At 71.1% G+C, this 56,391-nt stretch carries 52 protein-coding genes and 1 tRNA gene (1 of these 53 running past the window's edge); 31 read left to right on the top strand and 22 right to left on the bottom strand.

Annotated elements, in window-relative coordinates; genetic code table 11:
- Positions 1-319 precede the first annotated feature (319 nt).
- Complete coding sequence (locus CITRI_RS16630; protein ID WP_010143871.1) at positions 320-1,477, top strand: DUF1524 domain-containing protein; 1,158 nt, start codon at positions 320-322, stop codon at positions 1,475-1,477.
- A gap of 132 nt (positions 1,478-1,609) precedes the next feature.
- Here the strand turns inward: CITRI_RS16630 and CITRI_RS0106500 are convergent, their stop codons facing one another.
- Positions 1,610-2,119, bottom strand: a complete 510-nt coding sequence (locus CITRI_RS0106500) for an Lrp/AsnC family transcriptional regulator (protein WP_010143870.1) — start codon at positions 2,117-2,119, stop codon at positions 1,610-1,612.
- Between the two features lie 108 nt (positions 2,120-2,227).
- Between CITRI_RS0106500 and ald (CITRI_RS0106495) the strand changes: the two genes are divergently transcribed.
- Positions 2,228-3,346 carry an alanine dehydrogenase gene (ald, locus tag CITRI_RS0106495; protein ID WP_010143869.1) on the top strand — a complete coding sequence of 373 codons (1,119 nt, stop codon included), beginning with the start codon at positions 2,228-2,230 and terminating at the stop codon, positions 3,344-3,346.
- Between the two features lie 170 nt (positions 3,347-3,516).
- A complete protein-coding gene (locus CITRI_RS0106490; protein WP_010143868.1) occupies positions 3,517-3,921 on the top strand; it encodes a PaaI family thioesterase in 405 nt (134 codons plus the stop codon).
- Positions 3,922-3,993: 72 nt separating this feature from the next.
- Here CITRI_RS0106490 and CITRI_RS0106485 read toward each other — a convergent pair whose 3' ends face one another.
- From CITRI_RS0106485 to CITRI_RS0106470, 4 genes are read right to left on the bottom strand one after another with little or no spacing between them, the layout of a single operon-like run.
- On the bottom strand, positions 3,994-5,196 hold the full coding sequence (locus CITRI_RS0106485; protein WP_010143867.1) for an ABC transporter ATP-binding protein: 1,203 nt from the start codon (positions 5,194-5,196) through the stop codon (positions 3,994-3,996).
- Positions 5,193-5,975 carry an ABC transporter permease gene (locus tag CITRI_RS0106480; protein WP_010143866.1) on the bottom strand — a complete coding sequence of 261 codons (783 nt, stop codon included), beginning with the start codon at positions 5,973-5,975 and terminating at the stop codon, positions 5,193-5,195. Before CITRI_RS0106480 ends, CITRI_RS0106485 begins: the two co-directional genes overlap by 4 nt.
- Positions 5,972-6,883: an ABC transporter permease gene (locus CITRI_RS0106475; RefSeq protein WP_029139094.1), complete on the bottom strand. Its 912-nt coding sequence runs from the start codon at positions 6,881-6,883 to the stop codon at positions 5,972-5,974. The genes CITRI_RS0106480 and CITRI_RS0106475 overlap by 4 nt, the downstream gene beginning before the upstream one ends.
- Positions 6,884-6,886: 3 nt before the next feature.
- Positions 6,887-8,005, bottom strand: a complete 1,119-nt coding sequence (locus CITRI_RS0106470) for an extracellular solute-binding protein (protein WP_010143864.1) — start codon at positions 8,003-8,005, stop codon at positions 6,887-6,889.
- Between the two features lie 260 nt (positions 8,006-8,265).
- Between CITRI_RS0106470 and CITRI_RS0106465 the strand changes: the two genes are divergently transcribed.
- From CITRI_RS0106465 to CITRI_RS0106430, 8 genes are all read left to right on the top strand, one after another.
- Positions 8,266-8,886: a helix-turn-helix domain-containing protein gene (locus CITRI_RS0106465; RefSeq protein ID WP_010143862.1), complete on the top strand. Its 621-nt coding sequence runs from the start codon at positions 8,266-8,268 to the stop codon at positions 8,884-8,886.
- Between the two features lie 54 nt (positions 8,887-8,940).
- Positions 8,941-10,353, top strand: a complete 1,413-nt coding sequence (locus CITRI_RS0106460) for an NAD(P)/FAD-dependent oxidoreductase (RefSeq protein WP_010143861.1) — start codon at positions 8,941-8,943, stop codon at positions 10,351-10,353.
- On the top strand, positions 10,350-11,579 hold the full coding sequence (locus tag CITRI_RS0106455) for an NAD(P)/FAD-dependent oxidoreductase (RefSeq protein WP_010143860.1): 1,230 nt from the start codon (positions 10,350-10,352) through the stop codon (positions 11,577-11,579). Before CITRI_RS0106460 ends, CITRI_RS0106455 begins: the two co-directional genes overlap by 4 nt.
- 17 nt (positions 11,580-11,596) lie before the next feature.
- The gene (locus CITRI_RS0106450) at positions 11,597-13,042 is read left to right on the top strand and encodes an aldehyde dehydrogenase family protein (protein ID WP_010143859.1); all 1,446 of its coding nucleotides are present in this window, start codon (positions 11,597-11,599) and stop codon (positions 13,040-13,042) included.
- On the top strand, positions 13,042-14,322 hold the full coding sequence (locus tag CITRI_RS0106445) for a CdaR family transcriptional regulator (protein WP_010143858.1): 1,281 nt from the start codon (positions 13,042-13,044) through the stop codon (positions 14,320-14,322). The genes CITRI_RS0106450 and CITRI_RS0106445 overlap by 1 nt, the downstream gene beginning before the upstream one ends.
- A 194-nt stretch (positions 14,323-14,516) precedes the next feature.
- Positions 14,517-15,734: a CaiB/BaiF CoA-transferase family protein gene (locus CITRI_RS0106440; protein WP_010143857.1), complete on the top strand. Its 1,218-nt coding sequence runs from the start codon at positions 14,517-14,519 to the stop codon at positions 15,732-15,734.
- Between the two features lie 308 nt (positions 15,735-16,042).
- Positions 16,043-17,218 carry an acyl-CoA dehydrogenase family protein gene (locus CITRI_RS0106435; RefSeq protein ID WP_141565988.1) on the top strand — a complete coding sequence of 392 codons (1,176 nt, stop codon included), beginning with the start codon at positions 16,043-16,045 and terminating at the stop codon, positions 17,216-17,218.
- A gap of 88 nt (positions 17,219-17,306) precedes the next feature.
- The gene (locus tag CITRI_RS0106430) at positions 17,307-18,353 is read left to right on the top strand and encodes a DUF2157 domain-containing protein (protein ID WP_010143855.1); all 1,047 of its coding nucleotides are present in this window, start codon (positions 17,307-17,309) and stop codon (positions 18,351-18,353) included.
- Between the two features lie 28 nt (positions 18,354-18,381).
- On the opposite strand, the gene CITRI_RS0106425 is transcribed toward CITRI_RS0106430, so the two are convergent.
- Entirely contained in the window at positions 18,382-19,248 is an 867-nt protein-coding gene (locus CITRI_RS0106425) for a transporter substrate-binding domain-containing protein (RefSeq protein WP_010143854.1), read from the bottom strand.
- Positions 19,249-19,432: 184 nt separating this feature from the next.
- Here CITRI_RS0106425 and CITRI_RS0106420 point away from each other — a divergent pair, with 184 nt between their 5' ends.
- Complete coding sequence (locus CITRI_RS0106420; RefSeq protein WP_083843344.1) at positions 19,433-20,827, top strand: MFS transporter; 1,395 nt, start codon at positions 19,433-19,435, stop codon at positions 20,825-20,827.
- Between the two features lie 43 nt (positions 20,828-20,870).
- On the opposite strand, the gene CITRI_RS16625 is transcribed toward CITRI_RS0106420, so the two are convergent.
- Complete coding sequence (locus tag CITRI_RS16625) at positions 20,871-21,206, bottom strand: WhiB family transcriptional regulator (RefSeq protein WP_010143852.1); 336 nt, start codon at positions 21,204-21,206, stop codon at positions 20,871-20,873.
- A gap of 696 nt (positions 21,207-21,902) precedes the next feature.
- Between CITRI_RS16625 and CITRI_RS0106405 the strand changes: the two genes are divergently transcribed.
- Complete coding sequence (locus tag CITRI_RS0106405; RefSeq protein ID WP_010143851.1) at positions 21,903-22,769, top strand: metal-dependent hydrolase; 867 nt, start codon at positions 21,903-21,905, stop codon at positions 22,767-22,769.
- Positions 22,770-22,860: 91 nt separating this feature from the next.
- Here CITRI_RS0106405 and CITRI_RS0106400 read toward each other — a convergent pair whose 3' ends face one another.
- Positions 22,861-23,106, bottom strand: coding sequence for a hypothetical protein (locus CITRI_RS0106400; protein ID WP_010143850.1), 246 nt, complete (start codon positions 23,104-23,106; stop codon positions 22,861-22,863).
- A gap of 577 nt (positions 23,107-23,683) precedes the next feature.
- Between CITRI_RS0106400 and CITRI_RS19600 the strand changes: the two genes are divergently transcribed.
- Both CITRI_RS19600 and CITRI_RS0106390 read left to right on the top strand, forming a co-directional pair.
- Complete coding sequence (locus tag CITRI_RS19600) at positions 23,684-24,364, top strand: iron-containing redox enzyme family protein (RefSeq protein ID WP_157998907.1); 681 nt, start codon at positions 23,684-23,686, stop codon at positions 24,362-24,364.
- Positions 24,361-24,603: a CDGSH iron-sulfur domain-containing protein gene (locus CITRI_RS0106390; RefSeq protein WP_237709001.1), complete on the top strand. Its 243-nt coding sequence runs from the start codon at positions 24,361-24,363 to the stop codon at positions 24,601-24,603. Before CITRI_RS19600 ends, CITRI_RS0106390 begins: the two co-directional genes overlap by 4 nt.
- 33 nt (positions 24,604-24,636) lie before the next feature.
- Here the strand turns inward: CITRI_RS0106390 and CITRI_RS0106385 are convergent, their stop codons facing one another.
- From CITRI_RS0106385 to CITRI_RS20590, 3 genes are all read right to left on the bottom strand, one after another.
- Positions 24,637-25,284 (bottom strand): class I SAM-dependent methyltransferase, encoded by a 648-nt coding sequence (locus CITRI_RS0106385; protein ID WP_010143847.1) that lies wholly within the window; start codon positions 25,282-25,284, stop codon positions 24,637-24,639.
- Positions 25,285-25,577: 293 nt separating this feature from the next.
- Entirely contained in the window at positions 25,578-26,165 is a 588-nt protein-coding gene (locus tag CITRI_RS0106380) for a YdeI family protein (RefSeq protein WP_010143846.1), read from the bottom strand.
- A 112-nt stretch (positions 26,166-26,277) separates the two neighbouring features.
- On the bottom strand, positions 26,278-28,146 hold the full coding sequence (locus CITRI_RS20590) for an NAD(P)/FAD-dependent oxidoreductase (protein ID WP_010143845.1): 1,869 nt from the start codon (positions 28,144-28,146) through the stop codon (positions 26,278-26,280).
- Positions 28,147-28,326: 180 nt separating this feature from the next.
- Between CITRI_RS20590 and CITRI_RS0106370 the strand changes: the two genes are divergently transcribed.
- On the top strand, positions 28,327-29,985 hold the full coding sequence (locus CITRI_RS0106370) for an AMP-binding protein (RefSeq protein ID WP_010143844.1): 1,659 nt from the start codon (positions 28,327-28,329) through the stop codon (positions 29,983-29,985).
- A gap of 55 nt (positions 29,986-30,040) precedes the next feature.
- Here the strand turns inward: CITRI_RS0106370 and CITRI_RS0106365 are convergent, their stop codons facing one another.
- Both CITRI_RS0106365 and CITRI_RS0106360 read right to left on the bottom strand, forming a co-directional pair.
- Complete coding sequence (locus CITRI_RS0106365) at positions 30,041-30,427, bottom strand: ester cyclase (protein WP_237709000.1); 387 nt, start codon at positions 30,425-30,427, stop codon at positions 30,041-30,043.
- Positions 30,428-30,496: 69 nt separating this feature from the next.
- Positions 30,497-31,336, bottom strand: coding sequence for an NAD(P)-dependent oxidoreductase (locus tag CITRI_RS0106360; RefSeq protein WP_010143842.1), 840 nt, complete (start codon positions 31,334-31,336; stop codon positions 30,497-30,499).
- A gap of 147 nt (positions 31,337-31,483) precedes the next feature.
- Between CITRI_RS0106360 and CITRI_RS0106355 the strand changes: the two genes are divergently transcribed.
- Both CITRI_RS0106355 and CITRI_RS0106350 read left to right on the top strand, forming a co-directional pair.
- Positions 31,484-32,248: a TIGR03084 family metal-binding protein gene (locus CITRI_RS0106355; protein WP_010143841.1), complete on the top strand. Its 765-nt coding sequence runs from the start codon at positions 31,484-31,486 to the stop codon at positions 32,246-32,248.
- Between the two features lie 151 nt (positions 32,249-32,399).
- The gene (locus tag CITRI_RS0106350; RefSeq protein ID WP_040385838.1) at positions 32,400-33,800 is read left to right on the top strand and encodes an NAD(P)-binding protein; all 1,401 of its coding nucleotides are present in this window, start codon (positions 32,400-32,402) and stop codon (positions 33,798-33,800) included.
- A 52-nt stretch (positions 33,801-33,852) separates the two neighbouring features.
- On the opposite strand, the gene CITRI_RS0106345 is transcribed toward CITRI_RS0106350, so the two are convergent.
- The gene (locus tag CITRI_RS0106345) at positions 33,853-34,335 is read right to left on the bottom strand and encodes an ASCH domain-containing protein (protein ID WP_040385886.1); all 483 of its coding nucleotides are present in this window, start codon (positions 34,333-34,335) and stop codon (positions 33,853-33,855) included.
- A gap of 259 nt (positions 34,336-34,594) precedes the next feature.
- Between CITRI_RS0106345 and CITRI_RS16610 the strand changes: the two genes are divergently transcribed.
- Both CITRI_RS16610 and CITRI_RS16605 read left to right on the top strand, forming a co-directional pair.
- Positions 34,595-35,320 (top strand): SH3 domain-containing protein, encoded by a 726-nt coding sequence (locus tag CITRI_RS16610; RefSeq protein WP_083843342.1) that lies wholly within the window; start codon positions 34,595-34,597, stop codon positions 35,318-35,320.
- Positions 35,317-36,441 (top strand): SpoIID/LytB domain-containing protein, encoded by a 1,125-nt coding sequence (locus tag CITRI_RS16605; protein ID WP_141565983.1) that lies wholly within the window; start codon positions 35,317-35,319, stop codon positions 36,439-36,441. Before CITRI_RS16610 ends, CITRI_RS16605 begins: the two co-directional genes overlap by 4 nt.
- Positions 36,442-36,696: 255 nt before the next feature.
- Here CITRI_RS16605 and CITRI_RS0106335 read toward each other — a convergent pair whose 3' ends face one another.
- Together CITRI_RS0106335 and CITRI_RS0106330 are read right to left on the bottom strand one after the other, a co-directional pair.
- A complete protein-coding gene (locus CITRI_RS0106335) occupies positions 36,697-38,076 on the bottom strand; it encodes an SH3 domain-containing protein (protein ID WP_010143836.1) in 1,380 nt (459 codons plus the stop codon).
- Positions 38,077-38,458: 382 nt separating this feature from the next.
- A tRNA-Ala gene (locus CITRI_RS0106330) sits at positions 38,459-38,531 on the bottom strand.
- A 482-nt stretch (positions 38,532-39,013) separates the two neighbouring features.
- Between CITRI_RS0106330 and CITRI_RS0106325 the strand changes: the two genes are divergently transcribed.
- Positions 39,014-40,729: a sodium:proline symporter gene (locus tag CITRI_RS0106325; RefSeq protein ID WP_010143835.1), complete on the top strand. Its 1,716-nt coding sequence runs from the start codon at positions 39,014-39,016 to the stop codon at positions 40,727-40,729.
- Between the two features lie 53 nt (positions 40,730-40,782).
- The gene (locus tag CITRI_RS20145) at positions 40,783-40,911 is read left to right on the top strand and encodes a putative transporter small subunit (RefSeq protein ID WP_029139091.1); all 129 of its coding nucleotides are present in this window, start codon (positions 40,783-40,785) and stop codon (positions 40,909-40,911) included.
- A gap of 106 nt (positions 40,912-41,017) precedes the next feature.
- Here the strand turns inward: CITRI_RS20145 and CITRI_RS0106315 are convergent, their stop codons facing one another.
- From CITRI_RS0106315 to CITRI_RS0106305, 3 genes are all read right to left on the bottom strand, one after another.
- Positions 41,018-41,413 carry a glyoxalase/bleomycin resistance/extradiol dioxygenase family protein gene (locus tag CITRI_RS0106315; protein ID WP_010143834.1) on the bottom strand — a complete coding sequence of 132 codons (396 nt, stop codon included), beginning with the start codon at positions 41,411-41,413 and terminating at the stop codon, positions 41,018-41,020.
- 93 nt (positions 41,414-41,506) lie between these two features.
- Complete coding sequence (locus CITRI_RS0106310) at positions 41,507-42,034, bottom strand: hypothetical protein (protein ID WP_010143833.1); 528 nt, start codon at positions 42,032-42,034, stop codon at positions 41,507-41,509.
- 80 nt (positions 42,035-42,114) lie between these two features.
- Complete coding sequence (locus CITRI_RS0106305) at positions 42,115-42,615, bottom strand: DUF456 domain-containing protein (protein ID WP_010143832.1); 501 nt, start codon at positions 42,613-42,615, stop codon at positions 42,115-42,117.
- 89 nt (positions 42,616-42,704) lie between these two features.
- On the opposite strand from CITRI_RS0106305, the gene ald (CITRI_RS0106300) reads away from it, so the two are divergent.
- A complete protein-coding gene (ald, locus tag CITRI_RS0106300) occupies positions 42,705-43,844 on the top strand; it encodes an alanine dehydrogenase (protein ID WP_010143831.1) in 1,140 nt (379 codons plus the stop codon).
- Here ald (CITRI_RS0106300) and CITRI_RS16600 read toward each other — a convergent pair.
- Both CITRI_RS16600 and CITRI_RS19320 read right to left on the bottom strand, forming a co-directional pair.
- Positions 43,811-44,380: a DedA family protein gene (locus CITRI_RS16600; protein WP_010143830.1), complete on the bottom strand. Its 570-nt coding sequence runs from the start codon at positions 44,378-44,380 to the stop codon at positions 43,811-43,813. The genes ald (CITRI_RS0106300) and CITRI_RS16600 overlap by 34 nt on opposite strands.
- A 9-nt stretch (positions 44,381-44,389) precedes the next feature.
- Positions 44,390-44,773, bottom strand: coding sequence for a hypothetical protein (locus tag CITRI_RS19320; RefSeq protein ID WP_010143829.1), 384 nt, complete (start codon positions 44,771-44,773; stop codon positions 44,390-44,392).
- A 10-nt stretch (positions 44,774-44,783) separates the two neighbouring features.
- Here CITRI_RS19320 and CITRI_RS19315 point away from each other — a divergent pair, with 10 nt between their 5' ends.
- Complete coding sequence (locus tag CITRI_RS19315) at positions 44,784-45,182, top strand: GerMN domain-containing protein (protein ID WP_010143828.1); 399 nt, start codon at positions 44,784-44,786, stop codon at positions 45,180-45,182.
- Positions 45,183-45,263: 81 nt separating this feature from the next.
- Here the strand turns inward: CITRI_RS19315 and CITRI_RS16595 are convergent, their stop codons facing one another.
- Positions 45,264-46,511 carry a flavin reductase family protein gene (locus CITRI_RS16595; protein ID WP_157998906.1) on the bottom strand — a complete coding sequence of 416 codons (1,248 nt, stop codon included), beginning with the start codon at positions 46,509-46,511 and terminating at the stop codon, positions 45,264-45,266.
- Between the two features lie 265 nt (positions 46,512-46,776).
- Here CITRI_RS16595 and CITRI_RS0106275 point away from each other — a divergent pair, with 265 nt between their 5' ends.
- From CITRI_RS0106275 to CITRI_RS0106245, 7 genes are all read left to right on the top strand, one after another.
- Positions 46,777-48,582, top strand: a complete 1,806-nt coding sequence (locus CITRI_RS0106275; protein WP_010143826.1) for an iron ABC transporter permease — start codon at positions 46,777-46,779, stop codon at positions 48,580-48,582.
- Between the two features lie 8 nt (positions 48,583-48,590).
- Positions 48,591-49,703, top strand: a complete 1,113-nt coding sequence (locus tag CITRI_RS0106270; protein ID WP_010143825.1) for an ABC transporter ATP-binding protein — start codon at positions 48,591-48,593, stop codon at positions 49,701-49,703.
- A 69-nt stretch (positions 49,704-49,772) separates the two neighbouring features.
- Positions 49,773-50,885 (top strand): ABC transporter substrate-binding protein, encoded by a 1,113-nt coding sequence (locus tag CITRI_RS0106265; protein ID WP_010143824.1) that lies wholly within the window; start codon positions 49,773-49,775, stop codon positions 50,883-50,885.
- 95 nt (positions 50,886-50,980) lie between these two features.
- Positions 50,981-52,030 carry an MBL fold metallo-hydrolase gene (locus CITRI_RS0106260; RefSeq protein WP_010143823.1) on the top strand — a complete coding sequence of 350 codons (1,050 nt, stop codon included), beginning with the start codon at positions 50,981-50,983 and terminating at the stop codon, positions 52,028-52,030.
- 186 nt (positions 52,031-52,216) lie between these two features.
- Entirely contained in the window at positions 52,217-53,893 is a 1,677-nt protein-coding gene (locus CITRI_RS16590) for an FAD-dependent monooxygenase (protein WP_010143822.1), read from the top strand.
- 61 nt (positions 53,894-53,954) lie between these two features.
- On the top strand, positions 53,955-55,967 hold the full coding sequence (locus CITRI_RS0106250) for an NAD(P)/FAD-dependent oxidoreductase (RefSeq protein ID WP_010143821.1): 2,013 nt from the start codon (positions 53,955-53,957) through the stop codon (positions 55,965-55,967).
- Positions 55,964-56,391: the 5' portion of a carboxylesterase family protein gene (locus tag CITRI_RS0106245; protein ID WP_010143820.1), read on the top strand. Its footprint extends 997 nt past the window's final position; the window shows 428 of its 1,425 coding nt (coding positions 1-428); its start codon is at positions 55,964-55,966; the stop codon falls past the right edge of the window. The genes CITRI_RS0106250 and CITRI_RS0106245 overlap by 4 nt, the downstream gene beginning before the upstream one ends.

Genomic DNA, 56,391 nt, shown 5'->3' with positions numbered 1-56,391 from the left:
TCTCCAGTCCCCGCGCAGGACACCCCGGGTGCCGCACGACGACCCGTCGGCCGCCCGGGGTGCCTGTTGTCCCGACGATGCCTGCTCTCCGAACAGTGCCTGCTCTCCAGGCCAGGGTTCGGCCACCGGACGATGCGCCCTCACCGGTGGGCACGGACTCGAGTGGGTCAATCCCCGTTTTGACCGTGACCATCGGGGATACTGGACTGATCCCACCGTCTCACTCGCCTGGGTCACCGTGTCCCGAGATGCCTCCGCGGACACGCTACCGACCGGATCCCGGTCAGCACCTGGCGTCCTCCCCGAAAGCACCGTCCCCATGAATCTCCAGCGCGTCCTGTCCGCAGGTTCCGCAGCCCTCGCCCTCGTCCTGATCAGCGCCGGGTGCGCCCCGAGCGCGGATGATGCGTCCACCACCCCCACGGCCACCACGACGGCCACCACGACGGCCACCGCGAGCGTGGCCGCGTCCCCGGCAACTCCGAGCGCTCCTGCCACCTCGACCGCGGCCACCACCACGGTCCCCCACACGCGGGCCACGGCAGACCGGTCGATGGCCGCCGGCACGCCGTCACCGTCCATCGCCCCGCAGCGCCAGGATTCCGGACAGGCAGCGGCCGGGACCGCACTGGCCGTCCTGGAGACCCTGCCGGTGAAGGGACGGGCGCCGAAGACCGGTTACGACCGGGACCAGTTCGGCCCGGCGTGGGCGGACGTCGACCGCAACGGTTGTGACACCCGGAACGACATGCTGGCCCGCGACCTGGCCGGGGAGCGGTTCAAGCCCGGCACCCGTGACTGCGTGGTCCTCTCCGGGGTCCTCGATGATCCCTACACCGCCACCGAGATCCACTTCCTCCGCGGCCAGGACACCTCCAACGACGTGCAGATCGACCACGTGGTCGCCCTGTCCGACGCCTGGCAGAAGGGTGCCCAGCAGCTCTCCGCGGACGAGCGGATCCGGTTCGCGAACGACCCGCTGAACCTGCTCGCCGTGGACGGACCCGCGAACGCCCAGAAGTCCGATTCTGACGCAGCCTCCTGGCTGCCCCCGAACCGGTCGTTCCGCTGCGACTACGTCGCCCGACAGATCGCCGTCAAGGCGGAGTACGAACTCTGGGTGACCTCCGCCGAGCAGGATGCCATGACCCGCGTGCTCACCGGCTGCCCGGACCAGGCACTTCCCACCGCGCAGACCGCCGCGACCGCGTATCCGGTCATCACCCGTTCCACGCAGTCACCCGCGCCGGCCCAGGCGCCCATCAGGACCCGCGCCCCGGAGCTGACCCCGAAGAAGGCCCAGACGCCCGCGCCCCGCAGGACCTACACCCCTGCCCCGCCCACGACGGCGGCGGCGACCGTCTACTTTAAGAACTGCACCGGCGCGCGCGCCGCCGGCGCGGCCCCGGTCCGCCTCGGGGACCCCGGGTATGCCCGCCACCTGGACCGCGATGGCGATGGGGTCGGTTGCGAGTGACCCTCCGGCGGCCCGCGGTGGACCGCGGGGATGTCCGTCAGGGTCCGGTCCGGGCGGCCACCGCCACGTAGGCCCCTCCCCCTGCAGGAACCCGCGCAGCAGCGCGGTGGGCCTCCTCCCGCTCCCTGTGCCTCAGAGTGCGGCGGGCCCGGCGACGTGGTCGAACACCAGGCTCGTCTGGGTGGTGGCCACGATGGGGTTCGATGACAGGTGCTCGAGGACGAACTGGCGGATGTGCTCGGTGTCCCGCGCCGTGAGGTGGATCAGGAAGTCGTCCATCCCGGCGAGGAAGAAGTACTGCGTCACCTCCGGCACGGTCTTGAGCGTCTCGGCGAACGTCGCGATCTGCTGGCGTGCCCCGGGCCGCACGCGGACGCTGATCAGCGCCTCGATGCCGCGCCCCAGGGCCTGGGGATCCACGTCGATGGTGAAGCGCCGGATCACCCCGGACTGCTGCAGGGCCTTCATCCGGGCCAGGCACGTGGAGGGGGCCACCCCGAGGGCCTCGCTCAGGGCCTGGTTGGTCATCCTCGCGTTGTCCCGCAGCAGCTCCAGCAGGCGCCGGTCGAGGTGATCCAGCTCACGCTGAGGCCGCGGATCCTTCGACGCTCCCGGGCCGGGACGGTTTCCGCCTTCGAACATTCCTCCAGTATCCCTCGACGTGTCGAATATTCTGCAGTCTTAATGCGCAGATTCCGTCCTTTCGGAAGAATATCTCTCCGAATCACCCGTTTCTTCGGAAGGCATCTCATGATCATCTCCGTCCCCCGCGAAGTGAAGAACAACGAGTACCGGGTCGCGATCACCGTGTCCGGCGTCCACGAACTGACCACCCGAGGCCACCAGGTCCTCGTCGAGACCGGGGCGGGCACCGGGTCCGGCATCACGGACGAGGCCTACCGTTCGGCCGGGGCGGTCATCATCGCCGACGCCGATGAGCTGTGGGCCCGGGCGGACATGGTCTTGAAGGTCAAGGAACCGGTGGCCTCCGAGTACCGCCACTTCCGGCAGGGGCTGATCCTGTTCACCTACCTGCACCTGGCCGCCGAGCCGGAGCTGACCCAGGCCCTCCTGGACGCCGGCGTCACCGCGATCGCCTACGAGACCGTGCAGACCGCGGACCGCCGCCTGCCGCTGCTGGCCCCCATGAGCGAGGTCGCAGGACGGCTCTCCGTGCAGGCCGGCGCCTCCGCCCTGGCCGCCCCGGCCGGGGGCAAGGGCGTCCTGCTGGGCGGCGTCCCCGGGGTCCGCCCGGCCAAGGTCGTGGTCCTGGGCGCCGGGATGGCCGGCACCAACGCCGCGGCCATGGCCGTGGGCATGGGCGCCGAGGTGACCATCTTGGACATCAACGTGGACCGGCTCCGCCAGCTCGACGCCCAGTACGCCGGCCGCCTCAAGACGGTGGTCTCCAACGCCCTGGAGGTCGAGCGCGCGGTCGTGGACGCCGACCTGGTCATAGGCTCGGTCCTGATCCCCGGCGCCAAGGCCCCCAAGCTCGTCACCGAGGCCATGGTCGCCGCCATGAAGCCCGGCAGCGTGCTGGTGGACATCGCCGTGGACCAGGGCGGCTGCTTCGAGAACACCCGGCCCACCACCCACCAGGACCCCACCTTCCGGGTGCACGAGACCGTGTTCTACTGCGTGGCCAACATGCCCGGAGCGGTGCCGAGCACCTCCACCTACGCGCTGACCAACGTGACCCTGCCCTACGCCGTCGCCCTGGCCGACCTCGGCGTCGACGCCGCCCTGTCCGCCGACCCCGCCCTGGCCGCCGGCCTGAACACCACGGACGGTCACGTCACCCACCGCTCGGTGGGCGAGGCCCACGGCCTGCCCTACCTGGACCGCCGGGAGCTCGTGGCGGCCTGACACCACCCAGGGGCCGGCCCGCCGCCGGCTGCGACACGACACCGAGGACCGGTCCCCACCCCAGGGTGGAGACCGGTCCTCGGCCATGACGTCCCGGACCGCGCACCGGCCGATCACCTGACATGATGGCCGTAGAGACCGCACGCCTGCCCCGTGGGAGGAAACCCGCCATGACCGACCTCACGGCCCCGCCCAGCGCCTTCATCCAGGCCTCGGGCTTCATCGCCGACGAGGTGTCCGCCACGCGAGTGCGCGGCCACGCAGACTTCGGCCCCCAGCACCACACCGACCAGGGCGTGGTGCACGGTGGTGTCTACGCGACCATCGTGGAGATCGCCGGCGGTGCCGGGGCGAACACCGCCGTGGCCGAGCGGGGACAGTTCGCCGTGGGGGTCCACAACGCCACCGACTTCCTGCGGGCCAGCACCGGCGGCCGGGCCCTGGTGACCGCCGAGGCGCTGCACCAGGGCCGGACCCAGCAGCTCTGGCAGGTCGTCATCACGGACGAGGTCTCCGGCAAGGTGCTGGCGCGGGGCATGCTGCGGGTGCAGAACCTGGACCTGCCGGAGCGATAGGCCACCGGGCCAGTACCGCCCCGGCATGGGCCCGGATGGCGCACGGTGGTCACCGGCTGCGGCGGCCTGCGCTCACGTGGTGGACTCGTCCCCTTCGCCCAGGTCCTCGAGCAGCACGCCGTGGCGGACGTCCCACGTGACGACGGCCTGGTCCCCCGGCCCGAAGCGCGTGGCGTCGTTCGGGGTGCGGACGATGCCGCTGGTCCCGTCGAAGAGGACCACGTCGTACCGCCAGCCCACGCCGAGGTACGTGGCGGTCTTGACCGCCACCGGCAGGGCGTTCTCCGTGCTGGAGGCCGGGACGTAACCCGGGAGTTCGAGCGAGAGGTTCTCCGGCCGGACGAGGACCGCCAGGCTCTCGACCCCCCGGCGCTCGCCCGGGACGGTCACGTGGTCGTCGCCCACGGCCAGGGTGGTGTTCCCGTCGCGGACCGTGGCCGTGGAGCTCGGGGCCCGCAGCACGGAGGACTCCCCGAGGAAGCGCCCCACGAACAGGGTGTCCGGACGTTCGTAGAGCTCCACGCCCGTGCCGACCTGCTCGATCTTGCCGTTGTTGAACACGGCGATCCGGTCGGAGAGGGACAGGGCCTCCTCCTGGTCGTGCGTGACGTAGACGAAGGTGGAGCCGACCTCCTGGTGGATGCGCTTGATCTCCAGCTGCAGCCACTCGCGCAGCTTCTTGTCCAGCGCGCCCAGGGGTTCGTCCATCAGCAGCACCCGGGGGTTGTAGACCAGGGCCCGGGCCAGCGCGGCGCGCTGCTGCTGGCCGCCGGACAGCTCCGCCGGGTACCGGCCGCCGTACTCGGCCAGGCGCACCATCTGCAGGGACTCGGCGATCCGCTTCTTCTGCTCGGCCTTGGGCATCTTGCGGCGCTGGAGCGGGTAGGCCACGTTCTCCTCGACCGTCATGTGCGGGAAGAGCGCGTAGTTCTGGAACACCATGCCGATGTCCCGCTTGTGCGCCGGCAGCTTGGCCACCGGCTTGCCGTAGATGTGCAGCAGGCCCTCGGTGACGTCCGCGAACCCGGCGATCATGTTGAGCGTGGTGGTCTTGCCCGAGCCACTGGGTCCCAGCAGCGTCATGAACTCGCCCGGCTCGATGACCAGGTCGATGTCGTCCACCACGGCCTTGTCCCCGTACCGCTTGGTCACGCCCTTCAGGCTGATGCCGGCCTCGTTGATCTGCCGGAGGGTGCTGGTGTCCAGCGAGGCGCCCCTGAGGTCTCGCTCACGGGGTTCCGCTGCGCCCACGCTGTGCGCTCCAGTCTCGGTCATGTGAGGGCCTTCCTCTTTCGGGTGGCAAGCTGGGCGACCAGCATGACGGTCACGGAGACGGCCATGGTGATGACGGCGACGGCCGCGACCGTCGGATCGGTGCTCTGCGTGACACTGCGATAGATCTTCACCGGAAGCGTCTGCAGGCTCGGATCCTGGATGAACAGGGACAGGATGATCTCGTCGAACGAGGTCACGAAGGCGAACAGCGCCCCCGCGGTGACGCCCGGCACGATCAGCGGCAGCGTGATCGTGAAGAACGTCCGCGCCTTGCTCGCCCCCAGGCTCGCGGCGGCCTGCGCGAGCCGCGGGTCCACGCCTTGGAGGCTGGCCATCACGTTGATGATGACGAGCGGCAGGGCGACGATCGTGTGGGCGAACACGAACCCGGGGATGGTGCCGAGCAGGTCGAGCCGGATGAACAGCGAGTACAGGCCGATCGCGATGACGATCCCGGGGACGATCATCGGCGCCAGGAAGTAGTTCTCCAGCAGGGACTTGCCCCGGAACCTGACCCGGCTCAGGCCGAGGGACGCGAGCACCCCGGTCACCGTGGCCACGGTCGCGGTCAGGATGGCCACGAGCACCGAGTTGCCGAGCGCCTTGAGCCATTCGCGGTCGGTGAGGAAGTTCTCGTACCACTGCAGCGACCAGCCCTCGGGCGGGAAGTTGAAGGAGGGTGAGGCGTTGAAGGAGATCGGCACGATCACCAGGGTCGGCACGATCAGCAGGAAGATGACGAGGACGGAGAAGGCGACGAGGACTCTCTTCATGGTCATTCCGGCTCCACCCCCGGGGCGAGGCTGGCCCCCCGGACGAACCGGTTGAAGACCACGAGGATGATCAGCGTCACCACGAGCAGGGCGATGCCGAGCGCGGCGCCCTGGCCCCAGAGCAGGAACACGCTGACCTGCTGGTAGATGAGGGAGGAGACCATCGCCTCCTTCGGCGAGCCCAGCAGCGAGGGGATGATGTAGAAGCCCAGGCCCAGGATGAAGACCGTGATCGATCCGGCGAAGATGCCCGGCCGGGACAGCGGCAGGTAGACCCTGAAGAACGTGGTGATCCCGTTCGCGCCCAGGCTCGAGGAGGCCGACAGCAGGCGGCGGTCGATCTTGGCCAGCGCCGAGTAGATCGGCAGCACCATGAAGGGCAGCAGGACCTGCGCCATGCCCAGCGCGACGCCGAAGGTCGTGCGGATGAGCGGTTGGCGGCCGACGCCGATGGCCTCCAGGAAGTCATTGATCGGGCCGGTGTCCGCCAGGAGCACCATCCAGGCCAGCGTGCGGACCAGGATGCTGGTCCACAGCGGCATCATGACGAACAGGGTGAGCCATGCCCGGGCACGCTCCCCCACGATCGTCATCAGGTAGGCGTACGGATAGGCAACCACCAGGCACGCGAAGGTGACGACGAGGGAGGTCAGGAAGGTCCGGGCGATGACCTCGAGGTTGACGGGGTTCGTCAACAGCCACTCATAGTTCTGCAGCCCCGGTTCCGGGTCGGTGACGCTGCGGACGAACACGTCCACCAGCGGCACCAGGAAGAACATGGTGACCACCGCGATGGCCGGCAACAATAGGAGCAGCGGGCCCCACTTGACCCGTGATCGGCGGGACGGCCCCGCGCCGGCCGGCGGGGCGGCCAGCGCGGGGTCGGTCGCGAGCGCTCGCGTGGCGGAGCTCATGGGTCAGCCCCCGGTCACCCAGCCCGACCACTCGGTGGCGAGCGCGTCGTAGTTCTCGACCCAGAAGTCGACGTTGGGGTAATGACCCGTCTCCAGGTTCTCCGTCGTCATCCAGGTCTTCAGCGTCTCGTCGAGCTCGGGCTTCGCCTCGGTGTTGATGGGGCCGTACGAGGTCTCCTCGGTCATCGTGGCCTGCTGCTCGGCGCCCCCGTAGAAGTTCACGGCCGCGAACGCCGCGTCGAGGTTCTTGGTGCCCTTGGGGATGCCGGTGGAGTCGACCATGACCATCCACTCGTCCCACATCGGCGCCACCGGGGCTCCGGCCGCCGCCGCTCCGTACCCGCGGCCGCTCCAGACCAGGCCCATGACGGCCTCGCCGCTCTCGAGTTGCTGCTGGGCCTGGGCGCCACTCGTCCAGCCGATGACGTCGTCCCCGAGCGACCGGTACTTCTCCATGGCCGTGGGGATCTGCTCCGGGGTGAGGTTGGCGGTGTCCCCGCCGTCCGCCACGATGGCGAACTCGAGCATCTGCGGATCGACGTACTGCGACATGCTGACCGTGCGCTTGCCCGGGAACTTCTCGGTGTCGAAGAAGTCGGCGGCGCTGGTCGGAGGGTTGTCCCCGAAGGCCTCCGTGTTGTAGGCCACGACGAGCCCGTAGAGGATCTGCGGCACCATGCAGTCGTCCGTGATGGTGCCCTCGGGCACCTTGGAAATGTCCACCTTCGAGTAGTCATACTCCTCATACAGCGTGCCGCAGAAACGGGCGGTGTCGAACTGCGTGGTGTTGACGAGGTCCCACGTCGTGTTCCCGCTCTCCACCATCGCCTTGAGCTTGCCGGGATCGAAGGCGTCCTGCTGGAACGTCGCCCCCGTCACCTCGGCGAAGGGGGTCCAGGCCGCAGTGGTCTGGCCCTCCTGGAAGATGCCGCCGGAGCCGGCGAAGGTGAGCGTGACGTCCTCGAAGACCCCCTCGGGGACCTCGCCCGCCACGGGCGTCCCGAGGTCGTAGGTCGCCGAGGGCTCCGGTTCGGATGAGCCACAGCCGGCCAGCGCGACCGCGGCCGCCATACCGAGGGTGACCGTGCGGATCGTACGCCGCCGCGGGGATGTGGTGTGCATGGGTACTCCTCAGGTTGTCCGTAGACCCCGTATGCCTGCCCCGCAGAGCCGTTCCGTACTGAACAGGCGTTAAGTCCTGCTTGCGATGACGTTCAGAATAGCAATATGGTGGGCAAACACAATAGCTGATCCCCACTCTCGTTGTGACAGTCCTCACGCCGCATTCCCGGCGGGAAATGCGATCAGGAAGGCACCGGAATGCACAGATCGTCTGCCCACGTCAGCGCGGTACGCCTCCCCCTGCCCGGCGACGGTCACCCATGACCGCCGAACAGTCCGATGCCACGGTTCCCGACTCCGTCACCGGCAACCCCGGCCCCCGGGTCCGGCAATTGCGCACCGACCGGGGCATGGGACTGCGGGAGCTGGCCTCGCTCACCGGCACCACGGCCAGCTTCATCAGCCAATTCGAGCGGGGGGAATCGGGCGCCAGCATCGCCACGCTGGTCCGCATCGCCGAGGCGCTGGGCATCAACCTCGCCGATTTGTTCACCCAGCATTCTCCGGCGGGACGGGTCATCCGGCTCGGGCGCCATCCCGCCATCCAGTCCCCCGGATACCGCAAGGTCCTCCTCACCCCGCCGCCCCTGCAGGCCATCGAGGGATACCGCCTGGAGTTCGACCAGGGTGAGGGCACCGGTGATGAGCCCTACACCCACGGTGACGCCCAGGAGATCGTGACCGTCATCGACGGGACCGCGGAGGTCACCATCGGCGAGGAGAAGCACGTGCTCGAACCGGGTGACACGGCCGAGTACCGCACCTCGACCCCACATGCCATCCGCAACGCCGGCACCGGCACCGCGATCGTCCTGGTGATCACGAGCCCACCCACCGTCACGACCCTGGACATCGGTCCACAGATCGTCCCCGGCACCTGAGCCGCCCCGGCCGCCCGCGGGCGACCGCCGGAACCCACCCCCGAAGGAGCACCCGTGTCCGTCCCCCCGCCGAACCCTCCCGAGGAGTCCGCCGACGTCGTCGTCGTCGGTGCCGGCTTCGCCGGCCTCATCGCCGCGCGGGAACTGGCGAACTCGGGCCTCGACGTCGTGGTCCTCGAGGCGCGCGACCGCGTGGGCGGCCGCGTCTGGACGGACCACCGCCTGGGGCACGACCTGGAGCTGGGAGGGACCTGGGTGCACTGGGTGCAGCCCCACACGTGGGCGGAGCTGACGCGGTACGGGCGGGGCATCGTCCGCAGCCCCCGCACCGAGGAGGCGTACTGGCTGGGTGCCGGCGGCCAGGTACGGACCGGCACCCTGGAGGAGTTCAACGCGCTCATCGCCCCGGGGCAGGCGCGCATCGTCCGAGATGCCCTCACCGCCCTTCCCCGGCCCGCGGATCCCGCCGCCTCCCCGGACCTGGCCGCCCTGGACCCCCGCTCGCTGCAGGACCGCCTGGACGAGCTCGACCTCGGCGAGGAGGAGCAGCGCGCCAACGAGTCCGTGTGGGTGGGCCACGCCAACGCCAGGCTCGACGCCGTCGGCCTGGTCGGCGCGCTCCGGTGGGCCGCGGCCACCGGAGGGTTCTGGGAGCTGATGCACGAGGCCTCGGCCACCTATCGGGTGGACGGGGGCATGACCGCCTTCGCCGGGGACATCGCCCGGGACGTCCGCGGGAGCATCCGGCTGGGCCAGCGCGTGCGGTCCGTCCGGCAGGACCCGGACGGGGCCACCGTCGTCTACGGCGATGCAGCGAACGCACTCCGGGCGCGGCGCGTAGTGGTGACCACCCCGTTCAACGCCATCCACCGGATCGACTTCGCACCGGCGCTGACCGGGGCGGTGGCCCGGATGAACGCCGAGAGGTCCGCCTCGCGCGGGGTCAAGGTGTGGATCAAGGTCCGGGGGCCGGTCCAGCGGTTCTTCGCCTACTCGAGCCAGGAGCACCCCCTCTCCGTCGTCAAGAGCGAGTTCATCGCCGACGACGCCTCGATCCTCGTGGGGTTCGGCCCGGACCACGAGGCCTTCGACGTCACGTCCGTCCGCGACGCCCAGGCCGCCCTCGACGTCTGGCGCGACGACCTCGAGGTCCTCGACGTGACTGGACACGACTGGATGGCGGACGACCTGGCAGGGACGACCTGGCAGCTGTTCCGCCCGGGGCAGCTCACGCGGGACCTGGCCGGTCTCCAGGAACCCCAGGGAGCCGTGCACTTCGCCACCTCCGACAACGCCAACCTCTGGGGCGGGTTCGTCGACGGCGCGATCGAGAGCGGACTGCGGGCCGCGGCCCGCATCCGGCACGAACTGGCAGGGTCCGCGGAACCGGTCGCGCCCCCCGTCGTCGTCGGGAACGCCGGAAGCCTCGGGAACGTCGGGAACGTCTGGAAGAAGGAGTCACGATGAAGGTGGTCATCGCCGGAGCCGGCCTCGCCGGCCTCACGAGCGCATGGGAACTGCACAAGGCAGGCCACGAGGTCGTGGTGCTGGAGGCGCGGGACCGGGTGGGCGGCCGCACCTGGTCGGCCACCCTGCCCAACGGGGTGATCACCGAGCGCGGCGGCGAGTACATCTTCCCCACCGAGTTCGCCATCCGCCGCCTCGCGGCCGAGGTGGGCGTGCCCATCATGAGCCACGGCGTCCGGTACGCCCGGCGCACCCTCAACGGCCGGCACGTCGACGTCGACACTCTCACCCGGCGCATGGACGCCGCCCGGGACACCCTCCGGCGCATGCTCGAGGACGGGGAGCGGTCCGTCTCCGTCGCGGCCGTGTTCCGGGAGGCCCTCGGTACCGGGTTCCGGGATGATCCCGTCTACCGGCGGCTGGCGACGTCGCTGGCCGCGGACCCGGAAGCCGTGAGCGCCGAGGCCGCCGTGCTCCACGAGTCCTCCGCGGGAGACCTCTACGTCGAGGACGGCGGGCGGTTGGTCCACGGCAACCAGTCCCTCTCGCTCGAACTGGCGCGCAGGCTGGGCGCGGCCGTCCGGCTCGAGAGCCCGGTGGCCGGCGTCGAGCAGTCACCGCGGGGCGTGCGCTTCGAACTGGCCGACGGCAGCAGCGTCGACGGCGACGCCGGCGTCGTCGCCGTCCCGCTCCCGCTCCTGCGCTCCCTCCGGCTCGGCTTCGACCTGCCCGAACGCATGAGCACGGCCCTCGACCACCGGCTCATGGGGGTCGCCGCCAAGCTCGGGGTGCCGGTCTCGACGTCCGAGCAGGACTCGGCCGTGCAGAGCGCCGAGCACACGTGGTGGTCCTGGCAATCCCTCAGCATCGACGGCGAGCACCGCGTCGCCGCCCTGTCCACCTTCGCGGGCGGGCCGGACGCGGTCGCCGCGCTGGACGTCGGGAACGGGCCCTCGCTGTGGGCGCAGAAGCTGCGCCAACTGCGTCCGTCCATGGTGCCGGACGGTGAGCCGCTGCTCACCACCTGGGCGGACGACGTCTGGACGCGCGGCGCCTACAGCGCGGCAGGACTCGACTGGAGCGCCGCGGACGCCACGGCCTTCGACGAGGCCGCGGGCCGCGTGGCGATCGCCGGTGAACACACCGGTCTGGCACAGTCACTCTCGGGCGCCGTGGCCTCGGGCTACCGCGCCGCGGCGGCACTCGACCGGGTGCTCCAGGCATGACGACGAAGGAGCAGGCGATGACGCAGACCCCAGCCTTTGACAACTACGTCGGCGGAGCATGGGTGGGTTCGGAGGACCGCACGGAGAACGTGAACCCCTCGGACCTCTCGGACGTCATCGGGCGCTACGCCCAGGCGGACGCGGACACCGTCGCCGAGGCCGTCCAGGCCGCCCGTCACGCCTGGCCGGGGTGGGCGGAGGCCGGCCCCCTGGCCCGGTCCCAGGTCCTGTCCCGCGCGTCCGGGCAACTGGCGGCCCGGTCCGCCGAGCTGGGGGACCTGCTCGCCCGCGAGCTCGGCAAGCCGATCGCCGAGGCCGTGGCCGAGGTCAACCGGGCCGCGCAGATCTTCGACTTCTTCGCCGGGGAGGCCCTGCGCAACGCCGGGACGGTGATCGACTCCGTCCGCCCGGGACTGATCGCCGAGATGCACCACGATCCCATGGGCGTGGTCGGCGTCATCACCCCGTGGAACTTCCCCATCGCCATCCCGGCCTGGAAGATCGCCCCCGCACTGGCCTTCGGCAACGCTGTGGTGTTCAAGCCGGCCGGCATCACCCCCGGGTGCGCCTGGGAACTGACGAGGATCCTGGCCGACGCCGGGCTCCCGGACGGGGTGCTGAACCTCGTCATGGGCTCCGGCGCGGTGACCGGCGCGGCCCTGACCGGGTCGTCCGCGGTGGACGCCCTGAGCTTCACCGGCTCCCAGGCCGTGGGCCGGGGACTGGCGGCCGCCTGCGCGGGCCAGGGGATCAAGGTCCAGTGCGAGATGGGCGGGAAGAACCCGTTCGTGGTCCTGGGCGATGCCGACCTCGACCACGCGGTGGAGTGTGCCCTCAACGGGGCGTTCTTCTCCAACGGACAGCGGTGCACCGCCTCCTCACGGCTGATCGTCACCGCCGACGTCCACGACGAGTTCGTGGACCGGCTCCTGGCCAGGGTCGGGGCGATGACGGTCGGGGATGCCCGGGATCCCGGATCCGCGGTCGGCCCCATCTCCAGCCGCGGGCAGCTGGAGGGCAACCTGGCCTATGTCCGCACGGCCCGCGAGGAGGGCGGGGAGGTCCACGGCGGCGAACGGCTCCGGCGCGCCACGGACGGCCACTACATGTCCCCCGCCCTGGTCACCGGGACGACCAACGCCATGACGATCAACCGCGAGGAGGTCTTCGGGCCCGTGGCGGCCGTCATCAGGGTGGCCGACTACGACGAGGCGCTGGCCACCGCCAACGACACCGAGTTCGGGCTGTCCTCGGGGATCTGCACCGGCAGCCTGGAGCACGCCACCGACTTCAAGCGCCGGTCCCAGGCCGGCATGGTCATGGTCAACGCGCCCACGGCCGGAGTGGACCCCCACGTCTCCTTCGGCGGGCGCAAGGGTTCCAGCTACGGGGCGCGCGAACAGGGCAGCGCGGCCCGGGAGTTCTACACCCAGCACAAGACCACCTACACCGATCCCCGGTGATGCCGGCGACCGGGCCCGCCCCCGCCGGAAACGACCGGGATCCGGACTCCCGCGCCCTCCTGCTGATCTCCGAACGCATCAACGCCCGCATCGAGGACATCGCCCGGCGCCTCGCCCAGACCTACCGGGACGAGGTCATCGAGTACCGCGCCTTCGCCGACGGCGTCGTCGAACGCGACGTGCTGCCGCTCGCCTCGGAGAAGATCCGCCAGATGCTCACCTCCCTGATGACGGAGACCCCGCCCGCCGAGGAGGAGATCCGCCTGAACGCGCGGGCGGCCGCACGCCGCTTCCACCAGGCCGTGCCCCTGCCGGCGTTGCTGCGCGCCTACCGGGTGCGGGAGCGCACCATCTGGGACGAGCTCGTGGACTGTGCCGACCTCCAGGACCCGGCCCAGCTGCGGGTGCTGCTCAGGCTGGCCGGCCGGGTCATGGAACACGTCGACGTCATGTCCGCTGCGGTGGTCCAGGCCTATGTGGAGGAACAGGCGGGCCTGCGCCGGAACCGGCCGATCCTCCGCAGTGACGTCCTGGAGGCCCTGATCCACGGGCGGGCGACGCCGGAGGGGCGCGCCCGGCTCCGGGACGCCCTGGACCTGCAGGGCTTCGATCTCGAGGGCCACCGGCACGCGATCCTCACGTTCCGCTTCCCCCCGGGGCAGCAGGACCTCGCCCGGGCCCAGGAGGTGACGTCCCGCGTCCTGGGGGAACCCCTCGAGGGCACGACGCGCGGGCGGCTGGGCCTGATGGGACTGCGGGACGAGGAGATCGTCTGGCTCGTGGAGGCCCCCGAGCACGGCCGCGGCCTGCAGGAGGCCGCCGCCCGCGCCGTGCAGGACGTGGAGGGGCTGGTGGCCGGGGTGGGCAGCAGCGGCGGCGGCGTGGATCACGCGGCGGTCAGCTACCGGCAGGCGCGGGCCGCGACCGACATCGCCCTGACCACGCCCGGCGCAGACCGGGTCCAGACCCACCGCGACGTGCTGCTCGGCCTCACCCTCGCGGAGGGGGCCGATGCCGCCGGACTCGTGGAGTCCGCGCTCGAGCCCCTGCTCGCCTATGACCGGGAGCACGGCTCGGAGCTGCTGGAGACCCTCGAGGCCTACATCCAGCACCGGTACCAGGCCGCCCGTGCCGCCACGGTCCTGCACGTCCGCCCCAACACCGTGCTCTACCGCCTCAAGCGCATCGCGCGGATCACGGGGCACGACCCCATGCATCCCGACGGGCTGCTGGTGCTCTCCCTGGGGATCCGGACCCTGCGGAGTCGCCGGCGCACGTGAGGGATCCCGCGTCCGGCCACGAGCACGGCCGGGTCGGGACGCGTGGCCCGGCCGGTTCCCGGTGCACCGGTCCCTGACGAATCGTCAATGCCTGGTCGGCAGGACTGCGCAATCGGCAGTTCTGCCCCGCGGTGCGGATCCCTAGGCTGGGATCCACACCGCAGCCGCGACGACCCCCGGAGGGACACCCGATCATGTCAGCCACGCCCCACCTGCATCCGGACCGCGTCGCGTCCCCGATCGCGGACCCGGCGACCGCGGAGGGCCACCTGCCGCTGGACGGGGTGCTGGTGGCCGACTTCTCCCGGGTGCTGGCCGGCCCGCTGGCCACCATGACCCTGGCAGACCTCGGGGCGCGGGTGATCAAGGTCGAGCGCCCCGGAACCGGTGATGACACCCGCTCGTGGTCCCCGCCATCGTCAGCCACCGGGGCGACCTACTTCGAGTCCGTGAACCGCAACAAGGAGTCCGTCTGCTGGGACCTGGCCGACCAGGACGACCTGGAGAAGGCACGCCGGCTCGCGGCCCGGGCAGACGTGCTGGTGGAGAACTTCAAGCCCGGAGGCCTGGCGGCCCTGGGCCTGGGGTACGAGGAGCTGTCCGCCCTCAACCCCGGCCTGGTCTACGCCTCCATCTCCGGCTTCGGGGATGCCGGTGGGGCGCACCTGCCCGGGTACGACTTCATCGTGCAGGCCGCCGGGGGGCTGATGAGCATCACCGGCACCCCGGAGCTGCCGATGAAGGCCGGCGTGGCCCTCGTCGATGTCCTGACGGCGAAGGACACCACCATCGCCGTGCTGGCGGCGCTGAACCGTCGCCAGGCCACCGGCCGCGGGGCCCACCTCAAGCTCAACCTGCTCTCGTCCCTGCAGGGCGCCCTGGCGAACCAGGGCCAGGCCTGGCTGGGCGCCGGCGTGGTCCCGTCACGCATGGGCAACGACCATCCCTCGATCGTCCCCTACCAGTTGCTGGACTGCCAGGACCGGCCACTGGCCGTCGCCATCGGCAATGACGGCCAGTTCCGGCGGTTCGTCGAGGCACTCGGCCTGGCGGCCGTGGCGGACGACGAGCGGTTCGCCACGAACTCCCAGCGCGTGGCCCACCGCGAAGAGCTCCGGGGCCTCCTGGAGCAGGCCCTGGGACGGCGCCCCGCGGCCGAGTGGCGGGACACCCTGGTGGCCGCCGGCCTGCCGTGCGCCCTGGTCGGCGGGATCGACGAGGGCGTCGACCTGGCCCAGGGCCTCGGGCTCGATCCCGTGGTGGAGCTCACCGGCCCCACGGGCGAGGTGACCGGGCGGCAGTTCCGCCACCCGACGCAATGGGACCCACCCCTCGAGCACCCCCGGCTGGCCCCGCCCGCGCTCGGCCAGGACACGGAGGCCGTGAACGCCTGGCTCGCCCGGGACCACTGACCCGCTCCCGCTGAGGCGTGCAGGCCGCGGTTCCCTCCCGCCGTGTCAACCCTCCTGTCCACACTCCCGCTTCCCCCGTTCCCCGCTTCCGTTCTCCCCGCCCCTCTTCCGTTCTCCCCGCCCCCTCTTCCGTTCTCCCCGATCAAGGACCTGACATGACCGCGAACACCGCCACTGACAACACCCCGTCCACCCCGGCCACCGCATCGACCGCCGACGCGGCCACCGCCTCGGTTGCCACTTCCACCGGTCGGTCTGCGTCGGGGGATCTCTCGGCCTCGTTCCTGGGTCCGGTGGACCTGACGGGGATGGACGGGTTGTTCTCCGACCAGGAGAAGGACCTGGCCCTGGAGGTCCGGTCCCTGGTGGACGAGGTGATCCGTCCGAACATCGCCGACTGGTACGAGGCGGCGGTGTTCCCGCGTGAGATCGTCCCGGAACTGGGGAAGCTGGGGGTGCTGGGCATGCACCTGGACGGGTACGGGTGCGCGGGCCGCTCGGCGGTTCAGTACGGGTTGGCGGCCCAGGAGCTGGAGGCCGGGGACTCCGGGCTGCGGACCTTCGTCTCGGTGCAGGGCTCGCTGGCGATGAGCGCGATCCACAAGCACGGCTCCGAGGACCAGAAGAACCAGTGGCTGCCGGCCATGGCCGCCGGTGAGGCGATCGGCTGCTTCGGGCTCACCGAGCCCGGGGCCGGCTCGGACCCGGCCTCGATGAGAACCACCGCCCGTCAGGAGCCGGGTGGGGACTGGGTGCTGACCGGGACCAAGCGGTGGATCGGGTTGGCGACCCTGGCCGATGTGGCGATCATCTGGGCCCAGACCGGTGAGCACGGCGACGGCCGTGGGGTGCGCGGTTTCGTGGTGCCCACGAACACCCCCGGGTTCTCCGCCGAGGCGATCGGGTCCAAGCTGTCGATGCGGGCCTCGGTGCAGTGCGAGATCCACCTCGATGGAGTGCGCCTGCCCGCGGAGGCGATCCTGCCGGCCGAGAGCGCGGTCGGGCTGAAGGGCCCGTTCCAGTGCCTGAACGAGGCCCGCTACGGGATCATCTGGGGCGTGATGGGCGCCGCGCGGGACTCGTTCAACGCGGTGTTGGACTACACGCTGGGCCGGGAACAGTTCGGGGCCCCGCTGGCGTCCTACCAGTTGACGCAGGCCAAGCTGGCGGACATGGCGGTGGCGATCAACAAGGGCTACCTGCTGGCCCACCAGATCGGCCGGGTCAAGGACACCGACCCCAAGGCGCTGACCCCGGCGATGATCTCCACCGGGAAGCTGGACAACTGCCGGGTCGCGATCGGCATCGCCCGCGAGGCGAGGGAGATGCTCGGGGGCAACGGGATCACCCTGGAGCACTCCCCGCTGCGCCACGCCAACAACCTCGAGTCCGTGCGCACCTATGAGGGCACCGACGAGGTCCACCAACTCACCATCGGCCGCACCCTCACCGGCATCGGCGCCTTCACCCGGACCCAGGCCTGAGACGGCCCAGCAGCAGACCGGCCCGGACCTGACCGGGACCGGGACCGGGGCCTGACCCGGAGCGTCGCCGGAGGGTTATGCTTCGCGCATGAATGAGCAGGGGACCTCGCGCCGGATCGTCACGGGCCTGGTGGATGCCGGCCTGGTGGACGCACAGCGTGCGGAGGACGCCGTCTCCGTCGTCGAGCGCCAGCTCGCCCCGCCCGGTGCCGTCGGCGCTCCGGAGGAACGCCGGCGGACGGGCCCGCGACTGACCGAGGTGATCGCCTACGCGGGTGCCGCGCTGGTCGTCGTCGCGGTCATCCTGCTTGCCGCGCAGTACTGGGGCGATCTCACGGCCCTCCAGCGCAGCCTGATCCTCGGGGGCATCGCCGCCGTGCTCCTGGCCGGTGCCCTCGTGATCGTCCGGGCCGCGGGCGGCGCCTGGCTGCTGCGCGAGCGGCTCGGCCCGCGTCCCCGGTTCTTGGCCGGGACGCTCGTGGTCGCGGCGTCCATCGCGGCCGGCGTCGCGCTGGGCAGCTGGATCCTGCACGAGAACTTCCCGCCGCCGTCCTACGACCTGCACAACGTGTCCATGACCTCCGGGGTGGTGCTGGCCCTGGTCATCCTGCTGGTCGGCTACGTGCTGGCCCCCTCGCCGCTGCTGCACCTGGCGCTGGCGCTGGCCACCGTCGTGTTCCTCACCAGTGTCTGGACGGGCGATGGCTACCGTGCAGAGGTGCTGCGCGCCGTGCTGATCCTGGCGGTGGGCGCCGCATGGCTCGCCCTCTCCCTGCTCGGTCGGTGGTGGGCCGAACCCCAGCTGGGCGGGACGGTCGGGGCAGTGCTGCTGCTCCTGGGGGCGCAGATCCTCCTGGCGCATCCTGAACCCGGCTGGGCGTACGCGGTGACGTTCGTCGTCGCCCTGGCGCTGTTCGGCCTGTACTGGTGGCGTGGCTGGTGGCCCTTCCTGGCCGTGGGGGTCATCGCCCTGACCACCGCGGTCACGGAGGCGCTCATCGAGTGGACCGACGGCTCCCTCGGCGCCGGCGGCGCCACCCTGGTGGCCGGCCTGGTCCTGCTGGGATCCTCCGGTGCGGCCGTGGTGCTCCGCCAGCGCCGGGGCCGCCGGGCCCAGGAGGCCCCCGCCGCCTGAGGCCGGCGGCCCGCACGGCGCCGTCGGCTCAGCGCTCCAGCGTCAGATCCACGTCGCCGATCCAGGGGCGGGCGATCTCGTCATAGGTGCCGTCGTTCAGGGCGATGTCCAGCCACTGGTCCACGTAGTGCTTGAAGACCACGTCCCCCTGCGGGAGCATGTAGCCCTTCTGGAAGTAGTCGAAGGGCTCGTCCGGGTTGACCGCGCAGAGCTCCTCGTACTCGTGGTCGATGTACAGCACCTCCGAGCGGTCGGTGGTCATCACGTCGGCGCGGCCGGCCACGATCTCGTCGAAGATCGTCAGGTTGTCGTGGGTCTTCAGCTCGCCCTCGGGGTAGTGCTCGCGGGCGAACTTCTCGTTGGTGCCTCCCTCCGGGAAGATCGAGGTGACGCCGGGACGGTTGATGTCCTCGATGGACCGGTACTTCCCGGCGTCCTCGCAGCGCGCGATGGGCGTCTTGCCGTCCTCCAGGGTCGGGGCGGTGAAGAAGACCTGTTCAGCACGCTCGGGGTTCATCGAGATGCCGCCGACCGCGATGTCACAGCCGGCGAGGTAGTCGTCCATGAGGGTCTTCCAACTGGTCTGGACCCACTCGACCTCGACGCCGAGGGTCTCGGCGAGGTCCCTGGCCATGTCCACGTCGATGCCCGTGAACTCCCCGGACCCCTCCGCCTGCTCGGTGAAGGGCGGATAGTCCCCGGTGGTGCAGACCGTGAGACGGCCGGAGTCCTTGATGGCGTCCAGCCGCGAGGCGCCGGTGGAGTCACCCGCACCCACGGCGGGCACCGGTGAACCCGCCGCGTCACCCTGGGCGCCCCTGATCTGGTCGGCACAACCGGTGAGCGTGAGGGCGGCCAGGCCCAGCAGGGCCAGGGCGGGGCGGAATGGCGTCATTCGGGTTCTCATGGGGCTCCTGAGGGTGGCAGAGGTGACCTGGCTCATACTATGCAGGCGCACCCCGCGGTCCCCGCACCGGCGCACCCGCCACGCGGCCCGTCCCTTGACGTGACTCGGGTCACATGCTTCCATCTATGCAACCTCGTTGCAAATCCTGCAACCTCAACCTGGGTGGTTACACATGATCCGAAACTCCTCCTCCGGCGCTGCCTCTCAACCCCTCACCAGCCAGCATCCCGGTTCCGGCACACCGGGCGACGACGCCCCCGATCTCTCCCTCAGCGGGCAGCCCCGCCCCGAGGAGATCCGTTCCACCCGACGCCGGGTGGTTGCCGCCAGCTTCATCGGCAACTTCGTCGAGTGGTTCGACTACGCCGTCTACGGCTATCTCGCGGTCACCATCACCGCGGTGTTCTTCCCCGAGTCCGATCCGCAGACCGGCCTCATGCTCACCTTCGCCCTGTTCGCGATCTCCTTCCTCGTCCGGCCCCTGGGCGGCTTCGTCTGGGGTCACCTCGGCGACCGCATCGGCCGGCGGACGGCCCTGTCCTGGTCGATTCTGCTGATGTCGCTGGCGACGTTCTGCATCGCCCTCATCCCCTCCTACGCGGCCATCGGGATCTGGGCGCCGATCATCCTGCTGCTGCTGCGGGTGGTCCAGGGATTCTCCGCCTCCGGCGAGTACGCCGGCGCCTCCGCCTTCCTGGTCGAGTACGCCCCGGCCAACCGGCGCGGTCTCTTCGGGGCCGTCGTCCCGGCCTCCACCGCCGCCGGCCTGCTCCTGGGCTCCCTCATCGCCGCGCTGCTCACGGGACTGCTCGACTCCCAGCAGATGAGCGACTGGGGCTGGCGACTGCCCTTCCTCCTGGCCGCGCCCATGGGCCTGATCGGCCGCTACATCCGCAACAAGCTGGAGGACACCCCGGTCTTCCGCGAGCTCGCCGAGGAGGATGAGGCCGTCAAGGCCCCCGTGAGCGACCTGTTCAGAAAGCACTGGCGGAGCCTGCTGGTGGCCTGCGGTGCCGTCCTGCTCAATGCCGTCGGCTTCTACGTCATCCTCAGCTACATGCCGACCTACCTCTCCCAGGAGATCGGCCTGAACGCCACCCTCTCCTACATCGCCACGACCGTGGCGCTGCTGACCTACATCGGGTTCATCTTCCTCACCGGCATGCTCTCGGACCGCTTCGGCCGGAAGAAGGTGCTGATCAGCGCCTCCATCCTGTTCATCGTGCTGACGATCCCGGCGTTCTCCCTGCTGGGCACCGGGAACTTCCTCGTGATCGTCCTCGTCCAGATCCTGCTCGGCGCCCTGCTGACCCTCAACGACGGCACCCTGCCCAGCTTCCTGGCCGAGATGTTCCCGACCAAGGTCCGTTATTCCGGCTTCGCGGTCAGCTTCAACCTCTCCAACGCTATCTTCGGCGGGACGGCGCCACTCGTGGCCACCTGGCTGATCGCCACCTCCGGCAGCGACCTGGCCCCGGGCTGGTACCTGATGGCGGCCGCCGCCGTCTCGTTCGTCGCCGTCGCCCTGGCGGCGGAGACCAGCCGCCAGCCGCTGCGGCACCGGTGACCGCCGCGGCGGCACCCTGACGTGCTGCCACGGGCCGCGCCGCTCACCCGGCCTTCGAGGTCGGTGTGTTGCGGCGCGGCTTCACCGGCCGCTGGTTCAGGCTGCGGGCCAGCTCCCGCCGCTGGACCGGGGTGGTCCCACCGCGGATGCCATACCGGCCGTGCAGGTCCACTCCCGTCTCCTGCGTCATCGCCTCCGCGAGGCACTCGCTGACCACGGGGCAGTCGTTGCAGATCGCCAGGGCCGCTTTCTTCTCCATGGGGTCCTTCGAGAAGAAGAGCTCGGTGTCACCCGGACCGCACTCGGCGTACAGCTTCCAGTCCCCCTCGGGCTTCCACCCCTCGGAGGGGTGCGCGGTGAGCGCGGTCAGCGGCGGCATCGGACCGCGGGGCAGGTCCCGCACCGGCCCGCGTGGCCCGGGAGCTATGGATGCCGGGCGGCCGGAGGCTGGGAGGCTGGGGATGGTGATGCCGGAGCCTGGGGTGCCGGGGGCTGTGACCTCGGCGTCCGCGACACCCAGCCCCGGGACGTCAGGCTCGGCGACACCCGGAGAGGGAACGCCGACCGCGCGGGCGCCTCGAGGAGTGACGCCCTGCGCGGGGACGCCCGAGCGGGCACCCCCTGGTGCCGGGCGGCCCCGGAACGCGTCCGCGGCGTCTCGGAGTGCGGGGTTCATGATGGCCATGACTGCGTCACCTTTTCTGTTCGAGCAGCGGCGAACCCCGAGCATGGTGGTGGCGGTGCTCGCCGCGGTCCGGGAACCGATGGGGTCGACGCCGGACCTGGGGTGGAAATCGACGGGTACATCTCGACGGTTACGCACGAATTACCGCTCCGGAGCCGAAAAGGTTGCAGGACACCTCCGGCGACTGTCCCCGACCGGTGGATGACACCGCGGATGACCACCCCCGCAGGGGTGTCCGCAGGACGCGGCCCCGCGACAACTAAACCCGTCCGTCCCCTGTGGTCAGATGTTGGATGCCGTCGGAACCGGCCCTCCGGTGCGGTCCCGAGGGCGTTCCGGGGTGCCGCCGTAGCGGCACCCCACCTGATCTGCGAGGAGGGGACCCCGCCCATGATGGGACCACATCACGCCGCCTGCGGTGCGGCGGCCTGGGTGCTGATCGCCGCCGACGGTGAGCTGCCGCTGGGGCCGCTGGCCGGCGTCGGGCTGTTCGGCACGGGCACCGAGGCGTTGCTGACGCTGCCGGAGTCCATCCCCCTGGGGTTCGGACTGCTGGGCGGGATTACGGACCTCGGGGTCCTGGCCGGGGCGATCGTCGCCGCCGGCGCCGCACTGCTGCCGGACGCCGACCACCGCCACGCCTCCATCGCCCACTCCCTGCCACCGGTCTCGGAGTGGTTGTGCCGCATCCTCGGCCGGGCCGCCGGTGGGCACCGCAACGGGACGCACTCGCTGCTGGGGATCGCCGCGTTCACCCTGATGGCGTGGCTGCTCTCCCGGATGACGCTGCCGACCGAGGCCGGCGCGTTGCAGCTGGGCGCCGGGATCGGGACGGTGCTGCTGTCCGCCTTCGCCGTGAAGGCACTGCGGTTCATGCCGGACCGGGCGCGCAGGGCCCCCTGGCTGGTGGGGATCCTGTGCGGGGCGCTGGTCACCGTGGGGCTCGGCGCGGAGAGCTCCTGGTTCGTGCTGGCGGTGGCAGTGGGCGTGGTGGTCCACGTCGCCGGGGACATGCTCACCGACGGCGGCTGCAACCTGCTGTGGCCCGTGCGCCTCCGGCGGCCACGGGAGCTGTCCCGGACACCGCTGGTGCGGGAGATGTGGAGCAGTGGCGGGCGGATGAAGCTGCCCGTGCTGGGCCCCACCGGGTCACGGCGTGAGTGGGCGGCGGCCACCCTGATCTCCGCGGTCGCCATGGTGGGCATGCTCAGTGCCGCGTGGGGCGTCGGCGTCCAGCTCCTCGGCCCCGCGCTCTGACGCATCCGGCCCTCCGCTCCCGGGCCGCGGCAGACCCCTAGGAGGCACCCCGCGGTAGGGCACCCTCGAACCGGGGTCCGCGCGGACCGGCCTAGCCGGCCTCCTCGGACAGCATCCGGCGGGCCTCTTCGAGCGCCCAGCCGGAATCCTTGTCCAGTTGCGCCAGGGCCAGCAGGTTCCCGATGCGCTGCTCCCGGCTGAGCTTGGCCGTCTCATCGGCGAGGTTGATCATCGTCAGCACGCGGGCGTGGGCACGGCGCCCCCGAGCCTTCGTGCGCGTGTCGTTCGCCTCGGTGTCCCGCAGGATCTCGAGTGCTTCCGCCAACAGGTTCTTCATGGTCCGGTCCCCCACCGTTGATCGTGAGCCATCAACCGTACCCGACGGCAGCCGAGGCGTCGTGGCCGGGGTCACACGGCGCAGTATTCCCCCACCCCTGGGGGACCCGTCCGGGGCCGGGATCGGTCCCGCCAGCACGCCCCGGGTGATGAGGCCCGCATCACTCACGGTAGATTCGGAACCGGCGGGTGACGGACACCCCGGCTACCCGCCGTCCTTAACACCGAGACGAGGATCTGGATGCACCGACCGATGTGCCAGCCCACTGCTCTGCCCCGGCCCGCCCTGCCCCGGACTGCACGGCGGGAGGTGGACCCATGCTGACCCCCACCGCGCGCGGCCCGCTCAGCGTGTGCGTCCTGGAGTCCCTGCGCACCGGGGACACCTCCCGGGCTGCCGATGCCCCGGACGCCGGCAGCCCCGAGGACGCGCAGATCACCCTGTGGGCCCTGTACGAACAGCACTACCGGGGCTTCGAGGACGTGGCGGGCGACCTGGAGTGGGACCCGCAGCTGATCGCGGTGCGACGGCGCCTCGAGCAGGACTTCGAGCGGGAGCTCCGCGCCCGGACCCCCGGGTGCCCGAGCCCGGGAACTTTGCCGAGGACTTCTTCGCGTTCGTCGCCGACCACGACGGCCCCTCGCTGGCGGCCCACATCCACCGCTCCGCGTCCGATGACCAGGTGCGCGAGTTCCTGCGCCACAAGTCGATCTACCACCTGAAGGAGTCGGACCACACCACCTGGGTCATCCCCCGCCTGTCCGACACCGTCAAGGCCGCCGTGATGGAGTTGCAGTACGACGAGTACGGCGGCGGCAACCCGCACCGGTTGCACGCCCACCTCTTCGCCCAGGGCCTGGCGGCCAGCGGCCTGTCGGCCGAGTACGGCGCGTACATCGACGAGGTCCCGGTCGAGGTCCTCGAGCAGAACAACGTGATGTCCCTGTTCGGGTTGAACCGGCGGCTCCGCGCGGCCTCGCTCGGGTTCCTCGCCGCCTTCGAGGCCACCAGCTCCTCGCCGTCGCGCAAGATCGCCGGCGGGCTGGAGCGCCTGGGCTTCCCGGCGGAGATGGTCGAGTACTACACCGAACACGTCGAGGCCGATGCGGTGCACGAGCAACTGGCCGTCCGCACGATCTGCGGGGCCCTGCTGGCCGAGGAGCCCTCCCTGCACGAGGACGTCTTCTTCGGGGCGTGGACCAGCCTGGACCAGGACGACCGCTACGCCCAGCGCATGCTCGGCGCGTGGACCTCATGAGCGAGGAACCGGGCAGGCTACCGGGCCAGGGACCGGGCATGACCCCGGGCCACCCGGACGTGATCTTCTGCCCGGGAGGCCCGATCCTGCTCCGAGGTGATCACGTGGTGCAGGACGAGGACGGCAACGAATACCAGACCACCCGGCCGGTCAGCGCCGTCTGCCGCTGCGGCGGCTCCGCCATCAAGCCGTGGTGCGACGGCACCCACAAGGTGATGCGCAGGCGCCCCGGCCGCTGACCGGCGCACTGGCTGAGCGGCTGGGCAGCCTGGTCAGCGGGTGAGCCGCACGACCACGCCGCGGTCGAAGACGCGGGTCTCGACCGCGCTGACCGCACCGTCGGACCGCTGCCCCGCATAGGCGGCGATCAGCTCGGCCTGGGCGGTGTTCCCGAGCTGGAGCAGCGCGGAACCGCCCCCGGTCAGGTGACCGACGATGAGGTCGGCGCACGTCCGCGCCAGGTCCAGGCCGTCGTCGCCGCCGTCGATCGCCAGGACGGGGTCCGCCGGGAACCGCGAGGTCTCCGCCGAGCGCACCCACGGCGGGTCCGCGATGATCAGTGGGAACAGTTCGTCCTCACCGAGCGCCTCGTCGATCCGGGCCAGCCGGAACTCGACGCGGGAACCCAGCCCGTTGGCGGCCGCATTCGCCACCGCGAACTCCCGGGCCACCGGATTGACGTCGACCATGACCAGGTCGCGGTCGCCCGCGCGCACGGCGCCCAGTCCGATATGCCCGACGCCGGCGCACAGTTCCAGCACCGGACCGGCGGGAGCGTCGGGGAGCAGCTCGGCCGCCCACTGTGACTGCGCCTCGGTCCACGGCCTGGGTTCGAGCACCCGGTGGTCGTAGGCGATGGAGAGCCCGCAGAAGGTCAGGCGGGAGTCCGCCGCCGGCGACGGGTCGGAAACCTGGTTCATCACGCCACCCGGGCGAAGTCGAGAGTGCTCATCCATCTCATGATGTCAGACCGGGTCGGCGCTCCCCACCGGGAACCCGACCCTGGCAGATCTCGACGGATCTCGGCGGATCTCGGCGGATCTCGGCGGATCTCGGCGGATCTCGGCGGATCTCACCGACCGTACCCACCGCGCCGACCAGGAATCATTCCAGGATGGACGCATCAGGCCGTCAGGGCCCGGGGAAATGTCCATCCTGGAATGAACCACTGCCTGAAGACGGGAGCGCCCCATCCTCTCCCCCTGGCAAGGCATCAACCCTGTTGCGGATACGGCGTCTCGCCGCGCTCCAGCATGCCGATCAGCTTCGCCACCCTGTTGGCACGGCTGGCCGGGCTCGGCGCGGTGAGGACCCGGTGCAGGACCGCGTACCTGTTCTGGCCGTTCAGGGCGGCGAAGGTCTCCGCGGCCCGCGGTGACTCCCCCAGGGCTACGGCCAGGTCCTCGGGCATCTCGACGGTCGCCGGGCCGGCATAGGCACGCTCCCACCGGCCGTCGGCCCTGGCGCGTTCGATCTCGGCCTGGCCGCGTGGTCGCATCCGGCCCGCCTCGGTGAGCGCCTGCACCTTGCCGATGTTGCGCTGCGACCAGAGCGAGGCCTTGCGCCGAGGGGTGAACCTCTGCCGGTAGGTCTGCGCGTCGACGGACTTCGCCTGCCCGTCGATCCAACCGCTGCACAGTGCCTCGTCGAGGGCCTGCGCATAGGTCAGGGACGTCGGCGCGGTGGTCCCCTTCTTGGCCAGCAGCAGCCAGACCCCGTCCGGTTCCGACTCGTGCTCGTCCAGCCAGGCCCGCCAGGCGGCGGCGTCCGGCACGATGAGCAGCTCCGGTTCTCTGGTCATGGTTCCTCCGCATCCTCCCACCAGGCCGCCTGGAGTGCGAGATCCCCCGCCAGGTTGACCTTCCCAGCGCACCCGGCCCGTTAGGCCCCGAGGGTCCGCGCGTAGGCTTCGATCATGGAGCGCACCGAGGACGGCCGGTACATCGTGGTGGACGGCCGCAAGTGGCGCGCCACCGACCCCGAGCTGCCCGAGGAGACCGCCGCCCGCCTGCGCTCGCACCTGGGCCGGGCGCGCTCGGCGGTGCGCACGGCCGGGGACGAGAGCGCGAAGCGGGCCGCCCGGGACCGGGTCCAGTTGGCGAAGGAGGGTCTCGGTGAGCGCGGTGACGCGTGGTGGGACCTCGAGGTGCCCCAGCGTCTCGACCGCGCCGAGGACCGGTTAGCTCACCTGGACCGCCTCGCCCCGTCCTGAACGATCCCGGCCTGCACAGTCTCGTCCTGGGCAGTCCTGTCCTGCCCCGCTCCGTCCTGCCCCGCTCCGTCCTGCCCCGCTCCGTCCAGAGTGGGTTGGGGGCCCGGGCCGTCCGGCTCCAGCGCAGCCCCTCCTCCAGGTCGGCGTGGCCGGTGGCCCAGCCGTCACGGACCACGTCCTGCGCCATCGCCCAGGGATACCGGTCGGTGGCACGGGGCATCAGGTGAGCGGCGCGGACGAGGTACCCGGAGCGGAGGTCCGCCATCAGCGGGTGGCCGGGGCCGATGCCGTCCGGCACCTCTGGGACCACCGAGTCCAGTCCGCGGTCCACGAGCCGGCGCAGCACGCGCGCGGTGAACCGAGCGGTCATGTCCGAGCGCAGGGTCCAGGACTGGTTGACGTAGCCGATGCAGAACGTCAGGTTCGGCACGCCGCTGAGCATCGCCCCGTAGTAGGCGTAGGACGTGGCCGGGTCGATGCCCACCCCGTCCACCGACGCCTCGATCCCGCCCAGCAACAGCACCCGCAGCCCGGTCGCGGTGACCACGAGATCGGCATCTACGACCCGGCCGTCGGCCAGCCGCACCCCCTCGGGCACGAAGCGCTCGACCTCCCCGGTCACGACGCCGGCCCGCCCGGCCCGGATGGCCGCGTACAGGTCCCCGTGCGGGGCCACGCACAAGCGCTGCTCCCAGGGGTCGTAGGGCGGGGTGAAGTGCTCGTCGACGAGGGCCTCGGACCCGGTGGCCGCGACGGCGTGACGCCTCAGCACGGAGCGCATCAGCCGCGGGGCCCTGCGGCAGGCGCGGTAGAAGCCCCATTGCATCGCGGCGTTCCTCGCGCGCATCACCCGGTGCGCCGCCGTCGGGGGCAGGAGACGGCGGGCCAGTCCCGCCAGCGGGTCCCGGCGCGGCAGGCCCGGCACGTAACCGGGCGTGCGCTGGAGCATGGTCACCTGCGCGCCGGCGTCGGCGAGCGCGGGGACCAGGGACACGGCGGTGGCCCCGGAGCCGATGACCGCGATCCGGCGGCCGGCGAGTTCGAGGTCCTGCGGCCAGTGCTGCGGGTGCACGACGGTGCCGGTGAAGTCCTCGACCCCGTCGAAGCCGGGATCGTGGGGGTGCTCGGCGTCGTAGTACCCCGTGCAGGCGACCAGGAAGCGGGCCGTGTACCGCTCGGGTTGTCCACCGGCCGTCCCGGCGCGCACCGCCCGGACGTGCCAGCGGGCTTCGTCGGTGGAGAAGTCCGCGGCGGTGACCCGGGTGTCAAGCTGGATGTGTTCGCGCAGCCCCGCGTCCTGGACGACCTGCTGCAGGTACTGCCGGACCTGCTCACCACTGGCGATCGTGTCCCGGCCGGTCCACGGGTGGAAGGGGAAGGTCAGCGTGTACACGTCCGAGTCCGAGCGCACGCCCGGGTAGCGGAACAGGTCCCACGTGCCACCGATCTCCCCGCGCGCCTCGAGGACGCGGACGGACAGCTCGGGGCAGGCCTCGCGGATCCGGTAGGCGGCGTTGACGCCGGAGAGTCCGGCGCCGATGATCAGCACGTCCACGGGTTCGGAGGTCATGGATCCATCTTCCCCGCCCCGGCCCACCCTGTCCTGCGGTCCCGTCCCGGGCCCCTGACCGGCGGGTCTGAATCGGCGGGGTCTGATTCGGCAGGGTCTAGACCGGTTAGCGGTCAGTAACTAAACTGGCCGACGTCGCACCACTGTGATGCAGCTCACCGCAACGCCAGGAGATCGTCCATGACCACTCAGCCGACCGCCGCACCCTCCCAGGACCAGGGCCCGACCGACACTCCCCTGCTGGAGGAGACCATCGGGCAGAACCTGGCGCGCACCGTCGAGCGGTTCGGCGAGCGCGACGCGCTCGTGGAGGTCCAGACCGGCCGGCGCTGGAGCTACGCGGAGTTCGCGGCCGACGTCGCGCGACTGGCCACCGGACTGCTGGAGGCCGGGATCCGGACCGGGGACCGCGTGGGGATCTGGGCGCCGAACGTGGCGGAGTGGACGCTGGTGCAGTACGCCACGGCGCAGATCGGCGCGATCCTGGTCAACATCAACCCGGCCTACCGGCGCGACGAGCTGCAGTACGCGCTGACGACGTCGGGCATCCGCACGGTGATCGCGGCATCCTCCTTCAAGACTTCCGACTACGAGCGGATGCTGGCCGACGTCCGGGACGACTGCCCCGAGCTCCGGGACGTGGTCATCCTCGGCACCCCGGAGTGGGAGGGCCTGGCCGGTGCAACCGCGGACGAGGACCGGCTGGCGAAGGTCGCGGCGGACCTCAGCCCGGACGACCCGATCAACATCCAGTACACCTCTGGCACCACCGGGTTCCCCAAGGGCGCGACGCTCACGCACCGGAACATCCTCAACAACGGGTACTTCGACGGCGAACGCGTGGAGTACACCGAGGCCGACCGCATCTGCATCCCCGTGCCCTTCTACCACTGCTTCGGGATGGTCATCGGCAACCTGGCGGCCACCACCCACGGCGCGGCCATGGTCATCCCCGCCCCCGGCTTCGACCCCGCCGCGACCCTGCACGCCGTGGCCACCGAGAAGTGCACGTCCCTGTACGGGGTGCCGACCATGTTCATCGCCGAACTGGGGCTGCCGGACTTCGAGTCCTACGACCTCTCCAGCCTGCGCACCGGTGTCATGGCCGGTTCGCCGTGCCCGGAGTCGGTGATGCGCCAGGTGATCGAGCAGATGAACATGACGGACGTGACCATCTGCTACGGCATGACGGAGACCTCGCCGGTCTCGATCCAGAGCTCGACGTCGGACAGCCTGGAGCGGCGGGTCAGCACCGTCGGGCGGGTGGGCGCCCACCTGAGGATCCGGGTCGTGGACCCGGCCACGGGTGAGGTCGTGCCCCGCGGCCAGGCCGGGGAGCTGCAGACCCAGGGCTACGCCGTGATGAAGGGGTACTGGAACGACCCCGAGCGGACCGCCGAGGCGATCGACGCAGAGGGCTGGATGCACACCGGGGATCTCGGGGTGATGGACGAGGAGGGTTACGTGCGGATCACCGGCCGGATCAAGGACATGGTGATCCGCGGCGGGGAGAACATCTACCCGCGCGAGATCGAGGAGTTCCTCTACACGCATCCGGACATCATCGACGCGCAGGTCGTCGGCGTCCCGGACGAGAAGTACGGCGAGGAGCTCATCGCCTGGATCCGCATCCGCGAGGGGGCCGATGCCCCCACGGCCGAGTCCCTGCGCGAGTACTGCTCGGGCCGGATCGCGCACTACAAGATCCCGCGCTACGTGAGGGTGATCGAGGAGTTCCCCATGACCGTCACCGGCAAGGTGCGCAAGGTCGACCTGCGGGAGCAGGCCATGGAGTTACTGGCCGGGGAGCGCGTGGGGACCGAGACGGCGCGGAGCTGACCCGCCCGGTCCCCTGTGCCGGCACCGCCTCGGGCCGCGTCCGCGGAGCGGCCGGTTACGGCGCCGGCCTGCCGAGCTGGGTGAGCAGCTCTATCGTGTCCACCACCCCGGAGTACTCCGCGATCCGCCCGTCCGCGACGCGGTACATCGCGAACTCGGCGACGTTGACGTGCCTCCGCGTCGGCGCGATGCCCCGGAACGCGCCCCGGTGTGTACCGTTCCCCCGCACGTGCACGGCGAGACGGTCCTCCTCCACGATGAGCTGGATGCGGCGCCACCGCCAGTCGGGAAAGGCCTGGAAGAGGTCGGCCACGTCGGCCACCCACGCATCGGCCCCGCCCGGCAGGTGCGCCCGCCGCACCGAGGGGTCCACGAACGACCGGATGGCCTCGAGGTCGTGCCGGTTGCACGCCTCGAGGTACTCGGCGTACCACTCACGCATCTCCCACGGCTCCATCCGGCCATTATCCGCGGCGCTCACCCCGCCGGCGGCCCGGCCCGGACGTCACCGTCATTCGTCCAGGAAAATGTCCCGCTCGAGGGTCTGCTCCGGGCCGCCGTAGTGGGAGAGGTCGGTGACCCCGGCCTCGGCGAGTACCTCGTCGTCGATGAAGAAGTGGCCCGTGCACTCGCGCGGGTCCCGGGTGAGGATCTCGTGCGCGGCGTCGGCCATGATCTCCGGGATCCGGCTGCGGGCCACCACCTCCTCGCCCCCGAGCAGGTTGCGCACCGCGGCGGTGGCGATCGTCGTGCGCGGCCAGAGGCTGTTGGCGGCGATCCCCTGGTCCCGGAGTTCCTCGGCCAGGCCCAGGGTCACCAGGGACATCCCGTACTTGGCGATCGTGTACCCCAGGTGCCTGCCGGCCCACTGCGGGTTCAGGTTCAGCGGGGGGCTCAGCGTGAGGATGTGGGCGGCTCCGGACCGGCCCAGGTGCGGCAGCGCGGTCTTCGACAGCAGGAACGAGCCGCGGGTGTTGATGTCCTGCATCAGGTCGTACCTCTTCATCGGCAGGTCCGGGGTCTTCGACAGGTCGATGGCGCTGGCGTTGTTCACCACGATGTCGATCCCGCCGAAGCGTTCCACGGTGCGGGCCACGGCCTGTGCCACCGAGGCCTCGTCCCGGACGTCGCCGACGATCGGCAGTGCCTGCCCGCCGGCCGCCTCGATGGCCGCGGCCGCCGTGTGGATGGTGCCCTCGAGCTTGGGGTGCGGCCTCTCGGTCTTGGCCAGCAGGGCCACGTTGGCCCCGTCCTGGGCCGCGCGCACCGCGATGGCCAGGCCGATGCCCCGGCTGCCTCCGGACATGAGGATCGTGCGGCCGGACAGGGTGCGGTGCGTGGAGTCGGTCATGGAATTCCTTCGTCGGAGGTGTGGACGGACGGCGGAGGGGGTGAGACGGCCCGGGGCCGGTGGATCCGGCGCGGGCTGGGACGGATGGTGCACGTCACACCAGCGTACGCACGCCGGGTACGGTGCCGTCCGTGCGACGATGCGGACATGACGTCTATCGCCGCGGCCTTCCGCGCAGAAGCCGAGGACCTCGACACCCTGGTGGCCGGGCTGGACGAGACCGGCTGGCGCCGGGACACTCCCGCCGCCGGCTGGACCATCGCCCACCAGATCGGGCACCTGGCCTGGACCGACGAGGTGACGCTCCTGGCCCTGACCGACCCCGGTGCCTTCGCCGAGCACGCGGCGACGGTGAAGCAGGACGTCCATCACGTGAGCGAGGCCGCATCCGAGCATGCCGCACGGGACCGGGCCCGGTTGCTGGCCGCCTGGCGTGAGGGGCGCAGTCGCGTCGCCGATGCCCTGGACGCGGCCGATCCCGCCTCGACGGTGCCGTGGTTCGGCCCGCCCATGCGGCCACGGTCCATGGCGACCGCCCGGCTGATGGAGACATGGGCCCACGGCCAGGACGTCGCCGACGCCCTGGGTGTGCGGCGCGTGCCGACCGACCGGCTCCGGGATGTCTGTCACCTCGGCGTGCGCACCCGCGACTTCGCCTTCCGCATCAATGGCCTGGAACCGCCCGCCGGCGAATTCCGCATCGAGCTCACCGCGCCCTCCGGACAGACCTGGAACTGGGGGCCGGAGGACGCCACCGGACGCGTCACGGGGAGCGCCGAGGACTTCTGCCTGGTCGTCGCCCAGCGCCGGGACCACCAGGAGACCTCGCTGGTCGCCGAGGGCCCCGCGGCGCAGCAGTGGCTGCCGATCGCGCAGGTGTTCGCCGGCCCGCCGCGCGGCCAGCGCGGCTAGCTCGACCAGCGCGGCCAGCGCGGCCAGTGCGGCCAGCGCGCGAAGGCCGACTGAGGAGCCGACTGAGGAGCAGGGCGCACCGGTTCGGATCGACACGCGCGGGGGTTCCCCGCACATTGACCGGTCTGCCCCGGAGGCAGAGAATTTCCCCATGGACGCTGTGATTGCCGCCGACTACCTGGTGGTCGGTGCAGGCGCCAGCGGGATGGCCTTCGTTGACGCCCTGATCGACCACGCCACGGTCCACGTGGTCATGGTGGACCGACGGCACGGTGTCGGCGGGCACTGGCTCGACGCCTATCCCTTCGTCCGGCTCCACCAGGCCTCGCTCTTCTACGGGGTGGCCTCGGCCCGGCTCGGCGAGGGGCGCATCCAGAACACCGGCCCCGAGGCCGGGCTGCACGAACGGGCCACCGCACCGGAGATCTGCGCCTACTACGTCCGCGTCCTGCAGCGGATGCTCGACTCCGGCAAGGTGGAGTTCCATCCGGGCTGCGAGTACCTCGGCGACCACACGTTCGTCTCCCGGGTCTCCGGCCGCCGGTTCGCGGTCGCGGACACCGCGCGCATCGTCACCACCGATTACCTCGGCCCCGACATCCCGGCCACCACGCCGCCGCCCTTCGGGGTCGACGCCGGGGCCCGGGTCATCCCGGTCAACGACCTCGTGAAGGTGACGGAGGCACCCGGCCGGTATGTCGTCGTCGGGTCCGGGAAGACCGCGACGGACGCGTGCATGTGGCTCCTGGGCAACGACGTGGACCCCGGGGCGATCTGCTGGGTGCGGTCCCGCGAACCCTGGATGATCAACCGCGCCGCCCTGCAGCCGGACCCGGTGGTCTTCTACCGCTCGGCCGGGGACATCATGGCCGCGGGAGCCGCCGCGTCCTCCCCCGACGACCTGTTCCTGCGGCTCGAGGACGCGGGCGTGATGGTGCGCATCGACGAGTCAGTGACTCCGACCATGGCGAAGACCCCGACCATCGGGCAGTGGGAGGTGGACCGATTGCGCACCATCGAGGACGTCGTGCGGCGCGGTCACCTCCGGCACGTGGCCCCCGGGGTCCTGCACTTCGACTCCGGGGACGTCCGGGTGCCCGCGGACAGCATCGTGGTGCACTGCGCCGCCTCCGGGCTGAAGTACGCCCCCGTGGTGCCGATCTGGCAACGCCATGCCATCACCCTGCAGCCGGTCCGCGCGGGCTTCCCCTGCTTCGGCGCCGCCATCACCGGTTACGTCGAGGCCACCCGCGACGACGACGAGGAGAAGAACAGCGTCTGCCTGCCCTCGCCCCTGCCGGACACCCCGACGAGCTGGGCCCGCATGCAGGTCCTGGGCGGCCGCGCGGCCGCGTCATTCGCCTGCGAACCGGACATCAAGGCGTGGTCGGAACGCACCACCCTGAACCCGACCCGGATCCCGCCGGAGAGGGCGGGCGAAGCCGCCGTGCAGGCGGCTGCCGCCCGCTTCCGCGCGCACCTCGGGCCGGGGCTGGCGCGGATGGCGGAGCTGGCCGGCATGAGGGAGTACGCCGGCCCGGCCGCGGCCTGACCCCGCCCACGGGCCGTCGGCCGGTGGACGGCCGGCGCGTACCGCACGGCCCCTACGACGCGCGGCTTGCAGGCTCGGCGTGCAGCAGCCGGAACCGTTCGCAGACCACCGGCATGGTGGGCTCGAAGCCACGAGGGTTCTCGGAGTGGTCCCGCCAGTAGCGCTCATGGATCGCACGCCAGGCGCGCAGCGTCCGGTCGCCCTCCCCCTCGGAGCGGGCGTGGTCCTCGTCGACCTCGTCGAACGGGACGATGACCACCTCCGTGGTCTCCAGGACCGCGCGCGGCCGGCCCGCGCCGTCGAGGATGGTGCTCAGCTCGCCCGGTTGCGGGACGGGCTCCCCGGTGGCCTCGTGGTCCCAGAGCGAGGAGGCGGTCCCGGTCTTCGTGCCGGCCAGCACCAGCTCGAGCAGTCCGTCCGCGTGCGCCGGGGTGGCCCCGAAGGCCCAGGCCTGCGGCAACCCGACCGGCAGCGCGGGCGATGCGGCGCGGGCGCGGTCCCAGAAGGAGGACAGCGGGTCATCGGGTCCTGTCACGTCCACCAGGGTAGTGGCGTCCCCTGCGATCGGGATGGAACGGGTCCGTCCGCAGCCAGGCACAGGTCGCAAGTTCCGTCTGACCTGCACGGTTGACCGCCGCCGGCCGGTAACACGCATAGACACCGTGGTCCCTCGCCTCGTCCCCCACGGGCCGTGACCTGGCGCGACACCACGACACTGCCGCCACGGCAGTGGCACCTTCACGTCCGGCCTCCGGCGCGCCCGCGCGCCCAGCACGAAACGAGAACGCACCTTGATGACGACACGACATCGTGCCGTGGCCCGCGCCGCCACCGCCGTGGCCGCACTGGCCCTGACCTTCACCGGGCTTCCGGCCCATGCCGCCCCGGCCACCGCCGTACCCGCCGCGACCATCGTGGCCCCCGCCGCCGTGACATCGGCCGGGGTGGTCTATCGAACCAAGAACGCGGTGAACCTGCGCCTGGCGGCCAGCTCCACGCAGAAGGTCGTGCGCAGACTGGCCAAGGGCGCCACCGTCACCACCACCGGCAAGACCAGCGGGACCTGGCTGAAGGTCAGGTCCGGCACCGCCACCGGCTGGATCCAGTCCGGACACCTCACCAAGGTCACCACGGCCACCAAGCCCGCAGCCAAGCCGGCGCCCCCTGTGATCACCGCCGGGGTGATGCACCGTACAAAGGTGGCCGTGAACCTGCGCCTGGCGGCCAGTTCCACACAGAGAATCGTGCGCAGGCTCGCCCAGGGCGAGGAGGTCGTCACGACCGGCAAGAGCAGCGGGACCTGGCTGAAGGTCACCGTCGGCGGGATCCCAGGCTGGGTCCAGTCCGGTCACCTGACCAGGATCGGTCCCGTCGCCACCCCCACGCCTGTGCCGAAACCGGCCCCGACCCCCACCCCCAAACCGACCCCACCCCCAGACCGACCCCCACTCCGGCTCCCGTGCCGATCCCGGCCTCGTTCACCGTTACCGGTTCCGGCTGGGGTCACGGTGTGGGGATGAGCCAGTACGGGGCACGCGCCATGGCCGCCGGTGGATTTACCGCGGCCCAGATCCTGAACTACTACTACCGCCCGGCCGTCGTCTCCGATTCCTCCCACCGGGCCGCCGAGAACATCAAGGTCCACCTGACCTCCGTCACGTCTGCGACCCTCGGCGCCAGGACCCTCTCCGGGACCACCGGCTGGCTGCGCGTGCACGCCGGGGACACCCCCCTCACCTCCAACACCGGCACGGTCACCCTCTCCGTCTCGGGCGGCAAGGTCGTGGCCACCCTGCCCACAGGTATCAAGAAGACCGCCTCCAGGATCGACGTCGAGTGGCCCGGCACCACGCCGTTCCCCGGTGCTCCGACCACCGTGCGCGTGCCGAAGGCGAATGGTGCCGCCGGAACCCTGGAACTGCGGCACGGCAAACTCACCGTCACTGTCATCGGCGGCAAGCTCAACATCGTCAACGAGCTGCGCATGACCGACGAATACCTCTACGGCCTGGCTGAGATGCCCTCCTCCTGGCCGGCGGCCGCCCTGCAGTCCCAGGCCATCGCCTCCCGGTCCTACGCCCTGCGCAACATGAGCGGGGTAAAGACCGCCTGTGACTGCAACGTGTGGGACGAGGTGAAGTCCCAGAAGTTCACCGGTTGGGGCAAGGAGAACGAGCGCTCCGGCTCCACCCACTGGGGTTCACGCTGGACGGCCGCGGTGGACGCCACCATCAGCCGCAACGCCGTCGGAACCCCGGTCAGGGCCAAGAGCCTCTGGTACGGCGGGGTAGTGGCTGATGCCACCTACTACTCCGCCAACGGCGGCCACACCCGCAACTCCCAGGACGTGTGGGTCTCCGCGGTGCCGTACCTGACCGCCCGACCGGATCCCTACTCGCTGTCCGCATCGGCACACAACCCGAACGCGGCCTGGACCGCCACCGTCACCCAGGCGCAGTTGACCAAGGCCTTCGGGGTCAAGGACATCGTGAGGGTGTCCATCGAGCAGGGGACAGACCTGACCCCCGTGTCGCTGACCGCCGTCACCGCGACCGGCAAGACCGTGACCATCACCGGCAAGGCGTTCCGGGCCGCGGTACCGCTGAAGGCCGCCTGGCTGCGGGAGTTCGTCCCCCGGTAAGGTCACGGTTCGGCCGTCGGCGCGACAGACCGCCGGACTTTCATCGCAGACAACCGCATGGAGCTGTCCGCTGGTGGAAACGCACGCACCGGAACCGTTCACGACAGGGGATTCGGTGGAAAGATGGGCCGTCGAGCATGGGCGGGGAGACATCGTTCGGCCCGCACCCCGGCGCGGCAACGGGCCGGGACTGGCCGGTTGCACACCGTGGTGTGCAACCGATTCGGGTCCCGGCCCGCTGAGGGTGGGCGGTGGTCAGACCCGTTGGCCGGCGATGAGCTTCTTGGCGTGGTTCAGTTGCGTGGTGGTGCAGCTGCCGCCGTAGCCGCTGTACCACGTGGTGGTGACGCCGTTCTTGGTGGAGCTGTTGATGCGCTTGGCGCCCATCACCTCGGACATGCAGTCGGCCATGTGCTCGGTGCCCTTGTGGTACGAATAACCCGGCCAGAACGTGTTCGATCCGCCCTTCGGATAGATCCGGTCCATGGCCTTGTCCATGGCCGGCCCGTCGTACTGGTAGGCCCGATACTGCAGGATGTGGGCGCACTCGTGGTACTGGGTGGTCAGGGACTGGGGGCTGCTGACCGGGTGATCTGAGCCGATCTCGATCAGCTCCGTCACGGTCATCGCGTCGGGCCCGTACGTGTAGGCGTAGAAGGAGGCGAAGCCCCCGGTGCCCGGGTAGGTCTTCACCGGGACGCCCCAGCACCACTTGGCGATGTTGTTGGCGGCGCGCTGGGAGTAACCGGTGGCGTTCGGGTAGGGCTTGGCGGTGGTCCCGGGCTGGCCGGCTGACAGGAGGTCCGCGCTCACCCAGCCGGTGGTGGTGCCGTACGTGATGCGGGTGAGCATCCCGGTGGAGCTTACCTTGGTCACCTTGGCCTGGGCCGGGATGTTGACCAGCTTCTCGCTCAGGTCCTGGTCGGCATACAGGCCCGTGGCCGTCTTGGTCCACAGGGCGACGGTGCTCGTCGACGGCTTCGGGGCGGCGGACCTGGTCAGGTGTCCGGAGTGGATCCAGCCGGTGGAGGCGCCGGCCTTGAGGTGGAGCCACGACCCGCTCTTCTTGCCGGTGGTGGTCACGGCAGCACCCTTGGCCAGCTTGCGCACCACCCCGTGGTTGGTGGAGGCCCCCTTGCGCAAATTCACGGCGACCTTGGTCGTGTAGGCCACTCCGGCGGCGGTGGACTGGGTCGCGGTACCGGCCTTGGCGGCGACCTTGACCAGGTGCCCGGAGTGCACCCAACCGATGACGGACCCGGCGGTGACCTTGATCCAGGCCCCGCTGGTCTTGCCGGTGGCGGTGACCGTGGCCCCCTGGGCGAGCTTGCGGATCGCGGCGGTCTTGGTACTGGCCGCCAGGCGCAGGTTCACGGCCACCTTGGTCCTGAACGCGGTCCCCGCAGGGACCGTGACGGCGGTCGTCTTGGTGGACAGCATCGAGGAGACCTGCCCGGGGGCGGTCCGGATGACCGGGGTGAGCGGTGTGCGGTCGGAGGTGGCCGTGACCACGGACCCCTCCCCCACTGCAGAACTGTCGGGCTGGACGGCTGCCGAGGCGCTGCCGCAGACGGTCAGGGTCAGGGCGGCGACAACGGTGACCGCGGCGAACTGGGAACGGATCTTGTGGAGCATGGCAGACGGTTCTCCGGGGAGTAGGCGCGAGAGGAGGAGTGTCGGTGTGAGGTGGTCCACACGGTGTGTTACATGCGCAGATTACGTGCAGGTCAGGGCGATTGGCACGATCCGCCTCAATCGTGACCCGTGTCGGAGTCAGCCCGGGCAACCAGGCAGGCAGTGTCGTCCGGGTCGCGCTGACCCACGCCGGAGGAAGACACGGGCCGGCCGCAGAGAGGGAGTGAGAAGGATCAGCTCCCCCAGCCGACGGTGGAGTCATACGGGAACGACGGTTCCTCGTCGGAGCATCAGCACATGTGATCGCCAGGGGCACCTGAGGCAACGGGGAATCCGGAGAGGGGGCTCGGGGATGGATCCCCGATCCCATCAGGAAACAGAGTGGAGCCTAGGGGAGTCGAACCCCTGACCTTTTCATTGCGAACGAAACGCTCTACCAACTGAGCTAAGGCCCCGCGGCGACGGCATCGGCCGAAACGCGCTCCACCATCATACGACGACCGGCCCGCTAGCGCCCAAATCACCCGGAGGGCCCGGAGACCTCCCATTGTGAACGGCGCACAAAGCGCATCTGACATGGACTGTTACGCCTCCGGGTGTCGACGGGCTTGAAGTTGCTGATGCAAACATGAGAAGCTACAGCGTCCGGTCGAGCACCGGATCCGGTGTGTGCGAGCCCCTAAGGGTGCGTGCCCGAGGTACCCCTGAGGTACTCCTCGGTGCATGCAGACCCGCTCCGTGGCTCCCGCCGGAGGCGGCCCCCAAGGGCCAGCCGGACCGGTCCTCGCAGGCCGGTCGCGCCGGTCCGCGAGGACTGACGCGTGCGATCCGAGAGGGGACGCCGCCAGCTCAGGGAGGTGTCGTCGGAGCGCTGTCATTGTCGCCGACAGAAAGGGACGGGATGCCACCCGTACAGGAAATCAACCAACTGGGAATCATGGCAGTGGTCCTGCTGCTGATCCTCTTCTACGGCGGAACCATGTGGATGTCGGTGAGGATCAGCCAGAAGAACGAGAACGCCGACGGGTACATGACCGCCGGCGGCAACATCGGATTCGGCATCTCGGCGGCATCGATGACCGCCACCTGGATCTGGGCCTCCTCGATGTACGCCTCCGCCACCGCGGGGTACACCTACGGCGTCGCCGGCCCCATCCACTACGGGCTCTGGGGAGCCCTGATGATCCTGTTCATCTACCCGTTCGGCAAGCGCATCCGCAAGGTCGCCCCGAAGGCCCACACGCTCGCCGAGGTCATGTACGCCCGGCACGGCCGCTCCTCCCAGCTGATGCTGGCCGGCTCCAACGTCCTGGGCTCCCTCATCTCCCTGACCTCCAACTTCATCGCCGGCGGCGCGTTGATCTCCATGCTGTCCCCGCTCAGCTTCGGGGCGGGCATCGTCATCGTGGCCGGGGGCGTGCTGATGTACACCCTGTGGTCCGGGTTCCGCGCCTCCGTGCTCACCGACTTCGCCCAGGTGATGTTCATGCTGGGCGCCGCCGTCGTGATCATCCCGGTGATCTTCTTCGTGGCCGGCGGGCCCGGCATGTTCGAGGCCGGCGTCGCCGCGGGCACCGTGACCCCGGAGCAGGGCAGCTTCTTCTCCTCGGACGCCTTCATGAACCAGGGCGCCCCCTACATCGCGGCGGTGCTGGCCTACGCCATCGGCAACCAGACCATCGCCCAGCGACTGTTCTCCGTGCGTGAGGACCTCATCAAGCCCACGTTCGTCACCGCCACCATCGGCTACGGCGGCGCCGTGATCGGCATCGGCATGCTCGGCGTGATGGCCCTGTACCTGGGCGTGGAGCCCATGAACGGGGACGTCAACAACCTGATCCCGCAGATGGCCGGCACCTACCTCGGCCCGGTCCTGCTGGCCCTGGCGTTCCTGATGATCATCGGGGCCCTGTCCTCCACGGCCGACTCGGACCTCGCCGCGCTGTCCTCCATCGTCATGTCGGACATGTACGGCCAGTCGGTCGGCAAGGAGAACGTCAAGCCGAAGACGATGCTGCTCGTCGGCCGTGTCACCATGATCATCGCCACCGCCGCCGCGTTGTACTTCGCCACCGCACAGTTCAACATCCTGGACCTGCTGGTGTTCGTCGGCGCGCTCTGGGGCTGCCTCGTGTTCCCGGTGATCGCCTCCTTCTACTGGCCCAAGGTCACCAACGCGGCCTTCAGCGTCAGCGTCCTGGCGGCCCTCGTGGCCTTCCTGCCGGTGCGCTTCGAGTGGATCCCGTTCACCGGCGCCCTCGGCTTCGGCGTGGAGCTGCTGGCGACGATCGGCATCGGCGTGGTGCTGGGCATCATGTCCTTCGGCTTCTTCGGACTGAAGCCCGCCGTGATCATCGGCGGTGTGGCCACCGTGGCCGCCGCACCGTTCACGTTCTTCTTCCTGCGTGACTACACGGTGCTCTCGGCCTCGCTGGTCGCCTACGCGGTCTCGTTCCTGGTCTGCTACCTCATGTCCTTCCGCTCGAAGCAGGACTTCGACTTCGACATCATCAAGGACATCACCGGCGAGTTCGACCCCGAGCACCCGGCTCCCGCCCAGGGCGCCGACGAGCCCGAGCTGGCCACCCGCGGCGCCGCGTCCGCCGGTGGTGCCGGGACCGCTGGCACCGCTGCGGACCGCCGGCGGGACTGACCCCGCCGCGAGCCCGGACCCATCGCAACTCCCCGTCCCCTGAAAGGACTCACATGACCATCGGACTGACCGTCTACGTCCTGATGTGGCCCGTCATCGTGGCCGTCATCCTCTTCCTCATCGCGCGCGGCTTCTTCCGCGACGTGTCCCAGGCCAAGAAGGAGGGCCGCCCGGTCATCTGACCGGCGCACTGCGGGGCCCGGGGACCACCCGGCCCACGACGACGGGGCGTCACCTTGCGCGGGTGGCGCCCCGTCGTCGTTCCCACCCGGCCCGCGGCGCCGTGCCCTACGACGCGTCCGGAGCCTCGTCGGTGGCCCGGACGCCCAGGTAGACCAGGAACCCGTCCGGGTCGCGCACCTGGGCCACGCGCTCACCCCAGGGCATCTCCTGCGGGGGCGCGACGATGGTGGCGCCGGCGGCATGGGCCCGGCGGGTGACCTCGTCGATGTCGTCCACGTAGAACCACAGGGCCGCCCGGGAGTCGTTGCCGCCGATGTCCAGCTCCCGGCCGATCGCCAGGAAGGCCCCGCCCATCCGCAGCACGACGAACACGTCCCGCGACTCGTCGTCCGGAGCGGGGAAGCCGTAGGTCCGCACGGCGTCGAAGGCATCCCGGTAGAACCTGACCAGGCGGGGCAGGTCATCGGTCTTCAGGATGGGGAAACCACTGCGCACGACCATGCGCGACAGCCTATGTCAGCCGATGTCAGGGCACCACGGCGCCCCGCCGCGACCGGGTGCCCCAGTTCACTCCCCCGCCGCTCCGGCGCCGGGTCAGCGCCCGGGCGGGGCGCAGGTCCACTCCAGTCCTGCCACGGACGAGCCCTCGGCGCAGGCCGCCCCGACGCGTTCGCCCTCCACCGGCTCGGCCCCGTCCCAGGCCACCGCGAAGGGCAGCTCGGCGATCTTCAGCCAGCGCTGCCCGTCCACCACGCCGGTGGCCTCCACGTGTCCGGAGGCGTGGTGCAGGCCCGTGGCCGTCAGCGCCACCACCGACCCGATGATCCCACCGACCACGAGCATCGCGGACAGCAGTGCCGCCATCGCCAGGCCCACCCGGTTGCTCGCCGCGGCGCGATCCGTGCCGGCCTCCGGCCCTCCCCCACCGGTGACGCCGGGCCCCTCCTCCCCCGCACGACCGCCTGCGCCGCCGGGCCGTTCCCGGCGCACGGCGGTGACCAACTGGGGGATCACCACGACGGCGGCGATCAGCCCGAGCACGCCGGCCACGGCGCACAGCACGAGCAGCGTCCAGTCCGTGGTGGCGCCGGTCTGCTCCAGCTGGATGTCGTAGATGCCCATGGTTCCCTCCGGTCGTCGGATGCGTGTCAGCGGGTCGGTCGGTGTCAGGGGTTGCGTCAGGGGTTGCGTCAGGCGTCGCGTCAGCGGTTCGCGAAGTGCACGATCGTGCCGATGGCGAAGGACGAGGCCGCCAGGGAGGCGCAGGTGAACTCGACGAGGATGCCGAGGCCCATCGACTTCAGGGCCTCCCAGGAGGAGCGGACGGCCAGCCTCAGGTCACGGCGGCGGACCAGTTCGGCCACGAGCAGTCCCGCGGCGAAACCGACGAACAGGCCCACCACCGGGATCACGAACATGCCGACGATCCCGCAGACGACGCCCACGACGATCGGGCCGTGCGGGATCTGTTCGCGCCGCATCTTCCGGCCGGTCAGTACCGCCGAGGCACTCATCCCGGCCACGGCCAGGCCGGCCCCGACGATCGCAGCGGTCCACGCCGCGGGCGAACCCAGGATCCAGGCCCAGGCGATGAGCGTGATGATGGTCAGGACGGAACCGGGCAGGATGGGGAAGACCGTGCCCAGCACGGCCACCGCGAGCAGCAGTCCGGCGATGACGGTCGTGATGATCTGGTAATCCACTCCCTCAGTATGCGCTCGACCCCTCGTTGATCAGGACCTGCCTGCCGCCAGCACTCCCGCACACGGCCCGCTGGCGGTAGCGTCGGTGCATGCTCATCGGCGTTCCCACAGAGATCAAGAACAATGAGTTCCGCGTCGGCCTGACCCCCGGTGGCGTCTCCGAGCTCGTCATCCACGGCCACGACGTGCTGGTCCAGCCCGGCGCCGGGATCGGTTCCGGCATCACGGACGCCCAGTACGTCGACGCCGGCGCGCGACTGGCCGAGAGCGCCGAGGAGGTCTGGGACCAGGCCGGGCTCCTGCTCAAGGTCAAGGAACCGGTGGACGGCGAGCTGCAGCTGATGCGCCGCGGGCGGGTCCTCTTCACCTACCTGCACCTCGCGGCGGACAGGGAGCTCTCCCGGGCGGTGCTGGACTCGGGCGTCACGGCGATCGCCTACGAGACCGTCACGCGCGGCAGGGCCCTGCCGCTGCTGGCCCCGATGAGCCAGGTCGCCGGCCGGATCGCCCCGATGGCCGGGGCCTACCACCTGACCCAGGCCCAGGGTGGGTCCGGCATCCTGATGGGCGGGGTCCCCGGGACCCGGCGCGGCCGCGTCGCGGTGATCGGGGCCGGCGTCGCCGGGGAGGCCGCCGCGGTGATCGCGGCGGGGCTGGGTGCGGACGTGACCGTGCTGGACATCAACCTCGACCGCCTGACCCAGCTGGACACCGTGTACCAGGGCCGGCTGCGGACCATGGCGTCCTCGACGCTGAGCATCGCGGAGGCCGTGGCGGACGCGGACCTGGTGATCGGCTCGGTCCTCATCCCCGGTGCGGCGGCGCCGAAGCTCGTCACCGAGGACATGGTCTCGGCGATGCGCCCGGGCTCGGTGCTCGTGGACATCGCCATCGACCAGGGCGGTTGTTTCGAGAACTCCCGGCCGACCACGCACGAGGACCCCACCTACCGCATCGGCGAGCAGGTCTACTACTGCGTGGCCAACATCCCGGGCGCCGTCCCGCAGACCTCCACGGCCGCCCTGACGAACGCCACCCTGCCCTACGTCCTGAAGATCGCCGACCACGGATGGCGCGCCGCGCTGGCCTCCGACGAGGGCTTCACCGCGGGCCTCAACGCCCACGACGGCGTCCTCACCCACCGTGGGGTGGCGGACGCCGTCGCCGGACCGCTGGGACTGGACCTCGACTCGGCCTACCGGCCGGCATCGGAGGTCGTGTCCGGCTGAGCGCCGGCCCGGGCCGCCGCGGCGCGCTCCGCCACGGTCCGGGCACGGCGCTGGGTCCGGGAGGCGCGCAGCAGGGCCATCCCGCCGGTACGCCACAGCACCAGGACCGCGACGCCGGCCAGGGCCAGGACCAGCGCCGCGGCGGCCCAGGGACTGGCCACGGCGGTGGTGATGACGGCCCAGACCACCGCCATGCCGACGGTGCCGTAGATGACGCCCCAGATCAGTGCGCCCACGAGCATGGCGGGGATGAACCGGCGCCAGCGCATCCGGGTGATGCCGGCGGTGCTGATCACAGCGGTCTGGAGGCCCACGGTCATGAAGCACAGGGGGATCGCCCACGGGCCCCAGCGGTCCACGAACCTCATGGCGCGCAGGTAGAGCGGCCCGGACAGGTGCCGGCGCAGGGACGTGCGCGCGGCACCGGCGGCGATCCCGCGCGCGAGGGCATAGGTGGTGGTCGCGCGGACGATCGCCAGGGACCAGAACAGCAAGATGGCCCAGCCGAGCGGCAGGGAGGCGATCCAGTCCATCATGGTTCGAGTCTAGGCGCGGCGCTCGTCTAGGCTCAGGGGCATGAGCTTGACGCGAACACCACGCCGACCCCTTCTCGCCGTCGCCGGCCTGGCCGCGGCGCTCTCCCTCGGCCTGACCGCCTGCCAGGTCGCCGACGTGCCCACCGAGACCCCGACCCCGGCCTCCTCGCCTGCCAGTTCGAGCGCGAGCCCCAGTGCCAGCCCGTCAGCCTCCGCGTCCAGCCAGGCCGCGTCCCCCACCGAGACGCGGGCCGCCTCCGCGTCGGCGTCCGAGTCGCCGTCGGCGTCGGCCGCACCCGCGACCGAGGCCCCGGCCTCGTCGTCCCCCGCGGCCTCGACACCGGCGTCGGCCCCGTCCTCGACTCCGGCCGCGGCCACGGCCGGCGAGGCCACCGTCTACTGGGTGTCCCCGGCCGGGTCCGGTCATCAGGGCATCGAGTTCCCCGGGTGCGGTGAGCTGCTGGTCGAGTCCACCGTGAAGGCATCCAGCTCCGGTGAGGTCGGGACCGCCGAGCGCGTCGAGGCCGGCATCGAGGCCCTGCTGGAGGACCGGACGTACGAGCACTCCAACGGCCTGGTCAACGCCCTGTACCAGTCCGAGCTGAGCGTCCAGGACGTCTCCATCGAGGGTGACACCGTCACCGTGGACCTGACCGGCCAGCCGATGTCCGCCGGCAGCTGCGCCGATCCGCAGATCATCGGCCAGCTCGAGTACACCGCCACCGCCAACGCCGGCACCTACACCGCCGAGGTGCTCGTGGACGGAACCCCCATCCAGGAGTTCATGAGCCAGAAGGGCTGATCCCCCCGATGGAGACACGACGAACGCCCCGGGCCCTGGCCCGGGGCGTTCGTCGTGCCAGCCCGTCCGGGGGCCGGCCGTTCAGGCGCTGCGCAGCCCAGCGGCGGCGTAGCGCGCGTAGTCCTTGGCCGCAGCGCTCGAGAGGGTCTGGGTGACCTCGGACGCGGCCTGCTGCAGGGCCTTCACCCACTCCAGCACGGTGGCCCCGTCCACTCCCGAGGGCAGGTGGCACAACCGCAGCACCAGGCCGGAGTTGGTGGGCTCCCCGGCGCCGGGGGCGAAGACCGGGACCACCACGCTCGCCAGGTCGATCGAGCGGTCCGCCGCGCTGACGGACCCGCCGAAGAAGTGCCCCGCCCCCGCGATCGTGGTGCGCACGGCGCGGTCCCGCACCGGCGTCAGCTCGCCGTGGGCGTACTCGCTCAGGGCCTCGCCCAGGGCGGCGTACCCCTCCGGGTCCTGGTCCACCCGGGAGATGGCGTACCCCTGGGCCCGGACGCGCTCGGCCGCCTCGCGGTAGCCGGCGATCACCTGCTCGTCCTGCGGGAAGATGCGGGAGACCCAGCGGTCCACCTGGTCGGGACTCCAGGCCACTGCGGCCTCACCCAGCGGGGGCAGGAGCGGGACGCGCACGCCGATGCGCTCGTCGGCGTCGCTGTCCCCGCCGTACGAGGTGGCACCGATGGTCTGGTCCACGGCGCTGATCTGCACGAGGGCGGCAGCGGTGCATCCGAACTGCTGGGCCAGCCGATCCAGTTGCGGGCGGGCGGCCTCCGCCACGCGCACCGCGGAGATGAGGGACTCGTCGACGTGGGCGGACAGTCCCGTGGCGGAGAAGCCGCCGTAACCGCCCTGGAAGAACAGCAACGGGGTGACCGGGCGGTTCACCGCGATGTCGTCCACCGCGACGAGGGTGATGTAGTGGTCCCCCGCCTCGACCTCCCGGTCGATGCGGCCGTGGATGTGGGCCACGGCGCCGGAGATCATCGGCGCACCCGCCGCCGAGAGCGTCCAGTCGACTTTGTCGAACTTCTGCGGGTCCTTGGAGGCCAACGTGCGGCAGGCCTGGAGCTGGTCGTGGGCGAAGACGCTGATGCACACCCGGTCGGCGGCGCGCAGCCTCGGGTAGGTCGACGAGGTCGTCATGGGCATGAAGGAGACCAGCGGGGGTTCCAGCGAGACGGAGCTGAAGGTGCCCACGACCATGCCCACGGGGGCGCCGTCGACCATGGCGGTCACGACCACCACACCCGTCGGGTAGTGCCCCATGACGTCGCGGAACGCCCGGGGGTCGAAGGTGGTCGGGGTGTCGAGAGTGGTGTCGCTCACGGGGTCCTCCTCGAGGCTGGTCGTCGCCGGCTGTCCGGGCAACATTTTGCACTGTCATAGTGAGAATATATTTGTGGTGGCGATCACGCTACCCCTCGGTCCGATTTTTTTCGGCCAGCGCCAGGACGCGGCCGTGACGAGAAATGTTTTCCGTGCATATTTTGCAAACTCGTTGACAGTGTCTGAGATCACATCCAGTATGGATTCTCAGTCCCCCCGCTCGCGCCGCCCACGGCGAGCGCCCGCCCGTTCCCGGAGAGCCATCGTGAATCGACTCAGGTCCGCCCAGCCCGCCCTGCTCCTGTTCCTGTTGTTCATCGCCGCGTTCTTCGGCTACCCGCTGCTGATGCTGGTCTACGGCGCATTCCGCAGCGGTCAGCCCGGGACCGCCGGGGAGTTCGGGCTCTCGGGTTTCGTCAACGCCTACGGCGACCCGGCCACCTGGAGCACCCTCTGGGCCTCGGTCCTGTACGCCCTCGGGGTGCAGGCCATCGGCATCGTCGGCGGCTTCGTCCTCGCGTGGCTGGCCACGCGCACGAACACCCCCGGATCCCGCACCATCACGATCACGATGGTCACGATCTTCGCGATCCCCACGCTCTTCTTCGCCATCAGCTGGGGGATGCTCACCGGCCCGACCGGACTGGTGACCCAGGTCCTGGGCACCGGGCCGGACGGCCAGGTCCGCTTCGACGCCCTCTCCTGGGCGGGACTGATCCTCGTCAGTGGCCTGAAGAGCGTGGCGGTGATGTACCTGCTGCTCATGGGCCCGGTGCGCGCCCTGAACCGCTCGATGGAGGAGGCCTCGCTGCTCTCCGGCGCCGGCAGGGTGCGGACCTTCCTGGAGATCAACATCCCGATCCTGCTGCCCACACTGTCCGGCCTGGCCATCCTCGGGTTCGTGAACTCGCTGGGCCAGCTCGACGTCGCCCTCATCCTGGGCGTGCCGGCCGGCATCTACGTCTTCCCCACCCAGATCTACGACTTCCTCGCCACCACGCCGATCCGCTACGACTCCGCGAGCGCACTGGCCCTGCTGCTGATCGCGATCATCTACCTGCTGGTGATGATCCGGTCGAAGGCCCTCGGCAACCGCAACTTCATCACCGTCACCGGCAAGGCCTACCGCGTGGAGCGCGAGGACATCGGCCGCTGGAGGTGGGCCGGCCTGGCGCTGTTCCTCGCGTACGCCGCCGTGGCCCTGGTCCTGCCGCTGGTGCAGCTGGTCATCGGGTCCTTCCAGCCCATCCTCGGCGTCACCGGGTTCACCCTGCGCCACTACACGGAACTGCTCACCACCCCGAACGTCCTGCGCGCCCTGCAGAACACCTTCTTCGTGGGCATCCTGGCCGGGTTCTTCGCCACCGTGCTGGCCGTGGTCATCAGCTACGTGGCGTTGCGCAGCAAGCACCGGTTGTCCAAGGTCCCGGAACTGATCGTCTGGGCTGTGGTGGCGGTCCCCGGCATCGTCCTCGCCCTGGCCATCACGTGGGCCTACCTGAGCGTGCCGGGCCTGCGCACCCTCTACGGCTCCGTCTGGATCGTGCTGATCGCCCTCGTCATCGTGGTGACGCCCATCGCCCAGCGCGCCACCAGTGGCCCGGTCGGCCAGCTGGCCGTCGAACTGGAGGAGTCGGCCCGTGTCAGCGGCGCCTCCCCGGTCCGCATGATGACCAGCATCGTCGTCCCGCTCATCGGCCCCACGTTCCTGGCCTCCTGGTTCATCACCGGCGTGATGGCCGCCGGCAGTCTCGATATCCCGATCCTGCTGTCCAGCACCAAGACCGAGACCGTGTCCCTGCTGGTCTACAACTACTACACCCAGCTGGGCAACGGCTCCCGGGCCGCCGCACTGCTGTTGCTCCTGCTGGCCCTGCTGGCACTGGGCGGGGCGATCCTGCTCGGCGCCGGGCGCCTGCTGCGCTGGCGGGCCGAACGCCGGACCCGCTCCCGCGGCGACCTCGTGGACGCCGTCCGGCCGCCGTCCGGCACCGCCCGGACCGCGGCCCAGTCCCACCCCACCCCCACCCCCGACGACGCCCGCGCGGTCAGCGCGGCCGGCACCCGATAGGAAGACCCATGGCAAGAGTCAGCATTGAGTCCCTCGAGAAGCGGTACTCACCCCAGGCCGCCCCGGCCGTGCCCTCGCTGGACCTGCAGATCGAGGAGGGTGAGTTCCTGACCCTGCTGGGTCCCTCCGGCTGCGGCAAGACCACGACGCTGCGCTGCGTGGCCGGACTGGAACGCCCGACGGGCGGCCGGGTCTCGATCGGCGACGAGGTGGTCGACGCCCCCGCCCAGCGCACGCACGTCCCCCCGGAGAAGCGGGACATCGGGATGGTCTTCCAGAGCTACGCCCTGTGGCCGCACATGTCCGTGGCCGCCAACGTCGGCTACCCCCTGCGCATGCGCAAGGTCAGCGTCCCGGACCGGGCGCGCCGGGTCCGCGACGTCCTGGAGCTGGTCGGGCTCGATGAATTCGCCGGACGGATGGCCACGGACCTCTCCGGCGGCCAGCAGCAGCGCGTGGCCCTCGCCCGGGCGCTGGTCGCCAACCCGCGGCTGCTGCTGTTCGACGAGCCGTTGTCCAACCTGGACGCCCGGTTGCGCCAGGACATGCGCACCGAGCTGCGGGACATGCACCGCCGCGTGGGCACCACCTCCCTCTACGTCACCCACGACCAGGAGGAGGCGGTCTCCCTGTCCACCCGCATCGTGTTGCTGAACAAGGGACGGATCGAACAGGTCGGCACCCCGCGGGAGATCTACTGGCACCCCGTGTCCCACTTCGTGGCCGACTTCGTGGGCTACGACAACTTCCTGCGGGCCACCGTGGTCACCGCCGACGACCACGGGATCTCGGTCCGCCTGGACGACACCGAGCTGCGCCTCGACTGCCCGGCCCGCGCGGGCATCGCGGCCGGTGACGCCGTGGAGGTCGCCATGCGCTCGGCCTCGGTGATCATGGGCGAGCCGGCCACGGCGATGCCCAACCGGTTCACCGGCACGGTGACCGACATCGTCTACCTCGGCGACGAGTACATCTACGCGCTGGAGGTGGGTCCCCAGCGGTTCTCGGTCTCCCTGCGCACGGCCGAGGTGGCCAACATCTGGCCCCACGGGTCACCCCTGGTCGGCCAGGACGTCATCGCCGGGATCCCGGTGGACTCCCTGGCCTGCCTGCCGCTCTGACCACCCTCCCCCTCCCCTGCACTCCCCTTCCCCGCGCCCCCGCGGGGAATCCCCCTGAAAGGTCGATCCATGAAATCACGCACCCTCCTCACCACCCTCGGGCTGGCCTCGGCACTCCTCCTGACCGGCTGCGGCGGTGACGCCCCGGCCTCCGAGGGACTCGGCGAACGCGACGGGGTCGAGGCCGCGTCCGGGCTCGGCGGGGCCGAGGCCCAGGCCCAGTTCGAGCAGATGTACGCCGAGGCGGTGGAGAGCGGCCAGACCACGGTGAACGTCTACACCCCCCTGACGGCGACCTGGCCGGGCGTGTTCGAGGCCTTCCAGGAGCGCTTCCCCGAGATCCGCGTGGAGCCGCTGCAGGTCGTCGGCGCCGAGCTGGACACCAAGGTCTCCCAGGAGCAGGCCTCGGGACAGCGGATCGCCGACGCGGTGATCACCGGCGATGCCGGTGCCGTGGCACTGGCGGGCCGGGACTACTTCGCGGAGTTCCGTCCCTTCAACGCGGACGACCTCACGAGCGATCCCCAGTTCTCCCTCGAGGCCGGCACCCTGACCGCCGTCTCGGCCTCCCCGCGTGGGTTCGTCTACGACACGCGCCAGGACGTCGGCCTGGTCCCGGCCAGCTGGCAGGACCTGCTCGACCCGGCCCTGAAGGGCAAGATCACCATGACCGATCCGGCCACGGACGGCGGTGGCATGCAGTGGGCCGACCTGGTGCTGCACGAGGAGTCCCTGGGCGAGGACTACCTGACCGACCTGGCCGCCCAGGACGTCGTCATCTCCTCCAACACCGCGGAGTGCCACAACGCCGTGGTCCAGGGCCGCGCCTACGCCTGCATCATGGGCGCCATGGGCAACTACCTGAGCCTGACCGGGGACGGGGCCCCGGTGGAGATCACCTACCCCGTCGAGGGCGGCAACTGGGCGACCTACTGGTACGCCGGGGTCATCGACGAGGCGGAGAACGCACAGGCTGCCGAGCTGTTCACCACCTGGCTGAACACCCCGGAGGCCAACGAGGTCAAGGCCGCGGCCGGTCACGGCCCGGTGGCCAACGCCGAGGACATGGACCTGCCCTTCGAGAACCCGGCGGACGTGCCGCTGCTGCCCCGTCCGGACCTCGCCGACGTGACGGACCGGCAGAAGTCCAGCCAGCCGTTCATCGCGGGCATCTTCGGCTGACCGCTTCTCACGCGGCCACGGTGGGGGTCACCGCTCACCCGGTGGCCCCCGCCGCCGTCCCCCGACCAGCACCAGCACCAGTGGACAGGACACCCATGGACCAGCATCGCGCGCCGGGCATGCGCGTCGTCGCCCTCGGCACGGCGGGGGGCCCGCTGTTGCGCCCGGGCAGTGACCCCCGGCACCGCAGCGGGATCGCCACCGCCGTCATTGTCGAGGGCGCCGTCTACCTCGTGGACTGCGGTCACGGCGTGGCCCTGCGCATGGCGGAGGCGGGGCTGCACCCCACCGACCTGGCCGGGATCTTCATCACCCACCACCACTCCGACCACACCATCGACCTCAACTCGGTCATGGTGCTCGGCGGCCTCGCCTTCCGCGGCCAGGATGAACGCACCGTTCCCGTGCTCGGCCCGGGACGGCGGGGCGTGCTGCCCCCGGCGAACGGCCACGACGGGGCGGAACCGGAGCCCATCTTCCCGGACGCGCCCACCCCGGGCACCGCGGACCTGGTCGAGTCGCTCCTGCGGGCCCACGCCACGGACCTGAACGACCGGCGCCGGGACTCACGCGCGCCGGACCTCTCACGCATCTTCCGTGGGGTCGACATCGCCATCCCACCCCACGCCGGGTTCCATCCGGACGAGGCCAACCACCCGGTGATGGATCCGTTCGAGGTCTTCGCCGACGAGCGCGTGACGGTGACGGCCATCCTGGTCCAGCACCAGCCCATGGCGCCGGCGTTCGCGTTCCGGTTCGACTCCGTCCACGGCTCGGTCACGGTCTCCGGGGACACCGCGCCCAGCGAGAACCTGGTCCGCCTGGCCACGGGGTGCGACCTTCTCCTGCACGAGGCCATCGACCTCGCGTCGGTCGCCGCCGGATACCCGCAGGCGACCCCGCGGGACCTCGAGGCGAGCATGGGCCACCACCGGCGGGCGCACACCACACCGGAGGACGCCGGGCGCCTCGCGACCTCCGCGGGCGTGCGGACCCTGGCGCTGCATCACCTGGTCCCGGCCCACGCCCCGTCGCAGGCCTGGCAGCGGGCGGGGGACACCTTCGCCGGTGAGCTCCTGGTGCCCGCCGACGGCGAGTCGATCGAGGTCGGCACCCGGCCCGCGGCGGCGGCCAGCCTCCGCTGACGCGCGCTGCGCAGACCCTGCGCGGCTAGAATATATTCTCTATTGACCTATGCATACGCTGCCCATTAGTGTGCTGTCTCAAGTGATATGCATTACTTTCCGTCCCGGGGCGGTCCCCGTGGGGATCGGCGCCCAGGGGCATCCGGCACCCCGCCCGGGGATCCTGCCGACAGCAAGGAGGCGACAGTGATCAACCGATTCGACCCTGAGCGAGAGGTCATCGTGGTGGGGGCCGGCCCGGTGGGCCTGACCGCCGCCCTGCTGCTGGCCGACGCCGGCGTGCGGACCACCGTGGTGGAGAAGGCCACGGGCCCCGGTGACCTCCCGCGCGCGATCAGCCTGCAGGACGAGTCGTTCCGGGTCTTCGACCAGCTCGGGATCGGGGACGCCCTCAAGGCCGAATCGCTCCTGGACACCGGCAGCCGTTACTTCGGCCTGGGCGAACGTCTGCTGGCCGAGGCCCGCCCCGTCCCGTCCCGGCTCGGTCACCCGGCCAAGACGCAGTTCGACCAGCCGATCCTCGAACAGCTGCTCTTCGACCGCGCCCTGGCCCACCCGGGCCTGGAGGTCCTGCTGGGCACCGAGGCGGTCCGGCTGTCCCAGGACGCCGACGGCGTCACCCTCGAGGTGGACTCCTCCGAGGGAGCCCGCACCCTGACCGCCAGCTGGCTCATCGGTGCCGACGGCGGGCGCAGCTTCACCCGCTCCGCCCTGGGCATCGAGCTGATGGGCTCCACGCAACCGCAGCGCTGGATCGTCATCGACCTGCTCAACGAGCCCGTCCAGCGTGACCCGTTCGCCGAGTTCCACTGCGACGGCGAGCGCCCGTACGTCCTCGTGCCGGGCATCAACGGCCGTCTCCGGCTGGAGTTCATGCTCTTCGACCACGAGGACGGTGACGAGATGACCTCCCCGGACATGATCCGGGAGCTGCTCCGCCCGTTCCGCCCCTCGCTGGACCCCGCCGATGTCCGCCGGGCGGCCGTGTACGTCGCCCACCAGCGGGTGGCACGCTCCTACCGCTCCGGCCGGGCGTTCCTGGCCGGCGACGCGGCGCACCTGATGCCCCCCTTCGCCGGGCAGGGCCTCAACGCCGGCGTCCGCGACGCCTCCAACATCGCCTGGAAGCTCATCGAGGCGGTGCGGGGCGGTGCCACGGAACGCCTCCTGGACACCTACGAGACCGAGCGCCGGGTCCACGGGGCCAAGATGATGACGCTCTCGCGTCGCATCGGCGCCGTCGTCATGGCCACGCATCCCCTCGCCACCCGGGCCCGGGACCTCACGGTGCAGCTGCTGCGCAAGGCCCCGGCCGTCCACGCCTACCTCGCCAACATGCGTTTCGTCACCCCGCCGGACTACTCCGAGGGCCTCGCGGTCCGGCCCGACGCGCGGTCGGGGAACCTGCCGGGGGTGACCGTGGGGCGGGCCCTGGGCCAGCCCACGGTCACCCCCGTCACGGGCGACCTCGCCGCCGACCGCGCCCCCGGTTCTCCCGGCACCGCCGATCGGGCCGCGGGCCTCGATGCCTTCCTCGGCCGGGGCTGGTCGGTGATCGGCCTGGGCGCCGACCCCGTCGGACTGGACCCGTACTTCACCGCGATCGGCGCCACGCTGGTCCGCCTCGATTCCCCACGCGGCTCCGGGGCCCCGGCAGGCCCGGACGGGGCCGGCGTCGTCCGCGTGCGGGAGGACCGCGAGACCCTGACCGCGGGTCTGCCCGCGGAACCGGTGTTCGTGGTGGTCCGGCCGGATCACTACGTGGCCGCGGTGTTCACCCCCGGTGACCAGGACCGCGTGGTGCGGGAACTGCGCACCCACCTCGACGACCGCGTCCGCGCGGCCCGCCAGCCGGCCGCCTGACCGTCGACTCCGTCCCGCCCCGCCCCGCCCCAGGCCCCGAACCATGTTCCCAGGAGGACCCATGACCGTCATCAGCACCCCGCCGGCCGCCCAGCCGACGAACGGCGACCTGTACTGGGTGGAGCACTACCCGCCGATCACCGAGGACGACGAGACGCTGCGCCAGCTGGTCGCCGGCGCAGAGGCCCCGGTCCTGCTGGCCGCCGTGGCCACCGCCCTGCAGGACACCTCCCTGCTGCTGCCGGAGCTCTCCCCGCCGCTGCCGCCCATGGGGACCGCGCTGCAGCCCCACGGCGGCCTGGACGCCGAGCAGGTGGCCCGTGCCCAGGACCTGGCCCTCGAGGGGCTGCGCCGGCTGCGGGACGAGCGTCCGGAACCGGTGGAACAGCTCAGCACCGAGCAGGCCGACACGGTCCTGACCTGGTTCACCGGCGGCCGCGCGGCACGGGACCCGAACTGGATGGGCCAGATGAAGCATGAGTTCGCGCTGGCGCCGGACCGCAACGGTTCCCCGGACTGGCACTACGACGACTACCGCGCGGACGCGGACCGTGCGGGCACGGAGGAGTTCGAGACCCTGATCGTGGGCGCGGGGATCTCCGGGATCGCCGCCGCCTACCGCCTCCAGGAGGCCGGGCTGCCCTACAGCTGGATCGAGGCCTCGCACCGCGTGGGCGGCACCTGGTGGAAGAACCACTACCCCGGCGTGCGCCTGGACACCCCCACCTACGGCTACAGCTTCTCCTTCGCCCAGCGCGTGGACTGGCCGCACCAGTTCGCCCAGGGCCACGAGGTCCTGGACTACCTGGAGACCGTGGCCGAGAAGGCCGGGTTCACCGAGCAGATCGAGCTGAACACCTCGCTCGTGCGCGCCGTGTGGGACGAGGACTCGGCCACCTGGCTGGCCACCACCCGCACCGCCGAGGGCCGGGAGCAGACCCGCCGCTACAACGCGATCATGACCGGCGTGGGCCAGCTGGACCACCCGCACATCCCCGAGTGGCCCGGCCAGGACTCCTTCGGCGGCGCCCAGATGCACTCCCAGGAGTGGGACCACTCCGTGGACCTGCGCGGCAAGCGCGTCGCCGTGATCGGCAGCGGTGCCAGCGCCTACCAGATCGTGCCCGCGATCGCCGACGAGGTGGAGCAGCTGTACCTGTTCCAGCGCAGCGCCCCCTGGATGCTGCCGGCGCCGACCTACCACGACCCGATGTCCGAGACCGCCGACTGGCTGCACGCCAAGGTGCCCGGCTACGGCCAGTTGTTCCGCCTCTGGGTGACCGCCGGCGGCGTGGAGGGCCGGATGCACATCGCCACCGCCCAGGAGGGCTGGGAGGGTGCGCCGCTGAGCGTCTCCCGGGCCAACGAGGAGTTCCGCCAGGCCATCATCCGGCGCATGGAGGAACAGTACGAGGGCCGCCCGGACCTGCTGGAGAAGGCCATCCCGCACTACCCGCCGTCCGCCAAGCGCATGCTGCGCGACAACGGCGTCTGGGCGGCCGCGCTGAGGTCCCCGCAGACCGAGGTGATCTCCGAGGGACTGGAGTCCTTCACCCCCCACGGGCTGGTGACCGGGGACGGTCGCGAGCTGGAGGTGGACGTGGTCATCTACGCCACCGGGTTCCGGCCCTCCGACTACCTCGACCCGATCGAGATCGTCGGCCGCGGCGGCGTGGAGATCCACGACTACTGGGGCGGTGACGCGAAGGCCTTCGCCGGCATCACGGTGCCGAACTTCCCCAACTTCTTCATGCTGATGGGCCCCAACACGGGAGGCGTGGTGGCCGGGGGCCTGCACTTCATGATCGAGCGGGCCGCGGAGTACACGGTGGAGGCCATCCACCAGCTGCTCGAGCGCCGGGTCCGCGCCCTGGACCTGAAGCAGGAGGCCCTGGACCGGCACATCCGCTGGGTGGACGCCGAGAACTCCCGCATGACCTGGGGACAGCCCTACGTGAAGACCTGGTACAAGAACCGCTTCAACCGGGTCTCGCAGGTGTGGCCGTTCCAGACCACCGAGTACTGGGGGATCACGGCGGGCGTGGCGGCCGACGACTACGAGTTCCTGCCGTGACGGGACCCGCCGGCCCGGTCACCGGACTGGACGCCGTCTTCCGCTATGCCCGCAGGGCGGACCCCGCCGACCGCTTCTCCGAACCGGCACCGGCGCGCCGGGACGGGGCCGAGTCCGGCACCGTGGAGACCGCCACCGCCTTCCCCCAGGCCCCCGGCGCCCTGAACGCACTGCTGGGCGGGGCCAACGGCGAGCTGGAGCAGTCCGAGTCGGCGTTCCAGCTGCGGGTCCAGGCCCCGGACGGCGCCCGCGGGCTGCCCGTGGTGGTGTTCATCCCGGGCGGGGGGTTCCTCTCCGGCACCGGCAACGCCCGGTGGTTCACCTCCCCCGCCCTGGTCCAGGCCGGGCAGGCCGTGCTGGTGACCGTGAACTACCGGATCGGCGCCCTGGGCCACCTGGGCCCGCGGGGTGACGCCCAGGAGTC

Source organism: Citricoccus sp. CH26A (assembly GCF_000224415.1).
Taxonomy (GTDB): Bacteria; Actinomycetota; Actinomycetes; order Actinomycetales; family Micrococcaceae; genus Citricoccus.
The sequence above is the reverse complement of the archived record's forward strand: the minus strand, read 5'-3'. Positions and strand labels throughout refer to the sequence as shown.

Coding starts and splice junctions, on each gene's coding strand:
- CITRI_RS16630 (WP_010143871.1), top strand. CDS start 320: ATGAATCTCCAGCGCGTCCTGTCCGCAGGTTCCGCAGCCCTCGCCCTC.
- CITRI_RS0106500 (WP_010143870.1), bottom strand. CDS start 2,119: ATGTTCGAAGGCGGAAACCGTCCCGGCCCGGGAGCGTCGAAGGATCCG.
- ald (WP_010143869.1), top strand. CDS start 2,228: ATGATCATCTCCGTCCCCCGCGAAGTGAAGAACAACGAGTACCGGGTC.
- CITRI_RS0106490 (WP_010143868.1), top strand. CDS start 3,517: ATGACCGACCTCACGGCCCCGCCCAGCGCCTTCATCCAGGCCTCGGGC.
- CITRI_RS0106485 (WP_010143867.1), bottom strand. CDS start 5,196: ATGACCGAGACTGGAGCGCACAGCGTGGGCGCAGCGGAACCCCGTGAG.
- CITRI_RS0106480 (WP_010143866.1), bottom strand. CDS start 5,975: ATGACCATGAAGAGAGTCCTCGTCGCCTTCTCCGTCCTCGTCATCTTC.
- CITRI_RS0106475 (WP_029139094.1), bottom strand. CDS start 6,883: ATGAGCTCCGCCACGCGAGCGCTCGCGACCGACCCCGCGCTGGCCGCC.
- CITRI_RS0106470 (WP_010143864.1), bottom strand. CDS start 8,005: ATGCACACCACATCCCCGCGGCGGCGTACGATCCGCACGGTCACCCTC.
- CITRI_RS0106465 (WP_010143862.1), top strand. CDS start 8,266: ATGACCGCCGAACAGTCCGATGCCACGGTTCCCGACTCCGTCACCGGC.
- CITRI_RS0106455 (WP_010143860.1), top strand. CDS start 10,350: ATGAAGGTGGTCATCGCCGGAGCCGGCCTCGCCGGCCTCACGAGCGCA.
- CITRI_RS0106450 (WP_010143859.1), top strand. CDS start 11,597: ATGACGCAGACCCCAGCCTTTGACAACTACGTCGGCGGAGCATGGGTG.
- CITRI_RS0106445 (WP_010143858.1), top strand. CDS start 13,042: ATGCCGGCGACCGGGCCCGCCCCCGCCGGAAACGACCGGGATCCGGAC.
- CITRI_RS0106440 (WP_010143857.1), top strand. CDS start 14,517: ATGTCAGCCACGCCCCACCTGCATCCGGACCGCGTCGCGTCCCCGATC.
- CITRI_RS0106435 (WP_141565988.1), top strand. CDS start 16,043: ATGGACGGGTTGTTCTCCGACCAGGAGAAGGACCTGGCCCTGGAGGTC.
- CITRI_RS0106430 (WP_010143855.1), top strand. CDS start 17,307: ATGAATGAGCAGGGGACCTCGCGCCGGATCGTCACGGGCCTGGTGGAT.
- CITRI_RS0106425 (WP_010143854.1), bottom strand. CDS start 19,248: ATGACGCCATTCCGCCCCGCCCTGGCCCTGCTGGGCCTGGCCGCCCTC.
- CITRI_RS0106420 (WP_083843344.1), top strand. CDS start 19,433: ATGATCCGAAACTCCTCCTCCGGCGCTGCCTCTCAACCCCTCACCAGC.
- CITRI_RS16625 (WP_010143852.1), bottom strand. CDS start 21,206: ATGCCGCCGCTGACCGCGCTCACCGCGCACCCCTCCGAGGGGTGGAAG.
- CITRI_RS0106405 (WP_010143851.1), top strand. CDS start 21,903: ATGATGGGACCACATCACGCCGCCTGCGGTGCGGCGGCCTGGGTGCTG.
- CITRI_RS0106400 (WP_010143850.1), bottom strand. CDS start 23,106: ATGAAGAACCTGTTGGCGGAAGCACTCGAGATCCTGCGGGACACCGAG.
- CITRI_RS0106390 (WP_237709001.1), top strand. CDS start 24,361: ATGAGCGAGGAACCGGGCAGGCTACCGGGCCAGGGACCGGGCATGACC.
- CITRI_RS0106385 (WP_010143847.1), bottom strand. CDS start 25,284: ATGAACCAGGTTTCCGACCCGTCGCCGGCGGCGGACTCCCGCCTGACC.
- CITRI_RS0106380 (WP_010143846.1), bottom strand. CDS start 26,165: ATGACCAGAGAACCGGAGCTGCTCATCGTGCCGGACGCCGCCGCCTGG.
- CITRI_RS20590 (WP_010143845.1), bottom strand. CDS start 28,146: ATGACCTCCGAACCCGTGGACGTGCTGATCATCGGCGCCGGACTCTCC.
- CITRI_RS0106370 (WP_010143844.1), top strand. CDS start 28,327: ATGACCACTCAGCCGACCGCCGCACCCTCCCAGGACCAGGGCCCGACC.
- CITRI_RS0106365 (WP_237709000.1), bottom strand. CDS start 30,427: ATGCGTGAGTGGTACGCCGAGTACCTCGAGGCGTGCAACCGGCACGAC.
- CITRI_RS0106360 (WP_010143842.1), bottom strand. CDS start 31,336: ATGACCGACTCCACGCACCGCACCCTGTCCGGCCGCACGATCCTCATG.
- CITRI_RS0106355 (WP_010143841.1), top strand. CDS start 31,484: ATGACGTCTATCGCCGCGGCCTTCCGCGCAGAAGCCGAGGACCTCGAC.
- CITRI_RS0106350 (WP_040385838.1), top strand. CDS start 32,400: ATGGACGCTGTGATTGCCGCCGACTACCTGGTGGTCGGTGCAGGCGCC.
- CITRI_RS16610 (WP_083843342.1), top strand. CDS start 34,595: ATGACGACACGACATCGTGCCGTGGCCCGCGCCGCCACCGCCGTGGCC.
- CITRI_RS16605 (WP_141565983.1), top strand. CDS start 35,317: ATGAGCCAGTACGGGGCACGCGCCATGGCCGCCGGTGGATTTACCGCG.
- CITRI_RS0106335 (WP_010143836.1), bottom strand. CDS start 38,076: ATGCTCCACAAGATCCGTTCCCAGTTCGCCGCGGTCACCGTTGTCGCC.
- CITRI_RS0106325 (WP_010143835.1), top strand. CDS start 39,014: ATGGCAGTGGTCCTGCTGCTGATCCTCTTCTACGGCGGAACCATGTGG.
- CITRI_RS20145 (WP_029139091.1), top strand. CDS start 40,783: ATGACCATCGGACTGACCGTCTACGTCCTGATGTGGCCCGTCATCGTG.
- CITRI_RS0106315 (WP_010143834.1), bottom strand. CDS start 41,413: ATGGTCGTGCGCAGTGGTTTCCCCATCCTGAAGACCGATGACCTGCCC.
- CITRI_RS0106310 (WP_010143833.1), bottom strand. CDS start 42,034: ATGGGCATCTACGACATCCAGCTGGAGCAGACCGGCGCCACCACGGAC.
- ald (WP_010143831.1), top strand. CDS start 42,705: ATGCTCATCGGCGTTCCCACAGAGATCAAGAACAATGAGTTCCGCGTC.
- CITRI_RS16600 (WP_010143830.1), bottom strand. CDS start 44,380: ATGATGGACTGGATCGCCTCCCTGCCGCTCGGCTGGGCCATCTTGCTG.
- CITRI_RS0106270 (WP_010143825.1), top strand. CDS start 48,591: ATGGCAAGAGTCAGCATTGAGTCCCTCGAGAAGCGGTACTCACCCCAG.
- CITRI_RS0106265 (WP_010143824.1), top strand. CDS start 49,773: ATGAAATCACGCACCCTCCTCACCACCCTCGGGCTGGCCTCGGCACTC.
- CITRI_RS0106260 (WP_010143823.1), top strand. CDS start 50,981: ATGGACCAGCATCGCGCGCCGGGCATGCGCGTCGTCGCCCTCGGCACG.
- CITRI_RS0106250 (WP_010143821.1), top strand. CDS start 53,955: ATGACCGTCATCAGCACCCCGCCGGCCGCCCAGCCGACGAACGGCGAC.